Origin of the sequence: Micromonospora sp. URMC 103, from assembly GCF_051386435.1 — a bacterium.
In the GTDB taxonomy this organism is placed as follows: domain Bacteria; phylum Actinomycetota; class Actinomycetes; order Mycobacteriales; family Micromonosporaceae; genus Micromonospora.
The window spans coordinates 2,622,006-2,678,565 of record NZ_JBPQTR010000005.1 but is presented as its reverse complement, the minus strand read 5'-3'; the positions used below and the strand labels follow the sequence as shown (position 1 = coordinate 2,678,565).

Genomic DNA, 56,560 nt, shown 5'->3' with positions numbered 1-56,560 from the left:
GACCACCCGCGGGCCGGCGAGTTGGTGCTGGTGGCCGAGCCGGACGCCTGGTTCACCTACTACTACTGGCTGGACGACTCGCGGGCACCCGACTTCGCGCGCCTCGTGGAGATCCACCGCAAGCCCGGCTACGACCCGGCCGAGCTGTTCTTCGACCCGGCCGCCCCGGGGGCCGCGAAGCGCCGCGCCGCCGTGGCCCTCGCCCGCAAGAAGCTCGGCATGCGCTACCTCATGAGCGCGGTGGGGCTGGACGCGGGCGCACGGGCGGTACGCGGGTCGCACGGCCGGCTGCCCACGAACCCGGCGGACGGCCCGGTGCTGCTCTGCTCCGACCCGGCCGCGGCCCGCGACCGGATCGCCGCCACCGAGGTCAAGGGCCTGCTGCTGGAGCTCGCCGGGCTGTCCACAGCCCGGGTAGCCGGGCCGGGCGCGGCGACCTCGCCGGGCGCGGCGGTCCGGGCGGAGGCGTCCGGGGCGACGGGGGAGGCGCCGTGACGGTCACCGTGGCGCCGACCGACGCGAGCGGCCTGCGGGCCCGCTTCGACGCCGAGTTGGCCGCCTTCCTCGACCGGCAGGGCCCGGACTGGCCCGACGGCGCCCCGCGCGGCGTCTTCACGGCGCTGCAACGGTTCGTGCTGGCCGGCGGAAAGCGGCTGCGCCCGCTGTTCTGCTACTGGGGATGGCGGGGCGCGGGCGGCCCGGACGGCACCCCCATCGTGATGGCCGCCGCGGCGCTGGAGCTGTTCCACGCCTTCGCCCTCATCCACGACGACATCCTCGACGGCAGCGACCGCCGCCGGGGCGAGCCGTCGGTGCACCGGCTCTTCGCCGACCTGCACGCGCGCTCGTCCTGGCGGGGCGACCCGGAGGCGTACGGGCGCAACACGGCGCTGCTCTGCGGTGACCTCTGCGCCGCCTGGTCGGACCAGATGTTCCACGAGTGCGGGCTGACCACCGAGGAGGTGCACCGCGGGTACGCGATGTTCGCGCTGATGCGTACCGAGGTGATCGCGGGGGAGTACCTGGACCTGGTCTCCGGTGTCGGGGACGGCTCGGTGGCCAGCGCGCTCACGGTGATCCGGATGAAGGCCGCCCGCTACACCGTCACCCGGCCGTTGCAGATCGGCGCGGCCCTGGCCGGCGGGCCACCGGAGCTGCTCGACGCGCTCGCCGAGTTCGGCGACCCGCTGGGCGACGCGTTCCAGCTCCGCGACGACGTGCTCGGCGTCTTCGGCGACCCGGCCGTCACCGGCAAGTCGATCCTCGACGACCTGCGCGAGGGCAAGCCCACGGTGATGATGGCGCTGGCCCGCAGCGCGGCCGACCGGGCGCAGACCGTCCGGTTGCGGGAGCTCTTCGGCAACCCCGACCTGGACGCCGACGGCGCGGCGGAGCTGCGCGCGATCATCGAGACGACCGGCGCGCGGGACCGGATCGAGCAGATGATCCGCGTACGCACCGAGGCTGCCCTGGCCGCCCTGGAGCGCGCGCCGCTGGGCCCGGAGACCCGTGCGGCCCTCGTCGGTCTCGCCGGGCAGGCGATCGACCGCCGCTCCTGACGGCCGCCGCTGCTGGTCGGCGGCCGCTTGTGGGCGGCGGCCGCCGGGGACTTTCCGCCGACCGAGCGAAAGTCCGGGTTCGATCGGCAGAAGGTATGGACACATTTACCTAGGTCACTTAATGTCGTGGCCAATACCACCCTGTTTCGTCGAGGTGAACCGGCGGCGCGGTAACCCATCGACTGGTGACCTCCGCGCACGTGGCTCCAGCGTCGGAGTGCTCACGGCCGTCCGGGTCGGCACCCCGGGTGGCCCCCCGCGTATCCCCGCCACGGCATCCGGCGCGTCGGCGCGCGCCCCACCCTGGCCGTCGCCCGTCAGGAAGGGACAGCCCAGATGTCCATCTCGGACAGACCCCACCACAGACCCCGACGATGGTTCCCCGCCGGCTCGGCGCTGCTGCTGGTCGCCGCGGCCGGCACGGTCGCCCTCGGCGCCGGTCCCGCCGCGCTCGGCGGCCCGACGCCGGCCCAGGCCCACCCGATCAACGCCACCGACTTCCAGCAGGTCGAGCTGGCCCGTGGCGTCGCCGAGATGGGCGAGCCGATGTCGCTGGCCGTGCTGCCGGACCGATCGGTGCTGCACACCGCGCGGAACGGCACGTTGCGCCGCACCGACGCGGCCGGCACCACCACGGTGATCGGGACCATCCCGGTCTACACCCACGACGAGGAGGGTCTGCAGGGCGTCGGGGTGGACCCGAACTTCGCCAGCAACCGGCAGATCTTCCTCTACTACGCGCCGCCGCTGTCCACCCCCGCCGGCGACGCGCCGGCCACCGGCAGCGACTTCTCCGCCTGGCAGGGCGTCAACCGGCTGTCCCGGTTCACCCTCAACGCCGACTTCACACTCAACCAGGCGAGCCGCGTCGACGTGCTCGACGTGCCGGCCGACCGCGGCCTCTGCTGCCACGTCGGCGGCGACATCGACTTCGACGCCGCCGGGAACCTCTACCTGTCCACGGGCGACGACACCAACCCGTTCGACTCGGCCGGGTACGCCCCGATCGACGAGCGGACCAACCGCAACCCCGGCTACGACGCGCAGCGCAGCGCCGGCAACACCAACGACCTGCGGGGCAAGATCCTGCGGATCAAGGTGAACGCCAACGGGACGTACTCGATCCCGGCCGGGAACCTCTTCCCCGCCGGCACGGCCGGGGCGCGCCCGGAGATCTACGCGATGGGCTTCCGCAACCCGTTCCGGATCAGCGTCGACAAGGCCACCGGCGTCGTCTACGTCGGCGACTACGGGCCGGACGCGGGCTCCACCAGCGCCAACCGGGGGCCGGCCGGTCAGGTCGAGTTCAACCGCGTCACCGGGCCCGGCAACTTCGGCTGGCCGTACTGCACGGGCACGAACACCAGCACCGAGACCTACAACGAGTGGGACTTCGCCACCAACGCGAGCGGCCCGAAGTTCAACTGCGCGGGCGGCCCCACCAACAACTCGTTCCGCAACACCGGGCGCAGCACCCTGCCGCCCGCGCAGCCGGCCTGGATTCGGTACGGCGGTGACGCCGGCACCCCGCCCGAGTTCGGCGGCGGCTCCGAGTCGCCGATGGGCGGCCCGGTCTACCGCTACAACGCGGCCAACCCCTCGACCACGAAGTTCCCACAGTCCTTCGACGGGCAGTTCTTCGCCACCGAGTTCGGCCGCGGCTGGATCAAGCCGATCCACGTCAACGCCGACGGCTCCCGGGGCACCATCGACACGTTCCCGTGGACCGGCAAGCAGGTCATGGACTCGGCCTTCGGCCCGGACGGCGCGTACTACGTGCTCGACTACGGCACCGGCTACTTCAACGGTGACGCGAACTCCGCGCTCTACCGGTTCGACTACATCGGCGGCGGCAACCGGGCCCCCAACGCGGTGGCCAGCGCCAACCGGACCTCCGGCGCCGCTCCGCTCACCGTGACCTTCTCCTCGGCCGGCTCGTCCGACCCGGAGGGCGGCGCGCTGACGTACGCGTGGGCCTTCGGCGACGGCACCACCTCCACGGCGGCCAACCCGACGAAGACGTACACCACCAACGGGACGTACACGGCGACGCTGACCGTGCGCGACCCGCAGGGCGCGACCGGCAGCGCGAGCGTCCTGATCAACGTCGGCAACACGGCGCCCACCGTGACCATCACCAGCCCGGGCAACGGCAAGCTCTTCTCCTTCGGGGACGCCGTGCCGTTCAGCATCACCGTCACCGACCCCGAGGACGGGGCGATCGACTGCGCCAAGGTCAAGATGACCTACGTGCTCGGGCACGACCAGCACGGGCACCAGATCACCTCGCAGAACGGCTGCTCCGGCACCATCACCATCCCCGTCGACGGTGAGCACGACTACGCGGCGAACATCTTCGCCATCTTCGACGCCGAGTACACCGACGCGGGCGGGCTCACCACCCACACCCAGCACACCCTCCAGCCGCGGCACCGGCAGGCCGAGCACTTCAAGACCTCGTCGGGCATCAACACCTTCGACAAAGCGGCCGCCGAGGGCGGCAAGACCGTCGGTGACATCAACAACGGCGACTGGATCGCCTTCCAGCCGTACCAGGTCGGCAACGTCACCTCCTTCACGGCGCGGGTCTCGTCGGCCGGGGCCGGCGGCACCCTCCAGCTGCGGACCGGCTCGGCCACGGGCACCGTGATCGGCTCGGCCACCGTGCCGGTGACCGGCAGCTGGGACACCTTCGCCACCGTGACCGGCACGGTCAGCAATCCGCCGGCCGGCACCACGACGCTCTACCTGACCTTCGCGGGTTCGGGCACCGGGGCGCTCTACGACGTGGACACGTTCACCCTGAACACCGGCACCGGTGGCGGGACCCCCGGCACCGGGCCGATCCGCGGCCTGGCCGGCAAGTGCCTGGACGTGCGGAACGCGGCCACGGCCGACGGTACGCAGATCCAGATCTACACCTGTAACGGGAGTGCGGCGCAGACGTGGTCGGTGACGTCGAACTCGACGGTGCGGGCGTTGGGTAAGTGTCTGGACGTGTCCGGTGGTGGTTCGGCGGACGGTACGAAGATCCAGTTGTGGACGTGCAACGGGACGGGTGCGCAGAACTGGTCGGCGCAGGCGGATGGGACGTTGCGTAATCCGCAGTCGGGCAAGTGTCTGGACGTCTCGGGCAACAACTCGGCCGATGGCACGGTGGTGCACCTGTGGACCTGCATCGCCAACGCGGCCAACCAGAAGTGGACCCTGCCCTGAGTTGAGCGGAGGGGCCGCCGGTCACGGCGTACCGTCGACATCGGTGGCCCCTCCCGACCCACGTTAGGAGAGCGACATGCGCAGACTCCTGCGACCCTTCCTCGGCCTGGCCACCGCCGCCCTCGCCGTCCTCGCCTGCACCACCCCGGCCACCCCGGCCAGCGCCGCCGACGCCCCGTACGACGTCCTGGTCTTCTCCAAGACCGCGGGCTTCCGGCACGACTCGATCGCGGTGGGCACCCAGACCATCCGGGATCTCGGCGCCGCGAACAACTTCACGGTCACCGCCACCGAGGACGCGGCGGCGTTCACCACCGGCAACCTCGCGCAGTACGAGGCCGTGGTCTTCCTCAACACCACGGGCGACGTGCTCAACGCCAGCCAACAGACCGCCTTCGAGTCCTACATCGGCTCCGGCGGCGGGTACGTCGGTGTGCACGCCGCCGCCGACACCGAGTACGACTGGCCGTTCTACGGCAACCTGGTCGGCGCGTGGTTCGCCTCCCATCCGGCGATCCAGCAGGCCAACGTGAAGGTGGAGAACCGGGCCCACGCGGCGACCGCGCACCTGCCGCAGACCTGGACCCGCACCGACGAGTGGTACAACTACCGGACCAACGCCCGCAGCACCGCACGGGTGCTGGCCACCCTCGACGAGTCGTCGTACTCCGGCGGCTCGATGGGCGGCGACCACCCGCACTCCTGGTGCAAGACCTACAACGGCGGCCGGTCGTTCTACACCGGCGGCGGCCACACCCAGGCGTCGTACGCCGAGCCGGCGTTCCGCGCCCACCTGCTCGGCGGCATCCGGTACGCGGCCGGCCGCGCCAAGGCCGACTGCCGGCCGGAGACCGGCTACACGACCCTCTACAACGGCTCGACCACCGGCTGGTCCCAGGCCGGGCCGGGCAGCTTCACCAACGCCGACGCCACCCTCACCTCGGTCGGCGGCATGGGCCTGTTCTGGTACAGCGCCAAGCAGTTCACCAACTACTCGCTGAAGCTGGACTGGCGCCTCGCGGGCGACGACAACTCGGGCGTCTTCATCGGCTTCCCGCCGTCGAGCGACCCGTGGTCGGCCGTCAACAACGGGTACGAGATCCAGATCGACCCGACCGACGCCGTCGACCGGACCACCGGCGCGGTCTACACCTTCAAGTCGGCCGACATCGCGGCGCGGGACGCGGCGCTGAACCCGGCGGGGGAGTGGAACACCTACGAGCTGCTCGTCGAGGGTGAGCGGCTGCAGGTCTTCCTCAACGGGGTGAAGATCAACGACTTCACGAACACCGACCCGGTCCGGTCGCTCGCCGGACACATCGGCATCCAGAACCACGGCACCGGCGACGACGTCTCGTTCCGTAACGTGCGGATCAAGGAACTCGGCGGCACGCCGCCGCCCGGCGGCAACACCACCGTCCAGGCGGAGGCGTTCAGCTCCGCCAGCGGCGTCAGCGCGGTCGGCAAGGCCGGCGCCAACGGCGGCCAGACCCTCGGCTACGTGGAGCCGGGCGACTGGGCCGCGTACAACGGCGTCGACCTGACCGGGGTGACGTCATTCCGGGCGCGGATCGTCTCCGGCGGCCCGGGCGGCACCATCCAGGTCCGCACCGGCTCGCCAACGGGCCCCGTGCTCGGCTCGGTGGCGGTCCCGAACACCGGCGGCTGGAACACCTTCGCCGACGTCACCACAACCCTCTCCGGCGTACCGTCCGGCGCGCAGAACCTCTACCTGACCTTCACCGGGTCGGGCGGCGGCCTCTTCGACGTGGACGACTTCACCCTCGTGAAGGGAGGGGGCGGCGGCGGAACCCCCGGCACCGGGCCGATCCGCGGTCTCGCGGGCAAGTGCCTCGACGTCCGTAACAGCGCGACCGCCGACGGTACGCAGATCCAGATCTACACCTGCAACGGGAGCGCGGCGCAGACGTGGTCGGTGACGTCGAACTCGACGGTGCGGGCGTTGGGTAAGTGTCTGGACGTGTCCGGTGGTGGTTCGGCGGACGGTACGAAGATCCAGTTGTGGACGTGCAACGGGACGGGTGCGCAGAACTGGTCGGCGCAGGCGGATGGGACGTTGCGTAATCCGCAGTCGGGCAAGTGTCTGGACGTCTCGGGCAACAACTCGGCCGATGGCACGGTGGTGCACCTGTGGACCTGCATCGCCAACGCGGCCAACCAGAAGTGGACCCTGCCCTAACCCGCCCGACCCGCCCCCGCCCCTCACCGATCCCCGCGATCTTGCACTTGGCGCCCCGGCATTCCGGGTGAAGGCCGCAGAACGAGGGCCGAAAGTGCAAGATCGCGGGGAACGGGGGTGTGGGGGCGCGTGGTGCTCGGGGGTTTCGCTCGGCCTCGTGTGGCACCTAGAGTTGGGGCGGCGACTGTTTCCGGTCGCCGGCGGGACCCGGCGGGAGGCGCAACCCGGCGGGCCCAGGTGCGTGCCGCACCCGCCGGCGTCCGGCCACGGCCCGCCACACACCGGTTCGACCGGTCACCCTCGCCCCGGTCCGCCCGTACGGAATCCCCATCACCACAGGGGAGAGAAGGACAATGGCGCGACCCATCACGCTCTTCACCGGCCAGTGGGCCGACCTTCCGTTCGACGAAGTGTGCCGGCTCGCCTCCGAGTGGGGCTACGACGGTCTGGAGATCGCCTGCTGGGGCGACCACTTCGAGGTCGACAAGGCGCTGGCCGACGACTCGTACGTCGACCGCAAGCGCGAGACGCTCGCCAAGCACAACCTGAAGGTCTACACGATCTCCAACCACCTGGTCGGCCAGGCCGTGTGCGACCACCCGATCGACGAGCGCCACCAGGACATCCTGCCGGCGCGGATCTGGGGCGACGGCGAACCGGAGGGCGTACGCCAGCGGGCCGCCGAGGAGATCAAGGACACCGCCCGGGCGGCCGCGAAGCTCGGCGTAAAGACCGTCGTGGGCTTCACGGGCTCGTCGATCTGGCACACCCTCGCGATGTTCCCGCCGGTACCGCCCGCCATGATTGAGCGCGGCTACCAGGACTTCGCCGACCGGTGGAACCCGATCCTCGACGTCTTCGACGAGGTCGGCGTCCGCTTCGCCCACGAGGTGCACCCGAGCGAGATCGCGTACGACTACTGGACGACGAAGCGCACCCTCGAGGCGATCGGCCACCGGCCCGCGTTCGGGCTGAACTGGGACCCGTCGCACTTCGTCTGGCAGGAGCTGGACCCGGTGAACTTCATCTTCGACTTCGCCGACCGGATCTACCACGTCGACTGCAAGGACGCCAAGGTGCGCACCGGCGACGGGCGGCGCGGGCGGCTCGCCTCGCACCTGCCCTGGGCGGACATGCGCCGCGGCTGGGACTTCGTCTCCACGGGGCACGGCGACGTGCCCTGGGAGGACTGCTTCCGGGCGTTGAACGCGATCGGCTACGACGGGCCGATCTCGATCGAGTGGGAGGACGCCGGCATGGACCGGCTCGTCGGCGCTCCCGAGGCGCTCCAGTTCGTCCGGCGGCTCGCCTTCGACGCGCCGTCCGCTGCCTTCGACGCCGCCTTCAGCAGCAGCAAGGACTGACCCACGACCAGGGGCCGCATCCGGTGAACGGGTGCGGCCCCTGTCGTACGTGCCGGGTCGGTCAGCCCCGCAGACCCGACATGTGCTGGTAGCTGATCTCCGCGTACCGCAGCGAGCGGCCCGGGTCGGTGGCGCCGCCCGGCGCGTTGTCCTGCTCCCACATGGGGTTGTGGTAGCCCTTGGCGCCCATGTTGGCGAAGAAGGTCCCGTAGTCGATGTCGCCCTGGCCGAGCGGCACCATGTCGTACCCGGCGCTGTTGGCCGGGTTGAACGCGCCGTCCTTGGCGTGGAACAGCGGGAACCGCTTGGTCTGTGCGGCCACCACGGCCAGCGGGTCGAAGACGCTCGTCTGCGTCACCCCGTCCGGGTCGGCGTAGCTGCGGAACCGGTACTGGGCCACGTGCGCCCAGTAGATGTCCATCTCGAACCAGACCCACTCCGGGTTGGTGCGCGCGATGAAGTACTCCAGCTTGCGGACGCCGGAGGACCGGGTCGGCCGGCCCTGGGCGTCCAGGGGCCCGCTGTCGAGCAGGAAGTTGTACGCCGCGTCGTGGTTGTGCGTGTACAGCTTGAGCCCGCGGGCGGCGGCCATCTCGCCGAAGGTGTTCCACCGGTCGACGGCGGCGTCCCAGTCGGCCTTGTAGTTGCTGCCGGTCGGGTCGCTGCCGGTGCCGATGTGCGTCATACCGAGGATCTCGGCGGTGTCGAGGGTCTGCTCGAACTGGGCGATGGTGTCCGGGGTGACGCTGCCCGGCACCGAGGCGTGCGAGCCGTTGGCGCGCAGCCCGTTGTCGTCGAGGATCTTGCGGATCTCCTGCGGCGTGATCTGCCGGCCGAGGATCGAGGTGTGCTGGGTGTAGCCGGCGAACTCCACCTCCTTGTAGCCGATTTCGGCGAGCCGCGCGAGCACCCGCTCGAAGCCGTACGGCACACCGGTGGTGTCCGGGGCGGCGCTGATCCGGTCCCGGACGCTGTAGAGGATGATGCCGCGCTTGCCGGTCGGGATGAGCAGGCCGTTGCCGGCGAAGGCCGGGGAGCCCAGACCGGCCGTGCCGACGGCGGCCGCGCCGGCGACGCCGGCGAGGGCGCCGAGCATCCGGCGCCGGCTCATTCCGTGCTGACTGTCGTTCATCTGCTGCTGCCTTTCTCGGTGGTGGTTTCCGGTGCGGAGAAGGGTGCGGATGAGGCGTGGCGTGGGCGGTGGCCGCGGGGCCGCTGGCGGCGGCCCCGCGGCCAGGGCGTCACGGGGTGACGCCGATGCCCTGACCGGCGAACTCGACCCAGTTCAGGTTGCCGAAACCGCTGGTCGGGCCGCCGGGGACGGTGGTGAAGCGGAGATACAGCCGGTGCGTGCCGCCCGGGTCGGTTATCGGCACGGTGGTGTTGGCGTAGGCGTTGTTGCCGCTGGTCGCGTTGACCACGGCGGTGGCCAGCAGCGGGCCGGTGGGCGAGTCCAGCCGCAGCTCGACGCCGAACCGGGGCTGGCCGGCGGTGGCCGCGCTGCCACCCGAGGTGCGCAGGGTGACCGAGTGCATGGCGTGCAGGTTCACGGTGCCGTTCACGGCGATCCAGTCACCCGGGTCGAGGCTGCCGCGCTGCTGCCCGCCACCGGTGTCGGTGCTCGCGCCGACCGTGGTGCCGGACTGGTCGGCGGCGAACTCGACCTCCTGCCGCTTGTCCTGGATCACCTGCTGGGCCACCGTGGTCAGCGCCGGCTGACCGTTGGCGCCCCGGTCGGTGTAGGACGCGCTCACCACGCCGTAGATGTAGCCGCCGTGCGAGGCGTCGTCCGGGTCCGTGGGCAGCACGCCCGAGCACCCGAACTGGTTGGCCTCGCCGTGGCCGTGGCTGTCGTGGCCGAGGACGAAGGTCACCTCGACCGTGGCGCAGTCCACCGGCCCGTCCTCCGGGTCGGTGACGGTCACCGACCACGGGATGGAGTCACCCCAGCTGAAGAAGCCGCCCTCCAGCGGGGTGTCGACGGTGACCGTCGGCGCGGTGTTGCCGACCGTGATGGTGGTGTTGGCCGACGCCGTCTTGCCGCTGGAGTCGGTCACCGTCAGCCGGGCGGTGTAGACGCCGTTCGTCGTGTAGGTGTGGGTCGGGTTCGGGTCGACGGAGTCGGTGGTGCCGTTGCCGTCGAAGTCCCAGGCGAACGTGATGGAGTCCCCCGGGTCCGGGTCCTTCGAGCCCTCGCTGCTGAAGGCCACGGTGAGCGGCGCGGTGCCGTTGGTGCGGTCGGCCGCCACGACGGCGGTCGGCGCCCGCAGGCCCTTCACATAACTGAACTTCAGCATCGCCGCGTCCGGGTTGACGTTGAAGAACCCGTCCCCGTACGTCAGCAGGTAGAAGTTGCCGTCCGGGCCCCACTTCATGTCCATGGGGTTGTCGCAGAGGAACGGCTTGGCCGGGGTGGTGGGACCCTGGCCGCAGTTCAGCACGTCGTTGATCTTCAGGATGTCGCCCTGGCCGTCCAGCCGGATCTCCTTGAGCGTGTCCCGCGTGAACTCGCCGAAGAAGATCGAGCCGTCGAAGTACGCGGGGAACTTCGTCTCCGACCTCAGCTCCGGGTCGTAGTCGTAGCGCGCCGCGCCGTGCGGCCCGACGCCACCGGTGCCCAGCTCGGGGAAGAGCGCGGGGCAGGTCTGCGTCGGGGTGGACAGGTAGGACTCCGGGCACGGGGTCGGTGCCTGGAACGAGTACCAGAGCTCCGACTTCTCCACCGGCGGCAGGTCGGTCAGGCCGGTGTTGTGCCGGGAGGTGTTCCTCGGGGCCGCGCAGTCGAAGGGCGCGACCGGCGAGATGGGGTTGGTGGTCCAGTTCATCTCGATGTACGGCAGGTTCGGCTGCACGCACATCGGCCAGCCGTAGTTGGCCGGCTTGTCGACCACCATCATCCGCCCGGTGCCCGCCGGTCCCCGGCCGACGGCCGGCGTCGAGGAGTCGGGCGAGTAGTCGGTGACGTAGGCGACGTCGTTCTTGTCGAGGGTGAGCCGGAACGGGTTCCGGAAGCCCATGGCGTAGATCTCCGGCCGGGTCTTGTCGCCCGGGTCCTGTGCCTCGGGGAACAGGTTGCCCGCCGGCGTGGTGTAGCTGCCGTCCGGCTGGACGCTGATGCGGAGGACCTTGCCGCGCAGGTCGTTGGTGTTGGCCGAGCTGCGTCGGGCGTCGACGAACGGCGCCTGGTAGACGCCGCTGGCGCTCACCGAGTCGTTGTGCGGGGAGAAGCCGCCGGAGCCGCCGCCGCCGGCCGGGGTGTCGTCACCGGTGACCAGCCAGAGGTTGTTGTGCGAGTCGAAGGCGATGTCCCCGGCCACGTGGCAGCAGGCGCCCCGGTCCACCGGCACCTGGAGGATCTTCTGCTCCGAGGCCACGTCCAGCGTCGGGTTCGCACCGTCGACGAACTTGAACCGGGAGAGCTGGAAGTAGCCCTTCCACACGTCCCAGGCCGCCGGGTCGGTGCTCGTGGTCGGCGCGCCGCCCGTCGGCGTGTTCAGCGGCGGCGCGTAGTAGAGGTAGACCCACCGGTTGGTGGCGAAGTCCCGGTCGACAGCCGGGCCGTACATCCCGTCCTCGCTGTGGGTGTAGACCGGGATCTGCGCCAGCAGCGTGGTCTCGTTGGTGTCCGGGTCGTGCAGGCGTACGCCCCCACGGCGGTCGGTCTGGATCACCCGGCCGTCGGGGAGCACGTCGAAGCCGATCGGCTCGTTCACGTTGGGCTGCGCGCCGATGACCGTCATCTGGTAGTTGGCGAGCACGGTCGCGCCGCAGTCGCCGTTCGTGGCGCCGGCGGCCCACTGGATCGCCCCGGCGAGGTGGGCCCGCAGATCGGCGCCGCCGTAGCTCTCCGGGGTGGCGCCGAGCCCGGTGTAGAACGACCGGCCGCCCTGGTAGTCCTTGCACCAGGTGATCGGGTGGTCGAAGCCCATGGTCCCGCCGCTGTACGTCTTCTCGTCGACCGTGGCCAGGACGTGCGAGACGCCCCGTACGTTGGCCGCGAAGTTGTACCACCGGTCGGTCGTGTTCCACCGCTCGGGCAGCGGCGCGGAGGCGGGGTGCACCCGGTCGGCCACCGTCACCCGGGCGGCGCTGGCCGGGGCGGGGGCGCCGACGGCGCGCGTGCCGAGGACGTTGTCGAGGAAGCCCCAGCCGGGCTCCGCCTCGATCGCGGAGTGCACGCCCACGAAGCCGCCGCCGTCGCGGTAGTACCGCTCGAAGGCGGCCTGCTGCGTGTCGTCCAGGACGTCGCCGGAGGTGTTCAGGAACACCACGGCGCGGAACTGCTTGAGGTGCGGTTCGTCGAACTTCCGCGCGTCGTCGGTGACCTCGACGGTGAACCGCCGATCGTTGCCGAGCTGACGGATCGCCTCGACACCGGCGGCGGTGGCGGCGTGGTCGCCGCCGGCCGACCGGGTGAACACGAGGATCTTGTACTGAATGCCCTCGCTCTGTGGTGCCGGTGCCGACGCGGTGGGTGCCTGCGCGGCCCGCGCCGGTGGGGCCTGCTGCACGTCGGTCGCGACGAGGGTCGCGCCGAACAGCGTGAGCAGGCTGAGATAGGTGGCCGCTCTGCGGCCGGTGTGTCTGCGCATCGAACCTCGCTCTGGTCGGGCGGGTCCGCCTCAGCGGCCGGTGCGCCGCTGAGGAGGTCGCGGGGGAGTACCAAGAGCCTGGCCAGGTTCTACGCAGGACGATATTTGCGAGCGCCACTGAAGAGAAGAGGCGAACGCCAAAAGTTTTCGTCTATACGGCCGAACTTTCGTTCCAAACCGGAGAAAGTCTCCAGGGGTGGGGCCCCGATATGCCCCGGACACGCCACGGGCCCGGCCGCCGAGGTGGCGGCCGGGCCCGTACGCGCTGATCAGAGGGTGCTGCTGCCCGAGCCGGACGGCTTGGTGCGGGCGGTGCTGCTGGTGCTGGTCGACGTCGTCGCCCCGCTGCTCGCCGTGCCCCCGCCGGACTTCGCGCCGACGGTGGCCGGCGTGCCGGCGAACGCGTCGTCGGCGGCAGTCAGCTCCCTGTTGCCGTTGCCGGTCAACTTCTCGCCCAGCTTGGTCTGGCCGAGCTTGTCCTTGCCCTCGCTGTAGAGCCGGGACGCCTGAGCCTGCGCGACACCCGCCGCCTCCTGGACGGTGGGGTGGTCGAGCACCTTGCGGCCCCGGATCACCAGCTCCTCGTACTTCTCCCGGCCGGCACGGGCGCCCAGGACGAATCCCGCAGCCAGCCCGCCAAGAAACATGATCTTTCCGCGCATGGCGGCTCCTTCCGTACCTGACGCGCCGTCGCCCCGTCGGGTGTCCCGCCGGAGCGACCAACTCGCGCCTGCGTCCTGTCGTCCGCAGCTAACTACCCATCCTGCTCCGCGGTCATACCTGCTTGTGCCGTGATGACGATTTGTCCGAATTGCCGAGCCCGTCCGACGGCCGCCCCCCGACCCGGTCGGGACGACAACCCCCTGGACCAACACCCCCCGGAGTCCTGTACTCTTGTCCCCGTCGCACGACGTCGGAGAGATCCGCCGAGCGTGCGGTGCAGTCCCCTGTAGCTCAATTGGCAGAGCAGCCGGCTGTTAACCGGCAGGTTATTGGTTCGAGTCCAATCGGGGGAGCCACTTCACGAAACGCCCGCCGGCCCCAGGCCGCGGGCGTTCTTGCTGTCCGCCACCTGCACAGGCCGTCGCCGCCTCCCCGTCCGGGGTGGTATGGGGGTTTTGCCCCGGACTGGCCTTTCGGCGGGGAGGATGAGGCGGGTCGGGTAGGGCTTCGCCCGCCGGCGCGTCGAGTCACGGGTGGGGGCGGATGTCCGGATCGGTGGGCCGCAGCCGGGCCACGCTGATCGCGGTGGTCGTGGTGCTCGCGTGGCTGGTCGTCGGCGCGGTCGCCGGGCCGTTCTCGGGGCGGCTCGGCGACGTGGCCACGAACGACAACGCGGCGTTCCTCCCCGCCGACGCGGAGGCGACCCGGGCGCAGGATCTGTCCGAGCGGTTCGTCGACCGACGGACCACCCCCGCCCTCGTCGTCTACGAGCGCCGCTCCGGCCTCACCGAGGCCGACCGGCAGAAGGTGACCGCCGACGCCGCCCGGTTCGCGGAACTGCCCGGCGTGGCCGGCCCGCTGCCGCCGCCGATCCCCAGCGCGGACGGGCAGGCGCTCCAGGTCGTGGTGCCCATCGACGACGCCGAGGGCGAGCGGATCGGCACCGTGGTCGAGCAGATGCGTGACATCGCCGGCGAGGGCGGCGGCGGCCTCACCGTGGACGTCGCCGGGCCGGCGGGCCTGCTCGCCGACCTCATCGAGGTCTTCGCCGGCATCGAGGGATCGCTGCTGCTGGTCACCCTCGCCGTCGTGCTGGTGATCCTGCTGGTCGTCTACCGCAGCCCGGTGCTGTGGGTCTTCCCGCTGCTCGCCGCCGGGATGTCGTACGCCCTGGCGGCCCTCTTCGTCTACCTGCTCGCCGACGCGGACCTCGTGACGCTCAACGGTCAGGCCCAGGGCATCCTCACCGTGCTGGTCTTCGGCGCCGGCACCGACTACGCGCTGCTGATGGTCGCCCGCTACCGCGAGGAACTGCACCGGCACGAGACAGCCTGGGGCGCCATGCGGACCGCGTGGCGGGGCGCCGCTCCGGCGATCGTGGCCTCCGGCGGCACGGTCATCCTCAGCCTGCTCTGCCTGCTGCTGTCCAGCCTCAACTCCAACCGGGCGCTCGGCCCGGTGGCCGCCGTCGGCATCGCCGCCACCCTGCTCGTCATGCTCACCTTCCTGCCCGCGCTGCTCGTGCTCGGCGGCCGGTGGGCGTTCTGGCCACGCCGGCCCCGCTACGACCGGGCCGAGCCGACCGTCGAGCACGGCATCTGGGGGCGGGTCGCCGGCTTCGTGGCCCGCCGCGCACGACCGGTCTGGGTGGCCAGCGCCGTCCTGCTGGGCGCCCTCGCGCTCGGCCTCACCCAGCTCAACACCACCACGCTCGGCCAGTCGGACGTGTTCACCAAGCGCACCGACTCGGTGGCCGGCCAGGAGGTGATCGCCCGGCACTATCCGGCGGGCACCGGCAGCCCGGCCACCGTCGTCGTCAACCAGCCGGCCGTACGGCAGGTCAGCGAGGTGGCCCAGGGCGTCCGCGGCGTCGCCGCCGTACGCCCGCTGAGCCGGCAGGGGGACGGCGGCGCCGGACCGGCCGGACCCCCCTTGGTGGTCGACGGCAAGGTCGAGCTGGAGGTGACGCTCGCCGACCCGCCGGACAGCGCCGGCGCCGAGCGGACGGTCCGCGACCTGCGGGCCGCGGTGCACCGGGTGCCGGGCGCGGACGCCGTGGTCGGAGGCTTCACGGCGATCAACGTGGACACCGCGACGGCCGCCGAACGCGACCAGAACGTGATCATTCCCGTCGTCCTCGGGGTCATCGCCGTCATCCTGGCGCTGCTGCTGCGGGCGCTGCTCGCCCCGCTCCTGCTGATCGTGACCGTGCTGCTCTCCTTCGCGGCCACCCTCGGGCTGTGCGGGCTGCTGTTCCGGCACGTCTTCGACTTCCCGGGCGTGGACGCGGCCTTCCCGCTGTTCGCCTTCGTCTTCCTGGTGGCCCTCGGCATCGACTACAACATCTTCCTCATGAGCCGGGTCCGGGAGGAGTCGGTGCGGCGGGGCACCCGGGCCGGCGTGCTGGCCGGCCTCGCCGTGACCGGCGGTGTGATCACCTCCGCGGGCATCGTGCTCGCCGCGACGTTCTCGGCGCTCGCCGTGCTTCCGCTCGTGTTCCTCGTGGAGTTGGGCACGGCGGTCGCGGTCGGCGTCCTCATCGACACCATCGTCGTCCGCTCGCTGCTGGTGCCGGCGCTCGCGTACGACATCGGTCCGACGGTCTGGTGGCCGGGCCGGCTGGCCCGGACGAACCATGTGGAGGGGGCACGGGATGCTCGCTGAAACGGACGTGGTCGTGGTCGGCGGCGGCCTGGCCGGGCTCGCCGCCGCGCGCCGGCTGCACCGCGCCGGCGTGCCGTGGCGGCTGCTGGAGGCCCGCGACCGGCTCGGCGGCCGGGTCGCCACCGACGCGGTCGACGGCTACCTGCTGGACCGCGGCTTCCAGGTGCTCAACACCGCCTACCCGCGGCTCGACACCCTGCTCGACGTGGACCGGCTCCGCCTCGGGTACTTCACGGCCGGCGTGCTGGTCCGCAAGGGCGACCGGCTCATCCGGCTGGTCAACCCGCTGCGCGAGCCGGCCGGGGGGCCCGCCAGCGCCCTCGCCGGCGTGGGCACGCTGCTGGACCGGCTCCGGTTCGCCGGACTGGCCGCCGGATGCGCCGCCCTGCCGCCCGGGCGGCTGCTCACCGCGCCGGAGACGACCACCGAGGTCGCGCTGCGCCGCGCCGGCCTCTCCGGGGCGATCGTCGAGGAGCTGATCCGTCCGTTCCTCTCCGGCGTCTTCATCGACCGGGAGCTGGAGACCTCCAGCCGCGTCTTCGCCATGGTGCTGCGGTCGTTCGCGCGTGGCCGCAACGGGCTGCCCGCCGAGGGGATGGCGGCGCTGCCCCGGGCGGTCGCCGAACCGCTGCCGGCCGACCTCATCGAGCTGAACACCCCGGTCGCCGACGTCGCGCCCCGCCGGGTCCGCACGCAGGCCGGTGACATCCGCTGCCGCGCCGTCGTGGTCGCCGTCGATCCGCCGGCGGCGGCCAGGCTGCTGCCGACCCTGGCGGCCGTACGCATGCACAACTACACGACCTACTACCACAGCACCGAGCAGGCGCCACTGGACGAGCCGATCCTGCTCCTCGACGGTGACCGGCGCGAGCTGATCGCCAACACGCTCGTGGTGACCCGCGCGGCGCCCACCTACGCGCCGGCCGGCCGGCACCTGGTGGCCACGTCGGTGGTGGGCCCGACGCCGCCGCCGGAGCCGACCGTACGCGCCGAGCTGGCCCGTCTCTACGGGCGCTCCACGTCGGACTGGACCCACCTGACCACGGTGCGCGTGCCCGAGGCGTTGCCGGCGGCGCCGCCACCGCAGGGGCGGTTGCGCAAGCCGGTGGCGCTCGGTGACGGGCTCTTCGTGGCCGGCGACCATCGGGACAGCCCGTCCATCCAGGGGGCGCTGGCCAGCGGCTGGCGCACCGCGGGCGCCGTGCTGACCGCGCTGCGGGCCGCCGGGCCGGGGACCTGACCAGCGTCGTCGTGCCCTGTCGTCGTGTCCTGTCGAGCTGCCCCAGATATGGGGCAGTCGTGCCGGCGGGTGGCCGGGTCCGGCGGGGCGTGGCCGGATCTCTCGGGGTGTGGCGGGGTGTGGGCGGGGCCGGTGGGGCGGGCCGCCCGCTTCGCTGCGCGCTGTTATCCTCGCGTTGCCCATCGTGCTGCCGCGCCCGAGGACGCCGATGAGCGACGATGCCGGTTCGTGCTGGCCGGTGATCGACCGCCCGGGATAAGATCCGGCGCGGTGCCGGGGCGGTAGCTCAGCCGGTTAGAGCAGGGGACTCATAATCCCTCGGTCGCGGGTTCGAGTCCCGCCCGCCCCACCAGCCGTTTTCCTGGTCAGGCATGCTGCCGGCGACCCGGACGCACCGCGTCGAGATCCGGCCCGACGCCCTCGGTCCGCAGGCAGCACGCCTACCGCCCGGTCCAAGCGGTCCGCCACCTGGTCCACATACTCGACGAATGGAAGCCGTACGGGTTCCCGCACGACGCATGTCCCTCCCGGCGCCGAGCAGCCGGCGTTCCTCGCCCGCATGAACCAGCTCGCAGCCGAGGTGGACGTGGTTCTGTGGACCAGTTCGGGTCCCACTTGTCGGGTCTATCGGGGCCACGTCTCTTCGGCCGATTGCGGTGTTCGTGAGTGGTGGACCCGCTCCGTGTAGGGCTGGCTCGGCTGATTGAACGTCTCGGTCAGGGGTTGATCAGTCTCCAGTCGCCTTCGGAGATGACGTCAACGGTGCCATCGACCACCTTGATGGCGGTGTTGTCGTCGATAGCGTAAGTCGGGACTGGGATTCCGGACGCCCACTTCTGGATGTTGGACAGCTCGGCGTCCTCCATGTCCGGATGATTGAGGTGGGGATACAGCGTGAAATCCACCAGCCCCAGCGCCCGGTCGGCGCCCTGCGCCATGTCGCTGCCGTCAGGGACGAATCCAAGGTCGAACTCGGCGTCGCAGTTGTACGGGGTGACCGCGATGCTCCCGGCGCTGACCCCCACATAAACCGTGTCACTCAGCGATGGCAGGAGGTCAGCCAGGCCTGACTGGCGCAGCCAGTAGGTCAGGTACAGCACATCACCGCCCCAGACGAGGAGGGCATCGGCCTCCCGGACCGCCGGGACCCAGTTTTCTTCTCGAATGGTCGGCAGCGCTGTGAGTTCCAACATCCCCAGAGATTTCCAACCCAGCTGGCACAGCGGGATCGTGGCCTGGCCGTGAATCGCCTTCCACGCCCTCTCACCTCCGCCGGGGAAGGGATAGACACCGGTGGGGATGAACAGGGCCGTGGACTCGGCGATCGGCTTGCCCAGCAGGTCGACGAGCGCGTCGGAGATGCTCGAGTTACAGATGCCCGACGACGTGAGAAGGAACTTCATGAAATCGCTCTCCTGAAGCCATCACATGACGGCGATTAGGTGGTCCATTAGGGCCAGCGTCCTGCTCGCTAAGCCGAACGAGACACGCTGGATCATCCGCTGGCGGCCGTCCAACCGTCAACTGCCTCCGCCCGTACGACGACACAGGCCCGATGCCATGCGCCTCACCGGCATTTTGTCGCCGTTCGGGTCCAGCTCGATTGGATGGCTTCGATGTTCGTGAGTTCCGGACCCGCCTCGCATGGTGGGAGCATCGGGTGATCTGGACGGGAGCCGCCGATGTCGAAGGTCGACCTGTTCGCAGCGATCCGGCGGGACTCCCGTGTCGCGGGTTCGAGTCCCGCCCGGCCCACCACACAGAAACCCCGTTCAACCGGGTGGGCGGCGACCCGGACGGACGGCGCCAAGATCGGGATCACCGCCATCAGCCCGGCACCGAGTCCGCAGCGGCACGCCCCGCCGCCCGGTCGAGGCGGTCCGCCACCTGGTCCAGGTCGTCCTCGGACAGGTTCGCGTACCCACCGGTCACGAGGCGCGCGGTAGCGCGAGCCAGTCCTGCCAGGAGATGTCGCGGCCCAGATAACGGGGCTGCTGGAAGGGCCAGTCGGCGGCGATCCACTGCGGCACCAACGCGTCCAACGCGCGCTCCACCTCGCCGCCCACGAGGTCGTCCACCACCCACCAGGAGATCTCTCCGTCGGCGCCGGTGCGCTCGGGCGGGTCGATGTAGACGCAGCCGAAGATCCCCGTCTCCTCCTCGTCCAGCAGCGCGTAGTTGAACGACTGGTGCGCGGCTATCTCCCTCTCGTGCCGCAGCAGGTCGATGCGGTCCTCCTCATAGGTCATCGTCTCCCGCGGCCAGCCCCAGGCCGGGCCGAAGATCTCCCACAAGCGCTCTCGGGAGCCCATCACGGCGGGGTAGTCGATCGCGGTGTCCGCCTCCCGGATCGGCCGCAGGTGAAGCGCGGTGTTGGGCACGGGCACGTGGACGGGGTGGACGAAGTCCTCAGGCAGCCAACTCACAGGTGCCGAGGCTACAACCGATCGCGGGGTGAGCCTTGACCGCCCCGGTTCTCGTAGATACGTCGCCGCGCGGGTTGGATCGAGACGGCACGACGAAGCCGAATCCGCAGGAGTTGCGTGAGCGGGCGGTGCGGATGGTCGCGGAGAATCCCCACCCATCCCATCAAACAGCGCGTGAGCTGTGGAAACGCGATTGCGGACGCGGTGACGGGCGCAGCTCCGGCGCCTTTTCCCAGCCGGGTCGGAATGAGCAGGTAGCCGACGCCGCCGGGCGCTTCGCGCCTCAGCTGGTGACGCCTCCTCCTCGACGCCATGCTTCAGCGAGGGCGGCGGCGGGGTACGGGGTCGTCTTAGGACCGTCAACGATTGCCGCGTAGAAGCCGTTCATCAGATCGGCGACGGCGGCATGAGTTCGCAGGAACCGCGCGGCCGAACGTGGAAACCACCCGTCCGGAAGGTCGCCGACTGCGGCGGCGCGGATGACGGTGTCGCGGTCCTCGGCCGGACATAGCGCGTGCACGAGTGAGTTGACCAGGTACTTCACCACGTCGTACCGGTCGAAGGACCTATGTCTGTCGAGGAATTCCCGCTCTGACTCGGACAGGGCGAAGCGGGAATGTAGGGCCAGTCCAAAATCGGAGAAGTACAGACGTCGACCGTCGGTCAGGATGTTGCGGGGATGCGCATCGAAATGAACCATCCCCTGCAACCGCATTTCGTCGATGCCCTCTTGCCAGGCCGTCGCCGCCATCTCGACGGCAGACTCTGCGGCGAAACCTCCCTGTCGGAACCGTTCGACGAGCCAGTCGCTCCACGTCTGCGGCACGAATTCGAGGAAGAGCACCAGACTCGCGGTGGACGCCGCGAGTTCGTGTAGACGCCTGGCGACAGCCGGTGAACCCGCCCAGTACCGAACAGCCGTGTCGATGTCGTCTGGTGGGACACGCGGAGCCGGCGCCACCGGGAGTTCCCGGCAGTGGTACATCAGTGGAAAGCTCTCGCACCTGCCGCCGATGACCCACGCGTTCGCGAGCCGGTGGGAAGCCCACTCCCGCCAGGCCCCGAATCCCGTGGAGCCCACGCCATAGTGGTAAAACGCGGGAAGGTCGAAGACGTTCGCGGTGGACATTCGATGCTCTGGGAGGCGCTCCCGGTCAGTCAAAGGCAGGCACTTCACGAAGACAGGGACGCCGCGAACTTCCAGACGTGCGGTGGTGCCGCCGATCCCGGTGGTGAGTGGAGTGGCCGTGCTGATCAACTCCGCCAGACCGCCCTCATCCAGCGACGACAACTCAGCAAGAACAAGTCGGCGGTTCGCGACACGCATGGGCGGAGACACCACGCCGGCAACCCTAACCGTCCGCGTCATGGCCGCCCGAGGCCACAACGAGGGTCGGTCACCTGGGCAGAAGCATCCGACGGGCGACTCGCGCAGCGATCCATATGCCGCCGATCAGGCCGAAGAAGACCTCGTAGATCCGGTCGCTGTCGCCGAGCGCCGGCCCACCGGGCGGCAACGGATCCCACGCGCTCCAGGCGTATCCGACGAGCGCCACGCCACAGACGGCCAAGACGAGCGCCACGAGGAGGAAGACGGCTCGCTCGATTTTGGGCATCGCATCAGCATCGCCCGTACCGGTCACGGGTGGTGGCGTGGACGGCCACGGGCTGGTCGTGTCCCGGTACGACTGTGCGGAACTCGTACGACAGTCCCAGCTTCTCCATCACCCGGGCCGACCTGGTGTTGTCGACGTGGCGGATGCTGACGATGCGGTCCATGCCCCGGTCGACGAAGCCGAACCGAAGGGCGGCGCTGGCCGCCTCGGTGGCGTAGCCGTGCCCCCAGGATGCGCGGTTCAGCCGCCAGCCGATCTCCACGGCCGGCAGCACCTCGGGCAGGAACTCGGGCACCGCGAGCCCGGCCCAGCCGATGAGCGCGCCGGTCTCGCGCACCTCGACCGCGAAGAGGCCGAATCCGCGCTCCTCCCAGTCGCGCGTCATCTTCTGCAGGCCTTCGGCGCTCTGCCGGCGATCGCGCACCGAGCCGTCGAGGATGTAGCGCATCACCTCCGGATCGGCGTTGAGGGCCGCGAGGGCGTCGAGGTCGTCGTCGCGCCAGCCGCGGAGGAGCAACCGGTCGGTCTGCAGAGTGGTCACGCGACCATTCTCAGGGCCGGTCCGGTCCGGACCCTCGGCAGGTGCGCGAGCACAGGGACGCCGCCCGGCCTACCTGGCGGACGTCAGGGCTCCCAGGATCGCCCGGATGGCGGTCGTCAGGTCGGCTCGGCTCTCGGCCGTACCCGGTGGCGGCGCGGTGAGGGCGCCCGCACCGACGAGGCGGTCGAAGAGGAGCCCGTCGACGCAGGCGACGAAGTGGTCGCCGGCCTGCTCGGGACGGGGAGCGCCGGCCGCCGCGAGCAGTGCCCGGGCGTGTACGCGATGGGTTCTGCCGTAGTCGAGGATGGTCCGCAGCTCGGGGTGGTGCGTCGCCTCGAGCAGGCAGGCGTAGCGGGCGAGGGTGCGTGTCCGGCCGGTGGTGAGCCACTCGTCGAGGACGGCCGCGACGCTTTCGGCAAGGTGGTCGAGGTCCGCCGCCGTGAGTCGCTGGCCGAGCGGGACGGCCGACGTCTCGTCGGCGGGGAGACGGTTCTGCTCGAGCTCGGCGCGGTCGAGGTCGGCGAGGCGCCGTACGAGCGCCTCGACGAGCGCCTTCCGGGTGCGGAAGTACGCCGAGGTCGTCCCCAGGGGCAGGCCGGCGCGGGCGTCCACCGCGCGGTGGGTGAGGCCCCGCATGCCGAGCTCGGCGACGAGCGTGATGCCCGCGTCCGTGATCACTTCGAACCGGCTCATTGTCCTCCTTCTTCTACAACTGTAGAGTGGCTTCTACGGCTGTAGAAGGAGGAATTCTATGGGTCACGCGAGCGCCGTGGTCGTCGGGGCGGGAATCGCCGGCCTGTGCGCCGCGATCGGCCTGCGCAGGCGCGGGTGGGAGGTGACCGTGCTGGAGCGGACGCCGCACCTCGGCCCGGTCGGCGCCGGCCTGACGTTGATGGCCAACGGGCTACGCGGGCTCGACGCTCTGGGCGTGGGAGCCTCCGTGCGCGGTGCGGGTCTGGCCGACGCGCCGGGTGGCGTCCGCACGCCGACCGGCCGGTGGATCTCCCGTGTCGACGGCGCGGCGATGACCCGGATGCTGGGCACGACGGCCGTGGGCATTCATCGGGCCACACTGCACGAGATCTTGTGCGAGGCGCTTCCGGCGGATTGCCTTCTCACGGGCGCCGAGGTCGTCGACGTCGTGCCCGGCCCGCCGCCGCGCGTGACCTACCGGCACGACGGCCGGGAGACCTCGGCCGAGCCCGATCTGGTCGTGGCGGCCGACGGCATCAACAGCCGCGTACGCGGCCGCCTGTGGCCGGATCTCCCGCCACCCGTCTACAGCGGCTCGACCGCCTGGCGTGGCGTCACCGACCTGCCGTGGCGCGGCGACCTGGCGACGGCGATCAGCTGGGGCCGGGGATCGGAGTTCGGCGTCGTGCCGCTCGTCGACGGCCGGGTGTACTGGTACGCCGCCGTGAACGCCGACGCCGGGCGGCACTCACCCGGCGGCGACGAGATGCGGATGGTGCGGACCCTCTTCGACGCCTGGCACCACCCCATCCCGGCTCTGCTGGACGCGACCGAGGCCGCGGCGGTCATCCGCACCGACATCTACCACCTCGGCACACCGCTGCCGTCGTACCGTGCGGGCGCCGTCGTGCTGCTCGGGGACGCCGCGCACGCCATGACCCCGTTCCTCGGCCAGGGCGCGAACCAGGCCATCGAGGACGCCGTCGTCCTCGCCTCGGTCTGCGATCCGGCGGGCGACGTGGTCGCGGCGCTGACCGCCTACGACGCCCAGCGGCGACCCCGGTCCCAGCGGGTCGCCCGAGCCGCGCTGCAGATCGGACGGTTCGGGCAGCAGCTGAGCAACCCGGTCGCGGTCGGCCTGCGAAACACGGCGATGCGGTTGACGCCGCCGCGGATCGCGCTGCGGTCGATGGCCGGCCATGCCGACTGGAACCCGCCCGTCATCCCCACCGCCGCCTGATCCCGCAGCTCAGGCCCCCCGTCGTCGCCGCGTTAGCACCAGGATGGTGAGCAGCAGCGGTACGGCCACCGCGGAGTACAACCAGGGCGGCGCGGCGAACGGGGACGGGCGCGACTGCGGACCGCCGAACGCGGCGCGCCTCAGCAGGTTGCCGGGCACCTCGACGTCGCTGACGCCGTCCGGGACGTCCAGCAGCACCTGTTCGGTGCCGTGGGCGGTGACCGCCGCGAGGGTGGTCTGCTGCCTCTCGTGGTCCGCCTCCGGTGACTGCCGCTCGACCACGGGGTCGCCGTCGCGCCAGGCGACCAGTTCCACCGCCGCGCCGGAGACCGGGATCGGGTCGCCGACCGGGCGGCCGGTGGCCGCGTCGAGGAACTCGATCCGCCAGGAACGTCGGAGCAGCTCGGCGGCGTCCGCGCATCGGGTGGCGCAGCCGTCGTACGCGAGCAGGGCGATCCGGCGGCCGTCCGGATGCCACGCGGCCCGCCCGGCGAGCCGCTGCCGCTCGCCGAGGTCGACCTGCCAGCGCACCCCGCCCGCGGTCGGGTCGACCACGGCGAGTCGTTCCCGCTCGGCGATCTCGGCGGCCGGATCCGCGTTACCGGCCACGGCGAGCAGCGATCCGTCGGGGGACCACGCCGCCGAGGTGTGGCTCGCGAAGGTGCCGACGGGCAGCACCCGTTCCGCGCCGGTCCACGGGTCGACGGTGAGCAGGTCGTCCGGCTTCGACGGGTCGTCGAGCGGCTGGTTGTCCGGCCCGTACGTGATCACGGGGTCGTCGTTGCCGCGCGTGGCCGCGACCAGCTTCCCGTCGGGCGCCCAGGCCAACGGGTGCAGCCCCGGTTCGTGCGTGACCCGTTCGTCGCCGGCCCGCAGGTCGAGGAGGCCACCGGTGCCGGGGCGCAGATACCACCGGCCGTCGGGGGAGAGCAACCCGGGCGCCTCCGCCACGTTGACGGGCAGCAGCCGGTAGCCGCCGTCCCGGCCGACCACGACCCCGGTCGACTCGAAGTAGCGGGTGTTCGCGGTGAAGAAGAGCACTGAGGCCGGCCCCACGGGGTGCTGGCCGACGGTGGCCTGCCACAGCCACGGGTCCCGCACGCGGCTCGGTACGACCTCGGCGGGGACGGCGTCGCGGCGGGCGGCGAGCCAGCCGGGCGCCTGCGCCACCACGAGGAGGAGGGCCACCGCGGCGACGACGGTCACGACCGCCGGCAGTCGACGCATCAACATACCTCCATTAGACCGGGCCCGCTGCGCCGGCGGCGCGGAGGGCACGAGCCAGGTTGTGTTCGGCGATCCGCCGCATGGCCGGACCGTCGGGAAAGCCGGTCTCCAGCAGTCGTAGCGGCCCCTCCACCAACGAGATCGACAGCGCCAGCCGGTACAGCCGCAGGCGGGCCTCGTCGAGGTCGGGGGCCCGGAGGGCGGCGTAGTGGCTGCCGAAACGCAGTTCGAGGAAGGCGTGCTCCCATTCGGCGTCGGCCCACATGAGCCCCTCGATGTCGATGAGCACCGGCCGGCCACGACCGTCGACGCGGACGTGGTCGGGGCCCAGTTCGCCGTGCACCAGGCTGTGGCCGGCGCGGGGTCGTACCGGCGTGGCGCGTTCGTGCAGCGCGTCGACGAGCCGCCCGGCCGCCGCCGCCACGCGAGGGTCCCGGCCGGCGGCGGAGCCGACGTGGCGCAGCGCGCGTTCCAGGACGACGGTGGGGAAGTCCGGCGTCACGGCGCCGCTCGGCGGGCCGACCCTGCCGTACGACGGCCGGGACGCGGACCGCATCCGGCGTAGCGCGTCCCGCAGCCGTTCGAGGACGGGCGCGGCCGCGGCCTCGTCGGCGGCGAGCAGTTCCGCGAGTGACGGGCCGTCGAGGTCCTCGACGAGGGCCAGGTCCGCGGGCAGGTGTGTGCCGGCGTCGTCGAGGAACAGCACCTCGGGCACCGGTACGCCGAGGGCGGCGAGCTGGGCGTGCGCCTGCCGGAACAGCGCGAGACCGCTGGCATCCGAGAAGAGATCGCTCTCGGCTTCCCGGACGGTGTGCCACCAGTTCTCGCTGTCGTGCCACAGGTAGAGCACCACCGACGCGCCATCGCTCAACCGCAGGCGGAACACGCCCTTCTTCGAGCCACCCGCGAGGCGTTCGAGTCCCGAGACGTCCACCGAAGGCCCCATGGCGGCGGTCACCAGGCGGCGCACGGCGGCGGTCGACACCACCTCGTCGGCCACGCGTGCCTCCTCCCGCCGGGACGGCATCCGGCGGCGTCGGCCGGCGGTCACGCCCGAGGATGCGCGGGGAAGGCACGAACGCGCAACGGGGAATCCGACGTCGGTCCGTCGAGCCGCGGTCGCTGCGGGTCGCGCCGGGAGACCTCCGGTGCGTCACCGTCCGGCGGAACGGCGGTCGAACTTGCCGGCGACGGCGTGCGCGGTGTCGGTCACCACGCCCGTCTCCAGGACCTGCTTCAACCGCCGCAGATTGGCCGCCACCTCGGCGGCCGGGGGCTTTCCCACGAGGGCCAGCGCGGCGCGGCCCAGCTTCCCGAAGGGGGTCGCCAGGGTCTGGTGGACCTCGGTGCGCCCGGGGTCGGGTGCAGGCGCGAAACGTACCGCCCACCGGCCCTTCAGACCCGGTGCGGCGGTGGTCTCGTACCGGATCAGCTCGTTCGTACGCTCCTCGGTCAGCCGGATCGTGGACCGCACCCGGATGCCGAGCGGACCCTGGATCGTCCACCGGAACGTCGCCGGGCCGGTCCGTTCGACGGCCAGCACGTCGCCCAGGAAGCGGGGGAGATTCTCGAAGTCGCGGTAGAAGGCGAAGACGTCCGCGACCGGGCGGTCGATCGTCACCCGCGCCTCGACGCCGTGGTCACCGGGACCGGGATCGCTCATCGCTGTCTCCGACGCGTGCTCGACGTGGGCGGCGACACGATGCGACGTACGACCGCCGGTTCGGCCCGAAGGGCCCCTGGCGTCTGCCCGAGCAGGCGTCCCCTAAACCTGCGGGCCCGGGGACGGGCCGGACCGATGAGTTCCGCCTCGCGGCCTGGTGCTCGACCCGCCGCGCGCCATCGGCTGGCTGACCGGGCAGGAGAAGGCCGACGCGGGCTGGAGTTCGGCGGCTGGATCTGGCGTTACGACCTCGCGCCGCTCGGCCCGGCCGAGACCGAGGTCAGGCTCACCTACGACTGGTCGGCGGTGCCGCCGTACATCCGGGAGTACATCCAGTTCCCGCCGTTCGCCCCCGAGCATCTCACCAACTCGCTGCGCCACCTGGCCGCGCTCGCCGCCTCGGCGGCCCGGGCCTCGACGCCCCGCGGCTAGGCCACGCGGTGGTGGCCGGCCGGCTTCGGCCGGGCGTATCGTTCCGGCATGGCGCGGGAGGTCTGGGCCGACGGGCGGGCGTACGAGACGTACGTGGGCCGGTGGAGCCGCCTGGTCGCGGAGGACTTCGTCCGCTGGCTCGCCGTGCCGCCCGGCCGCCGCTGGCTGGATGTCGGCTGCGGCACCGGCGCCCTCACGTCGACCGTCCTCGCAGTGGCCGACCCGGAGCAGATCACCGGCGTCGACGCGTCCCACGGTTTCCTGACCGCCGCCGCGGAGCGCGTAGGCGACCCGCGCGCGGCGTTCCACGTCGGCGACGCCGGGGCGCTGCCGATGCCGGACCGCAGCGTGGACGTCGTGGTGAGCGGGCTGGCGGTCAACTTCGTGCCGGATCCGGCCCGGGCCGCCGCCGAGTTCGCCCGGGTCGTCCGGCCCGGCGGGGCCGTGGCCGCGTACGTGTGGGACTACGCCGAGGGCATGGCGATGATGCGGCACTTCTGGGACGCGGCCGCGGAGCTGGACCCGTTCGCGTCGGAACTGGACGAGGCACGCCGGTTCTCCGTCTGCTCCCCGGACGGCCTCGGCACGCTCTGGGCCGACGCCGGCCTGCGGGCGGTGACCGTACGGCCCGTCGAGGTGCCCACGGACTTCGCCGACTTCCACGACTACTGGGCCCCGTTCCTCGGCGGTCAGGGCGCCGCGCCGGCCTACCTCATGGCGCTGCCCGAGCCGCACCGCGCCGCGCTGCGGGACCTGCTGGCGACCCGCATCCCGGCCGGGCCGGACGGGGCGATCCGGCTCACCGCCCGAGCCTGGGCCGTACGCGGCACCGCCGTGTCCTGACGGCGCGCTGAGGACCGCGGTCGGGCACATCCATCCCCCATCGACCGCGGAGGCGGACAGGTCGGGCACCGGAACCCGCCGGGAACCCGCTTGATCGACACCGCTTCGCCGATGTGGCGGTATCCCGACGCGCCGGACCCCGCCACATCGCCGGAACGGTGTGGATCAAGGGGCCCATCGGTGCGTGTGTCCGATAGCTGACAGGACGCCGGGGCCTTCCCGGAGCACTGTTGTAGCAGGTGAGAGGCGTTGGGGTGGCGGGCCACACCCCAATCTCCGGCCCGCGGGGACAGCACCGTCCCCGGCGGCGCCGCCAGCACCCGAGCCGGCCCGCCCGCATCCGAGGCCGCGCCCGGTGGACACCGTCCCGGGCGCCCGGGACCGGCTCCACGACACCGACGTCAGCAACCTCCGGCACCGCCGCCGTCCGACGCGGCCCGCCTCGCCGTACCCGGAAGATCCGCCGGAGCGCGGGCGCACCCGGCGGCCCGTCGTTGCCGCAACCGACGACAACCCGTCGGTCCGCCGGTCACGAGCCGGCCGGCCGGCACCGACACACGAGAGGAGGGGCCGGCATGGCCGCTCCCACCGCGACCGCATCCCTGAACGCCTCGACGTACTCGCCAGGTGACCTGATGACCCTCACCGTCACGTACGGCGACGCCGACACCAGACCCCTGACCGTCACCGTCGTGGTCACCGACGCGCAGGGCAACAGCAGCGCGCCGGTACGCGTCGCCGCGGTCATCGACCCGCTCACCGTCACCGTCACCGACGACTCCGGTCGCGCCTGGACCCGGTTGTCCGACAACGGCGCGGTGGCCGTCTACCGGGCGGTGGCGTGATGCCCCGGGTGACCGTCACCGTGCGCGACTCCGGCGGGCGCACCGCGACCGCCGTCGCCACCTACTCCATGGCCCAGCCGGTGCTCGGCGGCTACTACCTCTCCGGTAACGCCGACCCGACGGCCGACATCGCGGGCCTCAACGTCCGCTCGCTCACCCAGTACCGCAGCCTCGCCGACGGCTACACCTTCCCGGGTTACCAGAAGGCGTGGCTGACCAGCCTGGGCAAGTCGGGGATCGCGCTGAACATGGTGCTGGAGTTGAAGCACTACGGTGCGGCGGCCGGTCCGCAGACCTTCACGGTGGACGGCACGTCGTACACCGTCCCGGCGCCGGCCATGACGATCCAGCAGCGTCCCGGTACGACCTGGCCCCAGGCGTACGGGTACGGCCAGGTGCTCGCCGGGCAGTGCGACGGGTTGCTGGCCCGGGCGCTGTCGCAGTGCCGGGCGATGGGCGTCGGGGTGAACATCCAGCTCGCCTCCGAGCTGGACACCGACCACGAGTTCGGCACCACGGAGGCCGGGAAGGCGTACACCTGGGCGGAGTCGGACGCGCGTGCCGTGCAGGCGATGACCTACATCGTGAACTGGTTCCGGGCGCGCACGCTGCCCGCCGGCACCACCTTCTCGGTCGGCATCGCCGGCTTCGACCGGGCGTGCTTCCAGCGCACCCATCCGGAGTCGCTGATGGCGCGCCTCGACTACCTCCAGTGGAACGTCTACGCGACCAACGCCGGCCACACGGCGCTGGACCGCTTCCGGCGTACGAAGGACTGGGCGGTCGCCGACCTGGGCCCCGTCGCGCTCTCCCGCCCGGTGATCATCGCCGAGTGGGGTGTCCGGGTGGCCGAGGTGCCCAACCAGGCGGCCTGGATCGCCACCGTGCCGGCGGCGATCGCCACCCTCAACGCCGAGCGGGGGCCGCGGATCGTGCGGACCAACTACTTCAACTCCGGGTGGGGCACCCTGTCGCCGAAGGCGACCGGGCTGTCCGCGTTGAAGTCCGCCTACGCCACCCGCCCGTACGTCTGAACGGGCCGGGCCCCGACGGCGGCCGGCCGGCGATGGTGCCCCGGCCGGCCGCCTCGGGCCTGCCAGGCCGGGCTGGGTCAGCTCTGAGGCTCAGTCGAGGTGGAGGCGCCGCGCGTACGCGTCGCGCAGGTCCGCCCAGCCGAAGCCCAGCGCCTCCCTGCCGCGGATCGGGCCGACCGGGTCGCCGTCGAGCAGATGGGCGGCCACGTCGAGGCAGATGTGCCAGCCGGCGGTGACCATCGGCACGACGTTCGGGTCGGCGGTGGTGTGCCGCAGGGTGAGCCGGGTCCCGCCGGCGGTCGGCGTCAGTTCCCACCGCAGCAGGTCGTCGCCCCAGGTGTACTCGAGAAGGTGCGGCGGCTCGGCCCGGCGTACCGTGGCCGGTTGGTCGAGGCGCGTCTCGCCGTCGACCATGGTGAGCACGGCGGCCCCGGGCGAGCCGAGATCCCGGTCGGCGAGGAACGGGGCCCATTCGGCGAGCCGGGCCGGGTCGGTCAGCGCCGCCCAGACCGTGGCCGGTGGGTGCCGCAGGTCGCGTACGAAGACCAGGGTCGCGCGCCCGTCGGTGGTCTCGCAGGCCACCTCGGCCGTCGGGCTCGGGCGGTACGCGTCGCGGTCCATCACTGCTCCTGACTGTCGAGGTGCCGTTCGAGGGCGTCCAGGTGCCGGGTCCAGAGCTGCCGGTACGGGTCGAGCCAGCCGTCGACATCCCGCAGCGGGCGGACGTCGATCCGGTAGATCCGTTGCTGGGCGGCCGTGCGGCAGGTCACGAACCCGGACTCGCGGAGCACCCGCAGGTGCTTGGAGATCGCCGGCTGGCTGACGCCGAGGAGGTCGACGAGTTCGCCCACGCTGCTCTCGCGAAGGCGGAGCTGGTCGAGGATCCGGCGCCGGGTGGGCTCGGCGAGGACGGTGAAGGCGTCGGCGGTCACCTCGTCAACATGCCGCACGAGTCATATGCCTGTCAAGGAATATAGGCATCTCCGGAGCCGCCCGTGGTCACCCGGGCGGCTCCCCGCGCTGCTCCATATGCTCGGGGCATGGAACTGCGGATCTTCACCGAACCCCAGCAGGGCGCCAGCTACGACGAGCTGCTCGCCGTGGCCCGCTGCGCGGAGGACGCCGGCTACGGCGCCTTCTTCCGCTCCGACCACTACCTCAAGATGGGCGCGGTGAGCGGCGAGCCCGGCCCCACCGACGCGTGGACGACCCTCGCCGGCCTGGCCCGCGACACGAGCCGGATCCGGCTCGGCACGCTGATGACGGCCGCCACCTTCCGGCTGCCCGGGCCGCTCGCGATCACCGTGGCGCAGGTCGACCAGATGAGCGGCGGCCGGGTCGAGCTGGGCATCGGCGCCGGCTGGTTCGCCGAGGAGCACACGGCGTACGGCATTCCGTTCCCGTCCGTCGCGGAGCGGTTCGACCGGCTCGAGGAGCAGCTCGCCGTCATCACCGGCCTCTGGACGACGCCGCGCGGCGAGACGTTCGACCACGCCGGCCGCTACTACCCGGTGACCGACTCGCCGGCGCTGCCCAAGCCGGTGCAGGACCCGCGCCCGCCGATCCTGCTGGGCGGCATGGGCAAGCGGCGGACCCCGCAGCTCGCCGCGCGGTACGCCGACGAGTTCAACCTGCCCTTCACGTCGGCGGCGGAGTCCGCGGCCCAGTTCGACCGGGTCCGAGCCGCGTGCGCCGAGATCGGACGCGACCCGGCGGAGCTGGTCTGGTCCCACGCGCTGGTGCTCTGCTGCGGCCGGGACGACGCCGAGGTGGCGCGCCGGGCCGAGGCCATCGGCCGGGAGCCCGACGAGCTGCGCGCCAACGGGCTGGCCGGCACGCCCGCGGAGATCGTCGACAGGATCGGCGAGTACGCGGCGGTCGGCTCCCAGCGCCTCTACCTCCAGGTGCTGGACCTCGCCGACCTCGACCACCTCGAGCTGGTCGCGGCCGAGGTGATGCCGAAGGTGTGAGCCGCGGTGGCCCGGCCCCGCTCAGCGGGCCGGGCCGGCCGCGCGGGGCGGCGGGCTCGGCGTCGGCACGGGCGTGGGCGCCGGCGGCGGCGCCGGGGTCGGCCGCGGCCCGGGCGAGGAGGGGTACGCGACCTCGGCCGGCTCGACACCGCTGCCGGTCGGGTCGATCTCCTCCTCCGACGGGAAGACGTCACCGCGCGGGGCGGGATCGCGATAGCTGCTCATGAGCGTAGGGTTCCCCCCGACGCCCGTGCCAACCGTGCCCGAACGACCGGTGTGCGCCGGTCCCGTGCTGTCGGAGGATGCCCACACCGACGTCCACGATCGGAACGGGGGTCACGCCGTGGAACTGCGCCGGAACCGGGGGTCGGTCGTGCTGCCCCTGGTCTGCGTACTGGGGGGAGTGGTCCTGCTCGCGATGCCCAGCCGGGGCTCGGCGCTGCGCAACCTCGTGGCCGTCGGGGTGATCGTGCTGGGCGGGGCGGTGCTGCTCGGCGCCGTGCGACCGTTCCGGTTCGCGATCGGTCCGGAGGGGCTGAGCGTACGGCGGCCGGGGCTGCGCCGGACGATCCGGTGGAGCGACCTCGACGCGCTCGTGCTCGACGTGCCGCCGGCGTCGCAGAGCCGGCCGGCCTCACCCCGGCTGCTGGCGGTGCCCGCGCCGGGCGTGGCCCTCGGCCCGCCGGCCACCGCCCGGCACCCGGTCGACGGGCGGGCCGCCGTGGAGCTGCTCGACCTCGACGAGGTGCGGGAGCGGCCCGAGGAGGTGGCCGCCGCGCTGACCCGCCACGCGGGCGACCGGTTCGTCGACGCCCCGGGGCGGCGGCGGGCCGCGTTCGCCGTGGAGGAGTTCACGTGGGGCCTGCGCGGCTACCGCACGGACCGGGTCGACCAGCTCCTCCTACGCGGCCAGGAGGCCCTGGCCTGGGGCGACGTGCCGGCGCGGCAGGCGGCCCGCGGCGACATCGAGCAGGCCCTCGCGACCGGGCTGCCGGTCGCCGGGCGGGGCTACGCCGTCACCCAGGTCGACGAGGCGCTGCACGCCCTCAGCGCCGCCCTCGCCGACGACACCGCGACCGACCGGGAGCCGAAGCCGTGACCACCGCCGAGGAACGCACCGCCCCCACCGCCACCGGGATGTCCGGAGGCGCCGCCGGGACCGAGCCGGGTGACGGGGTGCCCCGCCGCAACTGGGCGGGGAACGTGCGGTACGCGGCCCGCCGGTTCCACCGGCCAGCCAGCGTCGACGAGCTGCGTCGGCTGGTCGCCGGCAGCGACCGGCTCCGGGCGGTCGGCACCGGCCACGCCTTCAACCGCCTCGGCGACACCACGGGCGACCTGGTGAGCCTGGCCGGGCTGCCGCCGGAGGTCACCATCGACCGGGAGCGCCGGACCGTCACCGTGGCCGCCGCCCTGCGGTACGGGGACGTGGCGACCCGGCTGCACGCCGAGGGGTACGCCCTGGCCAACCTCGCCTCGCTGCCGCACATCTCGGTGGCCGGGGCGGTCGCCACCGGCACCCACGGCTCCGGCGAGGGCAACGGCAACCTCGCGGCGGCCGTCGCCGCGCTGGAGCTGGTGACGGCCGACGGCGACCTGCTCCGGGTGGACCGCGACACCGACGGGGACACGTTCGCCGGCATGGTGGTCGGTCTCGGCGCGCTCGGCGTGGTCACCCGGGTCACGCTCGACCTCGTGCCCGCGTTCGAACTCCGGCAGTACGTCCACCTCGGCCTGCCCCGCGAGGAACTGGACGCGGCGCTCGGGGCGGCGTACAGCGTGAGCCTCTTCACCGACTGGCGCTCGCCGCGCATCGACCAGGTGTGGCGCAAGCAGCGGGCCGACCAGGCCGCGCCGCCGCCCGGCTGGCTCGGTACGACGGCGGCCGACACGCCCCGGCACCCGGTGCCCGGCATGCCGGCGGGGAACTGCACGGCGCAGCTCGGCGAGCCCGGGCCCTGGCACGAGCGGCTGCCGCACTTCCGGCTGGGCTTCACCCCGAGCAGCGGCGACGAGCTGCAGTCGGAGTACCACGTGCCCCGCGCCGCGGCCGCCGAGGTGCTCGCCGCGCTGGACCCGGTCGCGCACCTGATCGCCCCGGTGCTCCAGATCTGCGAGCTGCGCACGGTGGCGGCCGACCGGCTCTGGCTCAGCCCGAACCACGACCGGGACAGCCTCGCCGTGCACTTCACGTGGATCGACGACGCCGACGCGGTGCTGCCGGTGGTGGCCGCCGTCGAGGAGCGGCTCGCACCGTTCGCGCCGCGCCCGCACTGGGGCAAGGTCTTCGGCATCGCCCCGGAGCGGGTGGCCGCCGCCTACCCCCGGTACGCCGACTTCGCCGCCCTGCTCGCCCGGCTGGACCCGGCCGGCACGTTCCGCACCGAGCTGCTGGACCGCTACTTCCCGCGCTGACCGGTTCCGTCCGCCCGGCCCGCGTTCCGCCTGCGCGCCGGCCGGTCGCGCTCCCCGGTTCGCCGCAGCCCGCGGGTCAGCGCCGTTCGGCCATCTGGTCGCGCATGCTGCCGCGCTGCACGGCCCGGCTGATGTCGCTCGGCGAGACGATGCCGACGAGGTGGCCGTCGGTGACCACGAGGGCCCGGCCGTCGGCGCACGCGTTGAGCCGGGGGAGCAGTTCGTTGAGCTGCTCGTCGGGCCGGGCGAGCACGAGCTGGTCCTCCCGGCACGCCACCTCGGCCAGGGTGGTGGCGTCGCGGCGTTCCGCGGGGACGCCGCGCACCCGGTCCAGCGTCACGAGGCCGACCGGCCGCCCGTCCTCGGTGAGCGGCAGCGCCGAGTGCCGGTACGCGAACAGGTAGCGGTCCACGAAGTCGGCGACCGTCAGCTCCGCCGAGGCGGTCTGCGGCTGCGGGGTCATCACGTCGGCGACGCGGACGTCGCGCAGCGCGCTGCCCATCCGGGCCTGCCGCTCCTCCATGCCGGCCGCCCCGATGAGGAACCAGCCGATCAGCGCGAGCCAGAGCCCGCCGACGCCGCGGCCAGCGATGAACTGCCACAGGCCCAGGGCGATCAGCACGGCGCCCAGCACCCAGCCCGCCCGGGCCGCCACCACCGACGCCCGGGTGCGGTCCCCCGTCGACTTCCAGACCGCCGCGCGCAGCAGCCGCCCGCCGTCCAGCGGCGCCGCCGGCAGCACGTTGAAGACGGCCAGCAGGATGTTGATGCCGGCCAGCCACGCCAGCACGCCGAGCAGCAGCCCGCGGTACCCGACCTGGGCCAGGATGATCGCGAACGCGCCGAAGACGAGCCCGATGCAGAAGCTCACGAGCGGCCCGATGCCGGCGATCCGCAGCTCGGCCCCCGGATCCTTCGCCTCGCCACGCAGTTCGGCGACCCCGCCGAAGAGCCACAGCGTGATGCCGCCGACCTCGAGGCCGTTGCGCTTGGCCACGATCGCGTGCGACACCTCGTGCGCCAGCAGGCCGAGGAAGAACACCACCGCGGCGACCAGCCCGGACAGGACGTACAGGGCGGCCGGGCGGTCGGGGTACGACCGGGGGAACTGGTTCGCCGCCAGCCCCCACGCGATCAACGCGAAGATGACCAGGACGCTCCAGTTGACCCCCACGGGTACGCCCGCGATCCGGCCGAGCCGGAAACTCGCCCTCATGGACGGGTGGTACCCCGACCGGCCGTCCCCATGCCCGCGTGACCCGGACAACGGCTTCCGGCGGCGGTCAACGTCGCGGGTTTTCGCTGGCGATGGTCTGCTCACGCGGGATGGCGGCCGCCTCCAGCGCCCAGTCCAGCGCGTAGTCGGCGACCTCCTCCCAGCCGTCCTGCCCCACCGTGAAGTGGGACCGGCCGGGAAACGGGTGGAACGCGGTCAGCGCCCGGGACTTGGTGTAGAGCGCCGCGTTGCTGCGGACCACGCCGGGCGGCACCACGTGGTCGGCGCCCCCGGCGATGAGGAGCAGCGGCGCCCGGTCGTCGCGACGGGTGTCCACCTCCGCCGCCGAGTGCGGGTCGAGGTTGGCGAACGCGGCCTCGAAGAGCACGCGCCCGGCGCCGGGGACGGCGTACCGCTCCCAGGCGCGGTCGGAGTCGGCCCGGCTCAGGGTGTTGCCGAACGCGTAGTGGAAGTCGTCCTGGGTGAACGGCACGGCCTTGTTCCGGTTGGCCGGGTTGCGCAGGATCGAGAACCCGGAGCGCAGGGTGCTGAGCGGAAGCTTGGCCACGCCCTTGATGGGCGCGGGGTGGATGGCCACCGCCGCGGCGCCGAGCCCCTGGCCCACCAGGACCTGGGTGATGAGGCCGCCGAAGGAGTGACCCATGATGATGGGCGGTCGCATGAGCCCGCGGACGGCCTGGGAGTAGTGGTTGACGATGCGGCCGAGCCGTTGCCGGGCGATCGGGGTGGGGTCGTCGCGCAGTTGCTCGACCTCGCGGTCCATGCCGGGCCAGGCGGGGGCCAGGACCCGCAGCCCGCGCGCGGCGTACCGGTCGACCCACCTCTCCCAGCTGCGCGGCGTCATCCAGAGCCCGTGGATCAGGACGACCGTGTCGACGTCTCCCTGCGGCGCGCTGCTCATGAGCGTCCCTTCCCGGTGTCACGGCGTGCGGACCCGGCGGTTACCCGGCTGGCGGGGCCGGAATCCTGCGGGACCGGACGCGCCGGCGACCGGTGGGGCGGTCAGCCAGGGTCGGCGTAGCGCGCGACGCCCGCCACGAGCAGCTCCAGGCCGAACGCGAACCGCTCGTCGCCGCCGCCGGCCATCAGCTCGTCGAGGTGCGCCCGGGTGTGCGGGAAGCGCTCCGCTGGCAGGCTGAGGTAGTAGTCGCGCACCTGCGTGAGCATGTCGGCCCAGTAGCCCTCCATGTCCTTGCCGGAGGCGCGGACCTTCTCGCCGAAGAGCGCCCCCTCGTACGCGTCGCCGGCGATGTAGAGGAAGAGCCGGTCGAGGAACCAGGCCGCCGGCTGGGCTGGCACCCCGCCGGCCAGCAGGATGGCCAGCATCCCCTCGGTCACGCGCAGCGCGTTGGGCCCGGTCGGGATGGTGGCCAGCGAGGCCAGCGCCAGGTTGGTGTGGGTGGCGTAGGCCCGGTACGCCTGCCAGGCGATGTCCTTGATCTGCTCGGCCCAGCGCTCCGGCTCCGGCTCGGGGACAGTGATGGCCGCGCTCACCCTGTCCAGCAGCAGCTCCAGCAGCTCCTCCTTGCCGGAGACGTGCGCGTAGAGCGAGGCCGGCCCGGTGCCCAGCTCCTGGGCGACCCGCCGCATGCTCAGCCCGCCGAGACCCTCGCGGCCGAGTACGGCCAGCGCCGCGTCCACGACGGCCTGCCGGCTGAGGGGCCGGCCGGTGCGGCGGCCCCGGGCGGGCGTACGCCAGGGCGGGTCGGGCAGTTCGCTCACGGGTGACCTCCGAGTCGGGACGAGACGAATCCTACTTGTCGACGAACGGCGTTCGTTGTAGAACAGTGTTCGTTAAGCGAACGCCGTTCGAGTCGAACCGAAGGAGCATCGATGTCCCAGGCCACCGTGGGGGAGGCGGGCGCCACCCGCGCCACCCCCGATCCCCGGCCCTACCGCTGGCGCTGGCTCGCCCTCGCCGTCATCCTCGCCGCGGAGGTCATGGACCTCCTCGACGTGCTCGTCACCAACCTCGCCGGCCCGGCGATCCGCACCGACCTGGGTGGGTCGGAGAGCCTCATCCAGTGGCTCGGCGCGGGCTACACCCTCGCGATGGCCGTCGGCCTCGTGACCGGCGGCCGCCTCGGCGACCTCTACGGCCGGCGCCGGATGTTCCTCGTCGGGGTGCTCGGCTTCACGGCCGCCTCGGCGCTGTGCGCCCTCTCCGTGTCCCCGGAGATGCTTGTCGCGTCCCGCGTGGCGCAGGGGCTCTTCGGCGCCGTGCTCCTGCCGCAGGGCCTCGGGATCATCAAGGAGGTCTTCCCGCCGAAAGAGATGGCGGCCGCCTTCGGCGCCTTCGGCCCGGTCATGGGGATCTCCGCGGTCGGCGGCCCGATCCTCGCGGGCTGGCTGGTCGGCGCCGACATCGCCGGCACCGGCTGGCGCGCCATCTTCCTGATCAACCTGCCGCTCGGCCTGCTCGCCGCCGTCGGCGCGTTGCGTTTCCTGCCGCAGTCCCGGCCGACTCCCTCGTCCCGGCTCGACCTGCCCGGCGTCGGGTTGGTCGCGCTCGGCGCGGTGCTGCTGGTCTACCCGCTGGTCCAGGGGCGTGAGCGCGGCTGGCCGGGCTGGATGTTCGCCATGCTCGCCGCCGCGGTCGCCGTCTTCGCGGTCTTCGCCCGCTACGAGGTGAGCCGTCAGCGCGCCGGGCGGGACCCGCTCGTCCTGCCGACGCTGTTCCGCCGCCGGGCGTTCACCGGCGGCCTCGTGGCGGGGCTCGCGTTCTTCACCGCGCTCACCGGGTTCTCCCTGGTGTTCAGCCTCTATCTCCAACTCGGCCTCGGCTACTCGCCGCTGCGGGCCGGCCTGGCCGGCGTACCCCAGGCACTCGGCATGGTGGCCGCCTTCGTGATCGCGGGCGCGGGCCTGGCCAGCCGGTTCGGTCGTACGCTCATCCACGCCGGCCTCGTCGTGGTGCTGGCCGGCGTCGGCGGAATGCTGCTCACCCTGCGGCTGGCCGGTCCCGAGGTCACCGCGTGGCGGCTGGCGCCGGCGCTGCTGGTGGTCGGGTTCGGGATGGGGCTCGTGATGGCCCCGTTCTTCGACATCGTGCTCTCCGGTGTCGAGCCGGCCGAGACCGGCTCGGCCTCCGGAACCCTGACCGCCGTGCAGCAGCTCGGCGGCGCGCTCGGTGTGGCGGTGCTCGGCACGGTCTTCTTCGGCCAGCTCACCGGAGACGGCGCCGGCGCCGCCGTCCGCGCCACGCTGTGGGTCGAGGCGGCGCTGCTCGCGGTCACCGTCGCCGCCGCGTTCCTGCTGCCCCGGCACGCCCGGGAGGGCGAGCCGGGACACTGAGGACCGTCGAGGGGGCGGCCCGCCGGGGCCGCCCCCTGACAAATGTCATGCCCGGATCATGACGGGCGCTCCGGGTACGCGGCCCGCGCCGGCCGGAGCATTTCCCTCATGACCAGTACGCACCCGGCCGTCGAGCTGACCGGCCTCACCAAGACCTTCGGCGCCGTGACGGCGGTCGACGGGCTGAGCCTGCGGGTGGAGCCCGGCGAGGTCGTCGCGTTCCTCGGCCCGAACGGTGCCGGCAAGACCACCACCATCGACATGCTGCTCGGCCTGGCCCGCCCCGACGCGGGCTCGGCGCGGATCCTCGGCGGCGCCCCGGCGGACGCGATAGCCCGCGGCCGGGTCGCCGCGGTGCTCCAGACCGGCGGGCTTCTCAAGGACCTGACCGTCGGCGAGACGGTGCGGCTCACCGCCGCCCTCTACCGACACAGCCGTTCCGCCGACGACGTGCTGGAACGGGCCGGTATCGCCGACATCGCCGACCGGATGGTCGGCCGCTGCTCCGGCGGCCAGCAGCAGCGGCTGCGCTTCGCGCTGGCCCTGCTGCCCGACCCCGACCTCATGGTGCTCGACGAGCCGACCACCGGCATGGACGTCGAGGGGCGGCGCGAGTTCTGGCAGGCGCTGCGGCGCGACGCCGGCGCCGGGCGGACCGTCATCTTCGCGACGCACTACCTCGACGAGGCCGACGCGTACGCCGACCGGATCGTGCTCGTCCGGCAGGGCCGGATCGTGGCCGACGGCACCACCGCCGAGATCAAGAACCTGGCCGCCGGCCGGCTGGTCCGGGCCACCCTTCCGGGCGCCGACCAGGCCGCGCTCGCCGCGCTGCCCGGCGTCGACGCCGTGGAGGTGCGCGGCGACACGGTCCTCGTGACCACCGCCGACTCCGACCGGGTCGCCCGGCACCTGCTCACCCGGACCGAGGCCCGGGACGTCGAGATCACCTCCCGGAACCTCGAGGACGCCTTCCTCGCCCTCACCACCGACCAGACCGGAGCCGTACGATGACGACCGCCCTGCCGACCACCGCCACCGCCGACCGTGCCGGTTCCGACCAGCGGAGGCCGCCCGCCCTGGGCGGGTTCTCGCCGGCCGTGCTCCGTTTCGAGCTGCGCCGGGTGCTCCGAAACCGCCGGACCCTCGCGTTCACCCTGTTCATGCCGGCGGTCTTCTTCCTCATCTTCGGCCTGCCGCAGCAGGGGCAGCAGCTGCCCAACGGCAGCCAGGTGATCGCGTACGTCATGGTCAGCCTGGCCGTGTACGCCGCCATGGTCGCCACCACGAGCGCGGGAGCCGCCGTGGCGACCGAGCGGGCGCTCGGCTGGAGCCGTCAGTTGCGGCTCACCCCGCTGCGCCCGGTCGCGTACGTCGCCGTCAAGGTCCTCACCGCGATGGTGCTCGGCTTCGTGGCGGTGTGCGTCGAGTACGGAGTCGGCGCGGCGGCCGGCGTGCGGATGCCCGCCGACGTCTGGCTGCTGACCGGCCTCGGCGCCTGGCTCGGCTCGCTGGTCTTCGCCGCGTTCGGCCTCTTCGTGGGCTACCTGTTCCCGGCCGAGAACGTCATGCAGTTCATCGGCCCGATCCTGGCCGTGTTCGCCATGTTCGGCGGGCTGTTCGTCCCCATCGAGGTGCTGCCGGACGTCCTCGCCGACGTGGCCCGCTTCACCCCGGTGTACGGCGTCGGCGAGCTGGCCCGCGCCCCGCTGACCGGCGACGGTGTGAGCATGGGGGCGCTGGTCAACCTCGTCGTCTGGACGGTCGTCTTCGCGGTCGGCGCGACCCGGCTGTTCCGCCGGGACACCGCCCGGGTCTGAGCGGGGACCGGCCGCTAGCGTGGACGCGATGGACGTGGCGATGGGAGAGCTCCAGCCGCAGGGCCGCAAGTGGCGGCTGACCGGCTGGTTGCTTGCCGCGGTGTGGCTCTTCTTCCTCAACGTGGCGCTCGAGACGGCACTGAACCAGGCCGAGCCGTGGCGCCGGTGGCTCGGTGTGGGGGCGCTGGTCGCCTTCGGTGTGGCGTACGTGCTGCTGTTCGAGTGGGCCCGGACGTGCCGGCAGGCGACCCGCCCGATCCCGCGCGGACGGTCCGTCGTCGCCCTGCTGGGCCTGTTCGCGCTCGGCCTGCTCAGCAGCTTCGGCACCGGCGCGGACTGGATGACCACGCTGGTCTTCGTGGCCACGGCCGCGGTGTTCCTGCTTCCCGGCTCGTGGGCGCTGCTCGTCGTGGCGCTCGCCGCGGCGACGCCGCTGCTGGCGGGATACCTGGTGCCGGGCTGGACGGGGGAGACCACCGTCTTCTTCGCGGTGCTGCTCGCCTCGTTCGCCATGTTCGGGGTCGCCGCGCTGGCGCAGCGCAACGGCGAGCTCCGGGCCGCGCAGCAGGAGATCGGCCGCCTGGCGGTCGCCGAGGAACGGGCCCGGACGGCGCGCGACCTGCACGACATCCTCGGCCACTCGCTCACGGTGGTGGCGATCAAGGCCGAGCTGGCCGGCCGCCTCGTCGAGGTGGACCCGTCCCGGGCGGCCGCGGAGATCGCCGAGGTGGAGCAGCTCGCCCGGGCGGCGCTGGCCGACGTGCGGCGCACCGTCGGGGCGTACCGCGGGGTGCGGCTTGCCGAGGAGCTGGCGGGCGCCCGCTCCGCGCTGACCGCGGCGGGCATCGCGGTCGACCTGCCGGTCGACCTGCCCGAGCTGCCGGCCGAGCGGGACCAGCTGTTCGGGTGGACGGTACGGGAGGGGGTGACGAACGTGGTCCGGCACAGCGGGGCGCACCACTGCACGATCCGGGTCACCCCCGAGGCGGTGGAGATCAGTGACGACGGCCGGGGGCCCGCCCCGGACACGGCCGCCGCCGGGCACGGGCTGGTGGGCCTGCGCGAACGGGCGCAACGGCTCGACGCGGCGGTGGTGGTCGGCGGCCGCCCGCGGGGACGCGGGTTCGTGCTCCGGGTCGCCCTGCCGCCGGGCGGCGCCCGGTGACCGGGTCGATCAAGCTGCTGCTCGCCGACGACCAGGCGCTGGTCCGGGGCGCGCTGGCCGCGCTGCTGTCGCTCGAACCCGACCTCACCGTGGTGGCCGAGGTCGGGCGGGGCGACGAGGTGGTGCCCGAGGCGCGGCGCACCGGCCCCGACGTGGCCCTGCTCGACGTGGAGATGCCCGGGCTGGACGGCATCGCGGCCACGGCGGCCCTGCGCGCGGCCCTGCCCTCCTGCCGGGTGCTCGTGGTGACCACGTTCGGCCGGCCGGGTTACCTGCGCCGGGCCATGGAGGCCGGCGCGAACGGCTTCGTGGTGAAGGACACGCCGGCCCGGCAGTTGGCCGAGGCCGTTCGCCGCGTGCACGCCGGCCTGCGGGTGGTCGACCCGACGCTGGCGGCGGAGACCCTCGCCACCGGCGCGAGCCCGCTGACCGAGCGGGAGACCGAGGTGCTGCGCGCGGCGCGGGACGGCGGCACCGTCGCGGACCTGGCCGCCGCGCTGCACCTGTCCGAGGGGACCGTGCGCAACCACCTGTCGGCGGCCATCGGCAAGACGGGTGCCCGCAACCGGGCCGCCGCCGTCCGGATCGCCGAGCAGAACGGCTGGCTGCTCGGCGACTGAGCGCCGGGAGGCTCAGGCCGTCGGGGGCGGCGTGGGCAGTTCCTCGACCACCACGACGCTGCTGCCGGGCCGCACCTCGGCGAGCAGTTCCCGCTGGCCGCTGCGGGTGACCCGGATGCAGCCGTTGGTGGTGTTCTCGCCCAGCTCGCCGTCGTGGTACCAGGTGTGCAGGCCGATGTGGGCGCCGCGCAGGCCGGCCGGCACCGAGTCGGGGTCGTCCGGCACCGAGCCGAGGGCGTAGATGTCCACACCGCCGTACACGTCCTGCGGTGGCGGGGTGCGCCCGAGGACGAACGTGCGGCCCAGCGGCGTCTCCTGCCCACGCTGGCCGAGGCTGACCTCCCAGGTGCGAACCGCCCGGCCGGCGCGGTACCAGGTGAGCCGGTGCTTGCGGCGCTCGACCACGATCTGGTCGCGCAGCGGGACGGTCGTGAAGCCGCCGGGCGGGAGCCAGGCGAGCTTGCGGTTCGCCGAGGGGACGAGCACGGCCGTCCAGCCGGCCCGGCGGTCGGCGATCGGCATGGTGACCTCGACCTCGCTGATGGTGGGAGCGAGGAAGGCGACCGGCCGCCCGCCCGGCGCGTCGTACGCGGCGATCTTCCGGGTGGGGTGCAGGCCCTCGGTGAGCGGCGTGGTGTCCAGGGCGGCCGGGTCGTCGGGGAAGCCGTCCGGCGCGGGGTCGTAGGTGATCACCGGCAGTCCGGCCGGCGCCGGCGCCGCGGGCGGCATGGACTCCTCGGGGACCTGCTCGACGTTGGCCGGCGCGGATGGTGTGGAGGTGGTCGGCGCGGCCTGGCGGGCCGTCGGGTCCGTCTCCGGGGTGAGCGCCAGGCCGGTGAGCAGCGCGGTCACGAGCAGGACCGGTACGCCGACAGCGGCGGCGAGCCAGCCGCGACGGGCGCGGGAAGTCAATCGGTCAAACGGCACGAAAACACTGTAAGCCCGATACCTCGCTACCGACCTCCATCACCCCAAAAACCTCACCAGCAACGTCCTGATCAACCGCTCCCCCGGCCGTCGCGGGAGCTGCCCCGCCGAACCAGACCACCCGCCTTGCTCTGCACCCCCGGATGCACCGGTAACCACGTGTCACCGTGCCGCACGACGACGCCGACGGTGCGTTTCGCGTTTCCGCAGGTCCGCGAGGTGGTGCATCGGTGGGTGCAGAGCAAAGCGTCCACAGGAGACCTGGCCAGCCTCGCCGACGGTGACCGTCAGTCACACACATTCGCAGGCAGAGATCGACTCGCGGTGCTCACCGGCGGCGTCCACCGGGATCGACTCCGGATCGCCGATGTGGCGGGGTCACCGCGCCGGTGACCCCGCCAGATCGGCGATGTGGTGTGGATCAAGCGGGCTGCCGGGCGCGGGGACGCGCTGTCAGACGCGGGCGCCCACGTGGATGGCCACCGCGTCGTGGGCCGGCACGTCCGCCGCGAACCAGCCGTTGCCGTCCACCGTGACGACCGGGCCGTTGCAGGCGCCGTTGGCGTACGTGCCGTGGATGACGTCGCAGTACCGGCCGGCGGGCAGACCGGTGTAGTAGGACCTCCCGGTGATCGCCTGGTCCTCGTCGTTGACCGTCAGGTAGCCCTTGCCGGCCCGGCTGAACGCGATGTGGTTGTTGCCGTTGTCGTACCAGTTCGCGACGCCGGCCCCCTCGGTCGCGTTGCGGAAGCCGACCATGTTGGCGATCACCGGCCAGCGGTGCTCGCACTCCCAGCCGGAGTAGCAGGTGGTGTTGAGCGTCCGGTTGCCGGAGTCGGAGGGCGGGCCCTGGTCGCGGTTGGTGAAGGTGTAGCTCGACATCACGGTGGGGGAGCCGTACGGCCAGGCCAGCATGAAGGCGTTGGCGAGCGCGTAGATGCCCCGGTCCCGGTAGGTCAGCACCCCGCCGTCGCGTTGGGTGTCGTGGTTGTCCACGAAGACCGCCGCCGAGCCGCCGGGCAGGTATCCCCAGCTCTCGCCGAAGGTACGCAGGTAGGAGAGCTTCTCGGACCGGAAGACCCGGGCCAGGTCCTTGCCGTAGCGGAACTCGTGCACGTCGCCGTTGCCCGTGTACTCGCCGGGCTGGATCGGCTCGCCCGCACCGTGGATGACCTCCTGCACGAGGTACGCCGGTCGGGGCGCAAGCGGTCGCTACACGCGCCACGGCGTCCCGCGGTTCGATCCGGAGAGAAATTTCTCCGAGCCCCGGTGATCCGCCCACCCCGCAGGTCCGTACTCGGGAGGGGAGTGGAGCCGGCCGGCGGTACGCCGCCACTGGACGATCGAGGAGCAGATGGCCCGGGTCAAGCAGAACCAGAAGCCGACGGCCGTCCGGACCAGCGCCAGCAGCCGCGGCGTACGCGCCCCGTCCGGGTCCGCGGCGGCCGTGCTGGTGTTCTCCACGCTGGCGGCGCTGTGGGCGGCCGTCATGCTCACCGGCGTCGGGCAGCGGGCGTATGCGTACGGCTTCTTCTTCACCGAGTTCTTCGCCGGGGTGGTGACCCTCGTGGCGCTGAGCCTCACCGTGATGCTCGGCCTGCTCGCCACCGACCGGCTCGTGCTGCTGATCCGCCACCGCGTGCTCGTGCAGTCCGCGCACCGGGCCACCGGCGTCCTCGGCGTCGCCGGGCTCGGCTTCCACGTCCTCACCAAGGTGGCCACCGGGCGGGCCGCGCCCACCGACGCCGCGGTCCCGTTCGTCTCCGGCCGCGGACTCTACGTCGGGCTCGGCACGGTGGCCGCGCTGCTCATGGTGAGCGTCCTCTGGACCGGCGTGGTCCGTGCCCGGTTCGCGGGCGTCGGTCCGAAGTGGCTGTGGCGGTCACTGCACTCCCTGGCGTACGTCTCGTGGCCGTTCGCCCTGGTACACGGGCTCAACGCCGGTCGTGCGGCCAGCTCGTGGGTGGTGCTGAGCTACCTGGCGTGCGTCCTGCTCGTGGTGCTCGCCCTGCTGGTGCGCCTCTCGGTCACCGTGGGCCGGCGCAGCCGCGAGCAGCACCAGGCCGCGGCCATGAACAAGGCCCTCGCCGGGCGGCCGGCCGAGGACCTGCGGGGCCGGACGGTGCTGGCCGGGCTGGGCCGCCGTGCCGAGGCGAAGCGGGCCGCCCAGGCCGCCCGGGAGCGCCGCGAGGCCGAGTGGGCGCAGACCACCGCGGAGTTCTCCGTGCCGGCCGGCGGCCGGCGGCGCGACCCGGACCGGTTCACCGTTCCCGTGGTGCCGGAACCCGGCACCCTGCGCGAGTCCGCGCGGCCCGCGCGGCGGCGTCGCGACGGGGAGGCGGTGCGGTCCACGGCCACCCGCCGGCGGGACCGGGAGCGGGAGTCGGCCGCGACCCGGTACCGGGACGAGGAGCGCGAGTCGGCCGCGACCCGGTACCGGGAGGAGGAGCGCGAGTCGGTGGCGCGCCGGTCGCGGCGCCGCGCGGAGGAGCCGGAGCGGGCCCGCCGCGCCGGACGACGCGACCGGTCCGAGACGCCGGTGCCCGCCGGGCGTCGCCGCCGTGCCGACGAGGTGGACGCCGGTGGGCGCTACCCGGTGCCGTCCCTTCGGGTCGACGAGCCGGAGGAGCCGTGGACCAGCCCGCGCCGCTGGAAGACCGCCGACCCGGTCTCCGCCGGGCCCATCTCCGCGGGACCGATCTCCGCGGGGCCCATCTCCGCGGGGCCCATCTCGGCGACGCCGAGCAGCGGTGGCCGGCACGGCGTCGAGGAGGACGTGCCCGAGGAGCCGGAGTACTGGCGCCCGCCGGCCCGGTACCTGCCCGACGAGGCGCCGCCCGCCGACGACACCCCGACGCTCGTCGACCTGGCGTCCCGGCGGGCCCGGAAGGCGGCCGGCGAGGGCCGGTCCGGCCGGCGCCGGCGGGCCAACGCCGACGCGGTGGACGAGGCGTACTGGGCCGGGCTGCGGGGTGAGGCGAAGTGACGCGGACGAGCGTGCCGCCGGTGGCCTGCGTCGGTGAGCCCCGGCTGACCGCCGGCTTCGCCGAGTTCGGCCGGCTCGACCTCGCGGCGCACGAGGAGGTGCACGGCCCCGTCCGGCCCATGGAGCCCGCGAGCCTGCTCCGGCTCGCCGAGGGAATGCAGCTCAAGGGCAAGGGCGGGGCGGGCTTCCCGTTCGCCCGCAAGGTGCGCGCCGTGCTCGAGTCGTGCGAACGGCAGGACCTGGGCGCCGTGGTGGTGGTCAACGCCACCGAGGGCGAGCCGGCGAGCTGGAAGGACAAGGTGCTGCTCACCCGGGCCCCGCACCTGGTCCTCGACGGCGCGGCGCTGGCCGCGTACGCCCTCGACGCCGAGGAGATCGTGCTCGGTGTCGCCGACGACGGGGTGGGCCGCGACTCGCTCATGGAGGCGCTCGCGGAGCGCCGGATGCCGGTGCCGACGAGCGTCGTCACGGTCCCGCACCGGTTCATCTCCGGCGAGGGCGGGGCGCTGGTCAACGGGATCAACGGGCTGCCGCACATCCCGCCGGGAACGAAGAAGCGGTCCAGTGACTCCGGGGTGAACGGTCTGCCCACCCTGCTGTCCAACGCCGAGACGTACGCCCAGCTCGCCGTGGCCGCCCGGCTCGGCCCGTACGAGTACGCGGCGCTCGGCACCGACGACGAGCCGGGCACCGTGCTGCTCACCGTCACCGGCGCGGCCGCCCGGCCCGCGGTGGTCGAGTGCGCGGCCGGCACCCCGCTGCGGGACATCCTCGACCTCTGCGAGGTGCCCGACGGCCCGGGCATCCTGACCGGTGGTTACCACGGAAAGTGGATCACGGCGGAGGCCGCGGACCGCGCCGAGATCTCCCGCACGGGGCTCGCCGCGGTCGGCGGCACCCTCGGCGCGGGCATCCTCGTCCCGCTCGGCGCCGACACCTGTCCGCTCGGCGAGGCCGCGCAGGTGGTGCGCTACCTGGCCGGCGAGTCCGCGGGCCAGTGCGGGCCCTGCCGGATGGGCCTGCCCGACCTGGCCCGGGCCGTCGACCTCGCCGTCGCCGGCAGCCAACCCGCCGACGTCGTCCGGGCCGCCGCCGGTGAGGTCAAGGGCCGGGGCGCGTGCAGCCACCCCGACGGCACCGCACGATTCGCGCTGTCCGCGATCGAGGTCTTCGCCGAGGACCTGCGCCTGCACTCCACGGGAGAGGGGTGCGGCCGGCGGGTGAAGGGCGTGTTGGGGCTGCCCGGTGCGCCCGACCCCAACCCGCAGCGGCTCACCCTCGACTGGTCCCGCTGCGACGGTCACGGGCTCTGCGCGCACGTGGTGCCCGACTTCATCCGGCTCGACGCCAACGGCTACCCGGCCTTCCCGCCGACCCCTGTCCCCACCTGGCTGCGGGCGGGGGCGCTCAAGGCGGTCAAGGTCTGCCCCGAGCTGGCGCTGCGTCTCGCGAAGGCCGAGTAGCGGCGCCCGGCCCGACGCGGCGATCATGCAGTTGTGGTGCCGGATGAAAGGTGCGAGTCGGCACCTGTCGGGCACCACAACTGCATGATCGACAGCGGAAAGGGGGGGCGTCAGGAAGCCGGGGTGAGGCGGTCGGTGCCCAGCCGGTCGCGCAGCACCTCGGGCACCAGCACCGACCCGTCGGCCTGCTGGAACTGTTCGAGGATCGCCGGGAAGAGCCGGCTCGTGGCCAGCGCCGACCCGTTGAGCGTGTGCACGAAGCGGGTCTGCTTGCCGCCCGGCTCCCGGTAGCGGATGGCGGCCCGGCGCGCCTGGTAGTCGCCGCCCCAGGAGACCGACGACACCTCCTTGTACTTGCCGGTGCTCGGCATCCAGACCTCGACGTCGAGGGTCTTGCGCATGGCGGCACTCGCGTCGCCGGCCGCCAGCAGACTCGTCTGGAAGTGCAGGCCCAGCTTGCCGACCAGGCCCTCCACGTGGCCGACCATCGACTCCAGCGCGGCGTCCGCCTGCTCGGGCAGGGTGAACTGGAAGATCTCCACCTTGTTGAACTGGTGGCCGCGCACGGTGCCGCGCTCGTCCGAGTGCGAGCCGGCCGCCTCGCGGCGGTAGCACGGCGTGTAGGCGAACGCCTTCAGCGGCAGCTTGCCCGCGTCGAGGATCTCGTCCTGGTACGCCCCGAGGATCGCCGTCTCGGCCGTGGGCAGCAGGAACTGCCCGCGCGGCGCGGACTGCCGGTCGAGGTGGTAGACGTCGTCGTAGAACTTGGGGAACTGCCCGGCGGCGAAGCCGGCGGTGTCCAGCAGCAGGTGCGGCGGCAGCAGGAACTCGTAGCCGGCCGCGATGTTCTGGTCGATGAGCCAGTTGAGCAGCGCCCACTCCAGCCGGGCGCCCACACCCGTGTACATCCAGAAGCCGGAGCCGCCGAGCTTGACGCCCCGCTCGTGGTCGACCAGGCCGAGCGCCCGGCTCAGCTCCACGTGGTCGCGTACCTTTTCGATCGCCGGTGGCTCGCCGAACGTGCGGACCACCCGGTTGGCCTCCTTGCCGCCGGACACCACGTCGTCGGCGGGGAGGTTGGGCAATTCGCTCATGGCGGTGCGCAGCCGGGCCTGCACCTCGTCCAGCTCGGACTCGAGCTGGGCGAGCTGCTTGCGCTCGGCGTCCGTGCCGGCCGGCGGCTCGACGCCGGCCCGCTTCGCCTCCGCGTACGCCCGGGCCTCCGCCTTGCGGCGCTGCCGCTCGGCGTCGATCTCGCTGATCAGGGCGCGGCGCTCCTGGTCGAGCCGCTGGATGTCGTCCAGCGCCCGGTTGACCTCGGCGGGATCCAGACGCTTCGCCAGCGCGGTCGCCACCGCCTCGCGATCCTTCCGGATCAACTCCATGTCGAGCATGCTGCTCCGTACGCCTCCGTTGCGAGCCTCGGGTGATCCCCCGAATGCTACCGTCGCGCCCTGCCGGGGATTCGGCCGGTCACAGCCGGATCGGCATGAGGATCGAGAAGGCGTCCTCGTCGTCGGCGCGGCGTACGGCCAGCGGGGCGATCGGCCCGTCCAGCTCCAGGACGAGCTGCGGCCCGCCGGCCGCGTCCAGCGCGTCGAGCAGGTAGCCGCCGTTCACCCCTACCCGCAGGTCGTCGGGGCCGGCCGGTTCGTCGGGGCCCACCAGCCGCACCGTGCCCCGGTCGTCGACGCCGAGGACGGTGACCGCGACGGGCACCCCGTCGTGCTCGCGGGCGACCGTGGGCGCGTCGGGGCGGCGCAGCGCGGCGGACAGCGCGGCCGCGTCGACGGGCACCCGGTGGGCCGGCGGGTCGCCGGTGGCCGCCCGCACCAGGCGGCGGTAGTCCGGGAAGTCGTACGGCATGGCGGCCGTGGTCACCGTGCGGCCCGCCACCGAGACGGCGATCGTGTCGCCCTCGACGGTCAGGTGCGCCTCGGGCGTGGTCCCGCCTGTGTCCAGCAGCGTGCGTACCTCGTCGACGAAGCCGGCCGGGGCGAGCGCCCGCGCCGGTGGGCCGTCCGCCCGGGTGGCGCCGGCCCGGGCCAGCGCGAGCCGGTAGCGGTCGGTGGCGACCAGCCGGACGCCGTCCGGCGCGACGTCGAGCAGGACGCCGGTGCTGGCGGGCAGGTCCGGGTCGGTGCCCACGGCGAAGCGGACGGCGTCGACGGCGCGGGCCAGGTCGACGGGGGACAGGACGAGACGGGTGGCCATGGCGGGCGCCTCCGGGCCGATGAGCGTACGGATCCGGGAGAGCTCGCGGCGGGCGTCGGCGAGACCGTCCTCCAGCCGGCGCAGGTGCGCGTCGAGCAGCCGGTGCACGACGGCCGGCTCGGCACGCACCGCCGCGGCGATCTCCGGCACCGGCATGCCCACCCGCCGCAGCCCGGCCACGAGCCGCGCGGGAGCCACCTGCTCGTCGGTGTACCAGCGGTAGCCGGTCACCGGGTCGACGAGGGCCGGCACGAGCACACCGGCCGAGTCGTAGAACCGCAGGGCGCTGACCGTGAGGCCGCTGGCCCGGGCCAGCTCGCCGATGCTGCGCAGTCCGCTCTCCACGCCTTCGATCCTGACGCCTCGACCTGGTCGAGGGTCAACCGCGGTCCAGTACGCGGAAGGTGATGCCCGCGCGGTCGAGGCGGGCGAGCAGCGCCTCGCCCATGGCGCTGACCGGGGTGAGCTGGCCGGCCGCCGGGGGCAGGTCGTCCAGGGCCAGGCAGAGCGCCGACTCGGCGAGCATCTTGGCGGTCTCGTCGTAGCCGGGATCGCCGCCGGTCACCTCGACGCGTACCCGCCGGCCGCCGCCCGCGCCCACGAACCGGATCCGGAACCACGACCGGGCGCGCTGCTCGGCCGACGGTCCCTGGCCGGAGGAGAGCCGGCCGAGCAGCCACCGGCGCGTGGGAGCCAGCTTCATGAGGCCGGTCACGGCCCCGAGCCCGGCCACGCCGGCCACCACGGTGGGCAGCCGTTTCACCGCCGCGAAGTGCCGGTAGCGGAAGTCCGGGCCGTACTCGGGGCAGGCCACGGCCGAGCGGCGGATCACCTGGGGATCGATGGTGGGCAGCGGCACCGTCCACATGCCCAGCTCACCGGAGCGCGCGAGGCGTCCCGGCACGGTGCGGACCCGCCGGCCCTCCGGCCGTGGCTCGACGGCCCGCCGCTCCCGCGCCGCGCGGCTCGCGTGGGAGCCGCGGGAGAAGGCGAGGAGCGCCGAATGGTACGTGCCGGCGGAGAAGCGTCCACCGGCCCGCACGAACCCGTCCACGCTGATCGGCACGTCGGCGGGCAGCTGCCGTACGGTGAACCAGACGCCCAGGTCGTGCGGGATCGAGTCGAAGCCGCAGGAGTGCACGAGACGCGCCCCGGTGCGGGCCGCCTCGGCGTGGTGGCGCAGGTACATGAGGTCGACGAACTCGGGCTCACCCGTGATGTCCAGGTAGTCGGTGCCGGCGCGGGCGCACGCGGCCACCAGTGGCTCCCCGTGGCGGATGAACGGGCCGACCGTGCTGGCGACCACCCGCGCGCTCCCGGCCAGCGCCCGCAGCGAGTCGGGGTCGGTGGCGTCGGCGGTCACGAGCGGCAGCGTGGCGAGCGCCGGGTCGATCGCGGCGAGACGGTCGCGTGTCGCGGCGAGCCGGCCGGCGTCGCGGCCGGCCAACGCCCACCGCAGCCCGGCCGGCGCGCGCCGGGCCAGGTACTCGGCCGTGAGACCGCCGGTGAACCCGGTCGCCCCGTACAGCACCACGTCGTACGTCCGTTCGCCGGCCATCCCGCGAGTCTGCCACCCGTTCGGCGTGCCCGACGCACTATGTGACGCCGTGTCGCTTTTTCCCGGCCCGCCCGCCGACTCCGGCGGCGGTCGACACCGCGGCGGGCTCGGCCGACGGCGGGTCGCCCCGAAGGGGTGAACGGCCCCGGGCCGGGTAACCGCCCGCCGACCGGGGGGTGGAACGCGTCCGTGGGGGTGGGCCGGATGCCGGAGCAGCGAGGCGGCGCGCAGGCGGGTACGGCGCAGCGGGGGCCGAGCGGGCCGCCGCTGCTGGCGTCCCGGCTGACCCCGCCCGCGCTGCCCGAGCCGGTGGTGGCCCGGCCCCGGCTGCTACGCCGGCTCGACGCCGGCAGCGCGGGGCCGGTCACCCTGGTGAGCGCCCCCGCGGGGTGGGGCAAGACGACCCTGCTCGCCTCCTGGGCCCGGCTCGTCGGAGGGAGCGCCGGGGAGGGCGCCGAGGTACGGCCCGACGGCAGCGTCGAGGAGGTGCCCCGGCCGGCGCCGGCGTGGGTGTCGGTGGAGGTGGGCGACGACGGCGACCGGCTCTGGTCGTACCTGGCCGCCGCGCTGCGGGAGACCGCCGACCCGGACGATCCCGCAGCCGTGCCGGACCGGCCGCCCCGCCCCGACCAACTGGAGCTGCTGGCCGCCGCGCTCGCCGCCCGGGAACGGCCGGTGCTGCTGGTCCTGGACGACCTGCACCGGGTCACGGACCCGGCGGCGCTGACCGGCCTCGAATTCCTGCTCCGCCACGCCGAGCAGCGCCTGCGCCTCGTCGTCGGGGCGCGCGCCGGGCTTCCGCTCGCCGTGCACCGGCTCCGGCTGGCCGGCGAGCTGACGGAGATCGGGCCGGACGAGCTGGCCTTCACCCAGGACGAGATGGCCGACCTGCTCGCGGCGCACGGCGTCCACCTGCCCGCCGCGGCCCTGCACCGGCTGCGGGAGCGGACCGGCGGCTGGCCGGCGGCGCTCCGCTTCGCGGCGCTTGCGCTGCACCGCCAGCCGGACGCCGCCCGCTGGGTGGAACGGTTCGGTGGCGACCAGCCGGAGATCGCCGGATACCTGCACGAGGAGGTCCTCGCGGCGGTCGACCCGGCGTCCCGCGAGCTGCTGCGCCGCACCGCGCTCGCCGAGACGGTCTGCGCCGACCTGGCCGACGCGATCACCGGCCGCGGTGACTCCGAACGGGTGCTTTCCGACCTGGCCGGCGACGGCGGCGTGCTGAGCCGCGACGACAGCAGCCCGCCCTGGTACCGCTGCCATCCACTGCTCGCCGACCTGCTCCGGGCCGAGCTGAGCCGCGTGCCCGACGAGGAGCTGCGCGACCTGCACCTGCGGGCGGCCGGCTGGTACGCCGACAACGGCCGGCCGGCCGAGGGGCTCCGGCACGCGCTCGCCGCCGGCCGGTGGGACCGGGCCAGCGAGCTGTTCGTGGCGCAGTGGCCGGAGCTGGCCCCGTACGACCGGGTGGCACCGGCCGGGCCGGCGCCCGCGCCCCCGCCGCCCGAGGCCCTGCGCCGCGACCCGGAGCTGGCGCTCGCCTGCGCCGCCGAGCGGGCCTCCGTGGGCGACGCGGCGGCCGCCGCCGCACACCTGCGCGGCGCGGCGACCCACGCGAGCACGCTGCCCGCCCCGCGCCGGGACCGCTTCCTGCGGCTGGCCACCGCGCTCGAACTCACCCTGGCCCGGCTCGCCGGCGACCACGCGGAGGTACGCGCCGCGGCGGGCCGGCTCGTGCGCAGCCGGACGGCCCCGCCGGCCCGTACCGGCGAGCCGGCGGCCACCGAGCCGCTCGCGGCGTCGCCGAGCGCGGCGGGGGCGGGGCCGCGGGGCAGCGCCACGGAGGACGCCGACCTGCGCGCGTTCGCCGGCACCGCGCTCGGGCTCACGGAACTGGCCGACGGGCAACTGCCGGCGGCCCGCTTCGCCCGGGCGCTCGCCGCGGCCCGGGAGGCGGGCCGTCCCCGGACGGAGCTGGTGTGCGCCAGCCGCTCGGCGCTGCTCCAGGCGCTGCGGGGGGAGCTGCGCGCCGCCGAGGCGTCCGCCCGCGAGGCCCTCGGGATGCCGCCGTGCCACGGCTGGGCCGGCGCCGTGGACTGCGGGTACGCGTACCTGGCCCTGGCCGTGGTGGCGCTGTACCGCGACCAGCCCGACGAGGCGGCCGCGAACCTGGCGCTCGCCGCCCCCGCCACCGGCGACGGTGGGGCCGACGAGCCGGGCGGGGCCGGCGAGCCGGGCGCGGCGGGCACGACCACCGCGGCGGCGGTCGCCGCGCTCTGCCGGGCGCGCCTGGCGCAGCACCGGGGCGATCTCGCGGCCGGTCAGCGGCTGCTGGCCGAGACACGCGGCGGCATCGCCGACCGGCCGGGCGCCGCCGAACTCGCGCACTGGCTGCTGGCGGCCGAGGCCGACGTGCGCGCCGACCGGGGTGACCTCGACGGGGCACGGTCGCTGCTCGCCGGACCGGTCCGGGACCGGGAGGAGCCGGTGGCGCCGCTCGCCGTGGTGCTGGCCCGCGTCGAGCTGCGGGCCGGGGACGAGCGGGCCGCCGCCCGGACGCTCCCGGACTGGCAGGCGCCGGACGCGGACGGCTGGCCGCTGCCGCTGCGCCTGGAGGCGGGCCTGCTCGACGCGGTCCTGGCCCGCCGGGACGGCGACGAGCGCCGCGCCGGTCGCATCCTGGAGCAGGTGCTCGACCTGGCCGGCCGGGAGGGCGTCCGCCGCGTGTTCACCCGGGCGGAGCCGGCCGTACGCGACCTGCTCGCCGCCCACCTGGACACCGGCACGGCACACTGGTCGATGGTGAGCGACCTGGTCCGGGGCGCCGACGAGCCCGCGGAGCGCGGGCCCGCGGAGCCGGGACCGAAGCTGGACGAGCCGCTCACCGAGCGCGAGCTCACGATCCTGCGCTACCTCCAGAGCATCCTGTCCAACGTGGAGATCGCCAGCGAGCTGTCGCTGTCGGTCAACACCGTGAAGACCCACGTGCGCAACATCTACCGCAAGCTCGACGCGACCCGCCGCCGTGAGGCCGTACGGCGGGCCCGCGAGCTGCGCCTCATCTGAGGCGGCCGGTGCGGCCCGCGCTTGCCCCGCCGCCCCGTCCCGCCCCGCCTCCCACGAAGATCCGCACAACTTCCGAAAAGTTGTGGTCTCCGTCCGTTTCGAGGCCACTACTTCCGGGAAGTTGCGCGGATCTCGGGCGCCGTCGGGCGCCGTCGGACCGCCGACGTGCACGGTACGGCGGCCCCGGTGCCTCAGGTCTCGGCCGCGGCGTCGACCGTCGCCAGCAGGTCCGCCAGGGAGAACCCGCCGTCGTGCCGGACGTCGTTCACGAAGAGTGTCGGCGTCCCGTTCACCCCGCTGCGGATGCCGCCCACGAAGTCCCGCCGCACCCGGTCGCCGTGCGCCTGCCGCTCGACCTCGGCGCCGATCTCCTCCGGCGGCAGGCCGAGCTGCTCCACGCCGAGCGAGAGGTGCACCGGGTCGAGCTGGTCCTGGTGCTCGAAGAGCCAGTCGTGCATCTCCCAGAACCGGCCGCGGGCGCCGGCCGCCTCCGCCGCCTCGGCGGCGCTCTCCGCGTACGGGTGGACGTTGCTGATCGGGAAGTGGCGGTAGACGAGCCGCACGGTCCCCTCCCGCTGCCGGAGCATCTCGTGCAGGTTCGGGTACGCGGCCCCGCAGTACCGGCACTGGAAGTCGCCGTACTCGACGACGGTCACGGGCGCGTCGTCCGCACCCCGGACGTGGTCGGCTCCGGTCACCGGCGTCCGGAGACGGGCGGTGACCTGCAGTGGCGTGGTCATCCGGCCACCACCTCGCTGTCGCTGCTCAGGCGTTCCAGAGCGTCGAGGATGCCGTCGGCGCCGGGGTTGACGTCCGGCGGGGAGAGGTGGCTCCAGGCGACCGTGCCCTGCGGGTCGAGCACCACCAGTGCCCGGGCGGCCTCGCCGCTGCGCTGGTATGCCCCGTGGGCGCGGGCCACCGCGCCCTTCGGCTCGAAGTCGGCCAGCAGCGGAAACTGGATCCCCTGACTCTCGGCGAAGGCCCGGTGCGACCAGATGCTGTCCACCGAGATGCCCAGCACCGCCGCGCCGTACCGGTCGAACTCCGGCTTGGCGGCCTGGTAGAGCGCCATCTGGTCGCCGCAGACGGGACTCCAGTCGGCCGGGTAGAAGGCGAGCACCACGGGGCGGCCGCGGTAGTCGGCCGGCCCCGTGCGGCGCCCGTCCGGGGTGGCCGGCAGGGTGAAGTCGGGCGCCAGCCGCCCCGGCCCGATCAGCCCGTTCGGATCAGTCATGACTCCCACCCTCGCCCGCGGCCGGGTGACGGCGGCTCACCCGGGCCGGGTGGTTCTAGAGCAGCACCGGAGCGACGGCGATGCGGTTCTGGACCTCCCGGATGCCCGGCGCGGACCAGGCCACGCGCTCCACCTCGTCGCGTTCGGGTATGGAGTGCACCAACCCGTCGAGCAGCACGGTGTCGCCGTGGACCCGTACGGTCACACGCTCGGCCTCCGTGGCCCGGTTGCGGGCCAGCGCGTCGACGATCCGGCGGGCCAGCTCCTGCGCGTCGGGGCGGGTGGACGGGCGGACGGTGAGGCCGTTGCTGACCCCGCGTACGCCGACGAGCCGGCCGACGGCACGCTCGGCGGCGCGGCGCTGGTACTCCCACTCCACCTCGCCGTGCAGGGTGACCCAGCCGCCCGAGACGGTGGCCTGCACCTGCTCCACCGGCACGAACGCGTCCCACTCCAGCGCGTGGCCGACCGCCGCCGCGATGTCCGGGTCGGCCCGCTCGGCGCCGCCGGGAAGCTGCACGCTCAGGTCGTTG

At 73.4% G+C, this 56,560-nt stretch carries 49 protein-coding genes and 2 tRNA genes (2 of these 51 only partly in view); 25 read left to right on the top strand and 26 right to left on the bottom strand.

What is annotated here, in order from left to right:
• The 5 genes from ACSNOA_RS25580 to ACSNOA_RS25560 form a co-directional block, all read left to right on the top strand.
• Positions 1 to 495: the final stretch of an alkaline phosphatase family protein gene (locus ACSNOA_RS25580; RefSeq protein WP_436662086.1), read on the top strand. Its footprint begins 975 nt before the window's first position; the window shows 495 of its 1,470 coding nt (coding positions 976–1,470); its start codon lies off the left edge, out of view; the stop codon is at positions 493 to 495.
• Complete coding sequence (locus ACSNOA_RS25575) at positions 492 to 1,559, top strand: polyprenyl synthetase family protein (protein WP_436662084.1); 1,068 nt, start codon at positions 492 to 494, stop codon at positions 1,557 to 1,559. The genes ACSNOA_RS25580 and ACSNOA_RS25575 overlap by 4 nt, the downstream gene beginning before the upstream one ends.
• Before the next feature lie 336 nt (positions 1,560 to 1,895).
• Positions 1,896 to 4,775, top strand: coding sequence for a carbohydrate-binding protein (locus ACSNOA_RS25570; RefSeq protein ID WP_436662083.1), 2,880 nt, complete (start codon positions 1,896 to 1,898; stop codon positions 4,773 to 4,775).
• Positions 4,776 to 4,851: 76 nt separating this feature from the next.
• Positions 4,852 to 6,975: a ThuA domain-containing protein gene (locus tag ACSNOA_RS25565; protein ID WP_436662082.1), complete on the top strand. Its 2,124-nt coding sequence runs from the start codon at positions 4,852 to 4,854 to the stop codon at positions 6,973 to 6,975.
• Between the two features lie 353 nt (positions 6,976 to 7,328).
• A complete protein-coding gene (locus tag ACSNOA_RS25560) occupies positions 7,329 to 8,339 on the top strand; it encodes a sugar phosphate isomerase/epimerase family protein (protein ID WP_436662080.1) in 1,011 nt (336 codons plus the stop codon).
• Between the two features lie 61 nt (positions 8,340 to 8,400).
• Here the strand turns inward: ACSNOA_RS25560 and ACSNOA_RS25555 are convergent, their stop codons facing one another.
• The 3 genes from ACSNOA_RS25555 to ACSNOA_RS25545 form a co-directional block, all read right to left on the bottom strand.
• Positions 8,401 to 9,471, bottom strand: coding sequence for a sugar phosphate isomerase/epimerase family protein (locus ACSNOA_RS25555; RefSeq protein WP_436662078.1), 1,071 nt, complete (start codon positions 9,469 to 9,471; stop codon positions 8,401 to 8,403).
• A gap of 109 nt (positions 9,472 to 9,580) precedes the next feature.
• Positions 9,581 to 12,931 (bottom strand): ThuA domain-containing protein, encoded by a 3,351-nt coding sequence (locus tag ACSNOA_RS25550; protein WP_436662076.1) that lies wholly within the window; start codon positions 12,929 to 12,931, stop codon positions 9,581 to 9,583.
• A 269-nt stretch (positions 12,932 to 13,200) separates the two neighbouring features.
• Complete coding sequence (locus ACSNOA_RS25545; protein WP_436662074.1) at positions 13,201 to 13,593, bottom strand: hypothetical protein; 393 nt, start codon at positions 13,591 to 13,593, stop codon at positions 13,201 to 13,203.
• Between the two features lie 281 nt (positions 13,594 to 13,874).
• Between ACSNOA_RS25545 and ACSNOA_RS25540 the strand changes: the two genes are divergently transcribed.
• From ACSNOA_RS25540 to ACSNOA_RS25525, 4 genes are all read left to right on the top strand, one after another.
• Positions 13,875 to 13,950 (top strand) — tRNA-Asn (locus ACSNOA_RS25540).
• Between the two features lie 187 nt (positions 13,951 to 14,137).
• Positions 14,138 to 16,258, top strand: a complete 2,121-nt coding sequence (locus ACSNOA_RS25535; protein WP_436662073.1) for an MMPL family transporter — start codon at positions 14,138 to 14,140, stop codon at positions 16,256 to 16,258.
• The gene (locus ACSNOA_RS25530; protein WP_436662071.1) at positions 16,248 to 17,498 is read left to right on the top strand and encodes an NAD(P)/FAD-dependent oxidoreductase; all 1,251 of its coding nucleotides are present in this window, start codon (positions 16,248 to 16,250) and stop codon (positions 17,496 to 17,498) included. The genes ACSNOA_RS25535 and ACSNOA_RS25530 overlap by 11 nt, the downstream gene beginning before the upstream one ends.
• Before the next feature lie 275 nt (positions 17,499 to 17,773).
• Positions 17,774 to 17,850, top strand: a tRNA-Ile gene (locus ACSNOA_RS25525).
• 364 nt (positions 17,851 to 18,214) lie between these two features.
• On the opposite strand, the gene ACSNOA_RS25520 is transcribed toward ACSNOA_RS25525, so the two are convergent.
• From ACSNOA_RS25520 to ACSNOA_RS25495, 6 genes are all read right to left on the bottom strand, one after another.
• Complete coding sequence (locus tag ACSNOA_RS25520) at positions 18,215 to 18,901, bottom strand: Type 1 glutamine amidotransferase-like domain-containing protein (protein ID WP_436662070.1); 687 nt, start codon at positions 18,899 to 18,901, stop codon at positions 18,215 to 18,217.
• Positions 18,902 to 19,426: 525 nt separating this feature from the next.
• Entirely contained in the window at positions 19,427 to 19,924 is a 498-nt protein-coding gene (locus tag ACSNOA_RS25515) for a GNAT family N-acetyltransferase (RefSeq protein WP_436662068.1), read from the bottom strand.
• A gap of 283 nt (positions 19,925 to 20,207) precedes the next feature.
• A complete protein-coding gene (locus tag ACSNOA_RS25510) occupies positions 20,208 to 21,251 on the bottom strand; it encodes a serine/threonine protein phosphatase (RefSeq protein WP_436662066.1) in 1,044 nt (347 codons plus the stop codon).
• Positions 21,252 to 21,321: 70 nt separating this feature from the next.
• On the bottom strand, positions 21,322 to 21,540 hold the full coding sequence (locus ACSNOA_RS25505; protein WP_436662065.1) for a hypothetical protein: 219 nt from the start codon (positions 21,538 to 21,540) through the stop codon (positions 21,322 to 21,324).
• Positions 21,541 to 21,544: 4 nt separating this feature from the next.
• Positions 21,545 to 22,081 carry a GNAT family N-acetyltransferase gene (locus ACSNOA_RS25500; RefSeq protein WP_436662063.1) on the bottom strand — a complete coding sequence of 179 codons (537 nt, stop codon included), beginning with the start codon at positions 22,079 to 22,081 and terminating at the stop codon, positions 21,545 to 21,547.
• Between the two features lie 69 nt (positions 22,082 to 22,150).
• Positions 22,151 to 22,774 carry a TetR/AcrR family transcriptional regulator gene (locus tag ACSNOA_RS25495; RefSeq protein ID WP_436662062.1) on the bottom strand — a complete coding sequence of 208 codons (624 nt, stop codon included), beginning with the start codon at positions 22,772 to 22,774 and terminating at the stop codon, positions 22,151 to 22,153.
• 58 nt (positions 22,775 to 22,832) lie between these two features.
• Here ACSNOA_RS25495 and ACSNOA_RS25490 point away from each other — a divergent pair, with 58 nt between their 5' ends.
• Positions 22,833 to 24,014, top strand: a complete 1,182-nt coding sequence (locus ACSNOA_RS25490; RefSeq protein WP_436662061.1) for an FAD-dependent oxidoreductase — start codon at positions 22,833 to 22,835, stop codon at positions 24,012 to 24,014.
• Between the two features lie 9 nt (positions 24,015 to 24,023).
• On the opposite strand, the gene ACSNOA_RS25485 is transcribed toward ACSNOA_RS25490, so the two are convergent.
• The 3 genes from ACSNOA_RS25485 to ACSNOA_RS25475 form a co-directional block, all read right to left on the bottom strand.
• Positions 24,024 to 25,241, bottom strand: coding sequence for a TolB family protein (locus tag ACSNOA_RS25485; protein WP_436662060.1), 1,218 nt, complete (start codon positions 25,239 to 25,241; stop codon positions 24,024 to 24,026).
• Between the two features lie 13 nt (positions 25,242 to 25,254).
• Positions 25,255 to 26,241, bottom strand: coding sequence for a phosphotransferase (locus tag ACSNOA_RS25480; RefSeq protein ID WP_436662058.1), 987 nt, complete (start codon positions 26,239 to 26,241; stop codon positions 25,255 to 25,257).
• A gap of 153 nt (positions 26,242 to 26,394) precedes the next feature.
• Positions 26,395 to 26,904: an SRPBCC family protein gene (locus ACSNOA_RS25475; protein WP_436662057.1), complete on the bottom strand. Its 510-nt coding sequence runs from the start codon at positions 26,902 to 26,904 to the stop codon at positions 26,395 to 26,397.
• Between the two features lie 135 nt (positions 26,905 to 27,039).
• On the opposite strand from ACSNOA_RS25475, the gene ACSNOA_RS25470 reads away from it, so the two are divergent.
• From ACSNOA_RS25470 to ACSNOA_RS25455, 4 genes are all read left to right on the top strand, one after another.
• Positions 27,040 to 27,336, top strand: a complete 297-nt coding sequence (locus tag ACSNOA_RS25470; protein ID WP_436662055.1) for a hypothetical protein — start codon at positions 27,040 to 27,042, stop codon at positions 27,334 to 27,336.
• A gap of 48 nt (positions 27,337 to 27,384) precedes the next feature.
• Positions 27,385 to 28,179: a class I SAM-dependent methyltransferase gene (locus ACSNOA_RS25465; protein ID WP_436662053.1), complete on the top strand. Its 795-nt coding sequence runs from the start codon at positions 27,385 to 27,387 to the stop codon at positions 28,177 to 28,179.
• A gap of 575 nt (positions 28,180 to 28,754) precedes the next feature.
• Entirely contained in the window at positions 28,755 to 29,024 is a 270-nt protein-coding gene (locus tag ACSNOA_RS25460) for a hypothetical protein (RefSeq protein WP_436662051.1), read from the top strand.
• Positions 29,024 to 30,058, top strand: a complete 1,035-nt coding sequence (locus tag ACSNOA_RS25455) for a hypothetical protein (protein WP_436662049.1) — start codon at positions 29,024 to 29,026, stop codon at positions 30,056 to 30,058. Before ACSNOA_RS25460 ends, ACSNOA_RS25455 begins: the two co-directional genes overlap by 1 nt.
• Before the next feature lie 90 nt (positions 30,059 to 30,148).
• Here ACSNOA_RS25455 and ACSNOA_RS25450 read toward each other — a convergent pair whose 3' ends face one another.
• Complete coding sequence (locus ACSNOA_RS25450) at positions 30,149 to 30,679, bottom strand: SRPBCC family protein (RefSeq protein ID WP_436662047.1); 531 nt, start codon at positions 30,677 to 30,679, stop codon at positions 30,149 to 30,151.
• Complete coding sequence (locus ACSNOA_RS25445) at positions 30,679 to 30,990, bottom strand: ArsR/SmtB family transcription factor (RefSeq protein ID WP_436662045.1); 312 nt, start codon at positions 30,988 to 30,990, stop codon at positions 30,679 to 30,681. Before ACSNOA_RS25445 ends, ACSNOA_RS25450 begins: the two co-directional genes overlap by 1 nt.
• Positions 30,991 to 31,098: 108 nt before the next feature.
• Here ACSNOA_RS25445 and ACSNOA_RS25440 point away from each other — a divergent pair, with 108 nt between their 5' ends.
• Positions 31,099 to 32,028, top strand: coding sequence for an LLM class F420-dependent oxidoreductase (locus tag ACSNOA_RS25440; RefSeq protein ID WP_436662043.1), 930 nt, complete (start codon positions 31,099 to 31,101; stop codon positions 32,026 to 32,028).
• A gap of 21 nt (positions 32,029 to 32,049) precedes the next feature.
• On the opposite strand, the gene ACSNOA_RS25435 is transcribed toward ACSNOA_RS25440, so the two are convergent.
• Complete coding sequence (locus ACSNOA_RS25435; RefSeq protein WP_436662042.1) at positions 32,050 to 32,253, bottom strand: hypothetical protein; 204 nt, start codon at positions 32,251 to 32,253, stop codon at positions 32,050 to 32,052.
• Between the two features lie 118 nt (positions 32,254 to 32,371).
• On the opposite strand from ACSNOA_RS25435, the gene ACSNOA_RS25430 reads away from it, so the two are divergent.
• Together ACSNOA_RS25430 and ACSNOA_RS25425 are read left to right on the top strand one after the other, a co-directional pair.
• Entirely contained in the window at positions 32,372 to 33,127 is a 756-nt protein-coding gene (locus ACSNOA_RS25430) for a hypothetical protein (protein WP_436662040.1), read from the top strand.
• Positions 33,128 to 33,165: 38 nt separating this feature from the next.
• Complete coding sequence (locus tag ACSNOA_RS25425) at positions 33,166 to 34,443, top strand: D-arabinono-1,4-lactone oxidase (protein ID WP_436662447.1); 1,278 nt, start codon at positions 33,166 to 33,168, stop codon at positions 34,441 to 34,443.
• Positions 34,444 to 34,519: 76 nt separating this feature from the next.
• Here ACSNOA_RS25425 and ACSNOA_RS25420 read toward each other — a convergent pair whose 3' ends face one another.
• The 3 genes from ACSNOA_RS25420 to ACSNOA_RS25410 all read right to left on the bottom strand — a co-directional run bounded on the left by ACSNOA_RS25420 (position 34,520) and on the right by ACSNOA_RS25410 (position 37,402).
• Positions 34,520 to 35,659 (bottom strand): site-2 protease family protein, encoded by a 1,140-nt coding sequence (locus tag ACSNOA_RS25420; RefSeq protein WP_436662038.1) that lies wholly within the window; start codon positions 35,657 to 35,659, stop codon positions 34,520 to 34,522.
• A gap of 67 nt (positions 35,660 to 35,726) precedes the next feature.
• On the bottom strand, positions 35,727 to 36,581 hold the full coding sequence (locus ACSNOA_RS25415; RefSeq protein ID WP_436662037.1) for an alpha/beta hydrolase: 855 nt from the start codon (positions 36,579 to 36,581) through the stop codon (positions 35,727 to 35,729).
• A gap of 101 nt (positions 36,582 to 36,682) precedes the next feature.
• The gene (locus ACSNOA_RS25410; RefSeq protein ID WP_436662035.1) at positions 36,683 to 37,402 is read right to left on the bottom strand and encodes a TetR/AcrR family transcriptional regulator; all 720 of its coding nucleotides are present in this window, start codon (positions 37,400 to 37,402) and stop codon (positions 36,683 to 36,685) included.
• Between the two features lie 111 nt (positions 37,403 to 37,513).
• Between ACSNOA_RS25410 and ACSNOA_RS25405 the strand changes: the two genes are divergently transcribed.
• From ACSNOA_RS25405 to ACSNOA_RS25385, 5 genes are all read left to right on the top strand, one after another.
• A complete protein-coding gene (locus ACSNOA_RS25405; RefSeq protein ID WP_436662034.1) occupies positions 37,514 to 38,974 on the top strand; it encodes an MFS transporter in 1,461 nt (486 codons plus the stop codon).
• Positions 38,975 to 39,082: 108 nt separating this feature from the next.
• A complete protein-coding gene (locus ACSNOA_RS25400) occupies positions 39,083 to 39,988 on the top strand; it encodes an ABC transporter ATP-binding protein (RefSeq protein WP_436662032.1) in 906 nt (301 codons plus the stop codon).
• Entirely contained in the window at positions 39,985 to 40,794 is an 810-nt protein-coding gene (locus tag ACSNOA_RS25395) for an ABC transporter permease (RefSeq protein WP_436662030.1), read from the top strand. The genes ACSNOA_RS25400 and ACSNOA_RS25395 overlap by 4 nt, the downstream gene beginning before the upstream one ends.
• Before the next feature lie 28 nt (positions 40,795 to 40,822).
• A complete protein-coding gene (locus tag ACSNOA_RS25390) occupies positions 40,823 to 41,959 on the top strand; it encodes a sensor histidine kinase (RefSeq protein WP_436662028.1) in 1,137 nt (378 codons plus the stop codon).
• Positions 41,956 to 42,579, top strand: coding sequence for a response regulator transcription factor (locus ACSNOA_RS25385; protein WP_436662027.1), 624 nt, complete (start codon positions 41,956 to 41,958; stop codon positions 42,577 to 42,579). Before ACSNOA_RS25390 ends, ACSNOA_RS25385 begins: the two co-directional genes overlap by 4 nt.
• Positions 42,580 to 42,591: 12 nt before the next feature.
• Here ACSNOA_RS25385 and ACSNOA_RS25380 read toward each other — a convergent pair whose 3' ends face one another.
• Together ACSNOA_RS25380 and ACSNOA_RS25375 are read right to left on the bottom strand one after the other, a co-directional pair.
• On the bottom strand, positions 42,592 to 43,506 hold the full coding sequence (locus tag ACSNOA_RS25380; RefSeq protein ID WP_436662026.1) for a L,D-transpeptidase: 915 nt from the start codon (positions 43,504 to 43,506) through the stop codon (positions 42,592 to 42,594).
• A gap of 453 nt (positions 43,507 to 43,959) precedes the next feature.
• Positions 43,960 to 44,688 (bottom strand): alpha amylase C-terminal domain-containing protein, encoded by a 729-nt coding sequence (locus ACSNOA_RS25375; RefSeq protein ID WP_436662024.1) that lies wholly within the window; start codon positions 44,686 to 44,688, stop codon positions 43,960 to 43,962.
• Positions 44,689 to 44,860: 172 nt separating this feature from the next.
• On the opposite strand from ACSNOA_RS25375, the gene ACSNOA_RS25370 reads away from it, so the two are divergent.
• Both ACSNOA_RS25370 and ACSNOA_RS25365 read left to right on the top strand, forming a co-directional pair.
• Complete coding sequence (locus ACSNOA_RS25370; RefSeq protein ID WP_436662023.1) at positions 44,861 to 46,492, top strand: hypothetical protein; 1,632 nt, start codon at positions 44,861 to 44,863, stop codon at positions 46,490 to 46,492.
• Positions 46,489 to 47,955, top strand: a complete 1,467-nt coding sequence (locus ACSNOA_RS25365) for an NADH-ubiquinone oxidoreductase-F iron-sulfur binding region domain-containing protein (RefSeq protein ID WP_436662021.1) — start codon at positions 46,489 to 46,491, stop codon at positions 47,953 to 47,955. Before ACSNOA_RS25370 ends, ACSNOA_RS25365 begins: the two co-directional genes overlap by 4 nt.
• Positions 47,956 to 48,065: 110 nt before the next feature.
• Here the strand turns inward: ACSNOA_RS25365 and serS are convergent, their stop codons facing one another.
• From serS to ACSNOA_RS25350, 3 genes are all read right to left on the bottom strand, one after another.
• Entirely contained in the window at positions 48,066 to 49,349 is a 1,284-nt protein-coding gene (serS, locus tag ACSNOA_RS25360; protein WP_436662020.1) for a serine--tRNA ligase, read from the bottom strand.
• A 79-nt stretch (positions 49,350 to 49,428) separates the two neighbouring features.
• Positions 49,429 to 50,502: a MerR family transcriptional regulator gene (locus ACSNOA_RS25355; protein WP_436662446.1), complete on the bottom strand. Its 1,074-nt coding sequence runs from the start codon at positions 50,500 to 50,502 to the stop codon at positions 49,429 to 49,431.
• 46 nt (positions 50,503 to 50,548) lie between these two features.
• A complete protein-coding gene (locus ACSNOA_RS25350) occupies positions 50,549 to 51,727 on the bottom strand; it encodes a saccharopine dehydrogenase family protein (RefSeq protein WP_436662019.1) in 1,179 nt (392 codons plus the stop codon).
• Between the two features lie 135 nt (positions 51,728 to 51,862).
• Here ACSNOA_RS25350 and ACSNOA_RS25345 point away from each other — a divergent pair, with 135 nt between their 5' ends.
• A complete protein-coding gene (locus ACSNOA_RS25345) occupies positions 51,863 to 54,793 on the top strand; it encodes a LuxR C-terminal-related transcriptional regulator (RefSeq protein WP_436662017.1) in 2,931 nt (976 codons plus the stop codon).
• A gap of 191 nt (positions 54,794 to 54,984) precedes the next feature.
• Here the strand turns inward: ACSNOA_RS25345 and ACSNOA_RS25340 are convergent, their stop codons facing one another.
• The 3 genes in view from ACSNOA_RS25340 to ACSNOA_RS25330 are tightly spaced (at most 55 nt apart) and all read right to left on the bottom strand, a layout consistent with a single transcriptional unit that may run on beyond the window.
• Positions 54,985 to 55,533, bottom strand: a complete 549-nt coding sequence (locus tag ACSNOA_RS25340; protein ID WP_436662015.1) for a DsbA family protein — start codon at positions 55,531 to 55,533, stop codon at positions 54,985 to 54,987.
• Entirely contained in the window at positions 55,530 to 56,027 is a 498-nt protein-coding gene (locus ACSNOA_RS25335) for a redoxin domain-containing protein (RefSeq protein ID WP_436662014.1), read from the bottom strand. The genes ACSNOA_RS25340 and ACSNOA_RS25335 overlap by 4 nt, the downstream gene beginning before the upstream one ends.
• Positions 56,028 to 56,082: 55 nt before the next feature.
• On the bottom strand, positions 56,083 to 56,560 hold the 3' portion of the coding sequence (locus tag ACSNOA_RS25330) for a BON domain-containing protein (RefSeq protein WP_436662012.1). It continues 209 nt past the right edge of the window; 478 of the gene's 687 nt are visible here — the last part of the coding sequence; its start codon lies beyond the right edge, outside the window — the gene reads right to left on this strand; its stop codon occupies positions 56,083 to 56,085.

Bases quoted from the DNA above. Each gene is read 5' to 3' on its own strand.
- ACSNOA_RS25570 (WP_436662083.1), top strand. From the start codon at position 1,896: ATGTCCATCTCGGACAGACCCCACCACAGACCCCGACGATGGTTCCCC.
- ACSNOA_RS25565 (WP_436662082.1), top strand. From the start codon at position 4,852: ATGCGCAGACTCCTGCGACCCTTCCTCGGCCTGGCCACCGCCGCCCTC.
- ACSNOA_RS25560 (WP_436662080.1), top strand. From the start codon at position 7,329: ATGGCGCGACCCATCACGCTCTTCACCGGCCAGTGGGCCGACCTTCCG.
- ACSNOA_RS25555 (WP_436662078.1), bottom strand. From the start codon at position 9,471: ATGAACGACAGTCAGCACGGAATGAGCCGGCGCCGGATGCTCGGCGCC.
- ACSNOA_RS25550 (WP_436662076.1), bottom strand. From the start codon at position 12,931: ATGCGCAGACACACCGGCCGCAGAGCGGCCACCTATCTCAGCCTGCTC.
- ACSNOA_RS25545 (WP_436662074.1), bottom strand. From the start codon at position 13,593: ATGCGCGGAAAGATCATGTTTCTTGGCGGGCTGGCTGCGGGATTCGTC.
- ACSNOA_RS25535 (WP_436662073.1), top strand. From the start codon at position 14,138: ATGTCCGGATCGGTGGGCCGCAGCCGGGCCACGCTGATCGCGGTGGTC.
- ACSNOA_RS25530 (WP_436662071.1), top strand. From the start codon at position 16,248: ATGCTCGCTGAAACGGACGTGGTCGTGGTCGGCGGCGGCCTGGCCGGG.
- ACSNOA_RS25520 (WP_436662070.1), bottom strand. From the start codon at position 18,901: ATGAAGTTCCTTCTCACGTCGTCGGGCATCTGTAACTCGAGCATCTCC.
- ACSNOA_RS25510 (WP_436662066.1), bottom strand. From the start codon at position 21,251: ATGCGTGTCGCGAACCGCCGACTTGTTCTTGCTGAGTTGTCGTCGCTG.
- ACSNOA_RS25505 (WP_436662065.1), bottom strand. From the start codon at position 21,540: ATGCCCAAAATCGAGCGAGCCGTCTTCCTCCTCGTGGCGCTCGTCTTG.
- ACSNOA_RS25495 (WP_436662062.1), bottom strand. From the start codon at position 22,774: ATGAGCCGGTTCGAAGTGATCACGGACGCGGGCATCACGCTCGTCGCC.
- ACSNOA_RS25490 (WP_436662061.1), top strand. From the start codon at position 22,833: ATGGGTCACGCGAGCGCCGTGGTCGTCGGGGCGGGAATCGCCGGCCTG.
- ACSNOA_RS25485 (WP_436662060.1), bottom strand. From the start codon at position 25,241: ATGCGTCGACTGCCGGCGGTCGTGACCGTCGTCGCCGCGGTGGCCCTC.
- ACSNOA_RS25475 (WP_436662057.1), bottom strand. From the start codon at position 26,904: ATGAGCGATCCCGGTCCCGGTGACCACGGCGTCGAGGCGCGGGTGACG.
- ACSNOA_RS25470 (WP_436662055.1), top strand. From the start codon at position 27,040: ATGAGTTCCGCCTCGCGGCCTGGTGCTCGACCCGCCGCGCGCCATCGG.
- ACSNOA_RS25465 (WP_436662053.1), top strand. From the start codon at position 27,385: ATGGCGCGGGAGGTCTGGGCCGACGGGCGGGCGTACGAGACGTACGTG.
- ACSNOA_RS25460 (WP_436662051.1), top strand. From the start codon at position 28,755: ATGGCCGCTCCCACCGCGACCGCATCCCTGAACGCCTCGACGTACTCG.
- ACSNOA_RS25455 (WP_436662049.1), top strand. From the start codon at position 29,024: ATGCCCCGGGTGACCGTCACCGTGCGCGACTCCGGCGGGCGCACCGCG.
- ACSNOA_RS25450 (WP_436662047.1), bottom strand. From the start codon at position 30,679: ATGGACCGCGACGCGTACCGCCCGAGCCCGACGGCCGAGGTGGCCTGC.
- ACSNOA_RS25440 (WP_436662043.1), top strand. From the start codon at position 31,099: ATGGAACTGCGGATCTTCACCGAACCCCAGCAGGGCGCCAGCTACGAC.
- ACSNOA_RS25435 (WP_436662042.1), bottom strand. From the start codon at position 32,253: ATGAGCAGCTATCGCGATCCCGCCCCGCGCGGTGACGTCTTCCCGTCG.
- ACSNOA_RS25425 (WP_436662447.1), top strand. From the start codon at position 33,166: ATGTCCGGAGGCGCCGCCGGGACCGAGCCGGGTGACGGGGTGCCCCGC.
- ACSNOA_RS25420 (WP_436662038.1), bottom strand. From the start codon at position 35,659: ATGAGGGCGAGTTTCCGGCTCGGCCGGATCGCGGGCGTACCCGTGGGG.
- ACSNOA_RS25415 (WP_436662037.1), bottom strand. From the start codon at position 36,581: ATGAGCAGCGCGCCGCAGGGAGACGTCGACACGGTCGTCCTGATCCAC.
- ACSNOA_RS25405 (WP_436662034.1), top strand. From the start codon at position 37,514: ATGTCCCAGGCCACCGTGGGGGAGGCGGGCGCCACCCGCGCCACCCCC.
- ACSNOA_RS25400 (WP_436662032.1), top strand. From the start codon at position 39,083: ATGACCAGTACGCACCCGGCCGTCGAGCTGACCGGCCTCACCAAGACC.
- ACSNOA_RS25395 (WP_436662030.1), top strand. From the start codon at position 39,985: ATGACGACCGCCCTGCCGACCACCGCCACCGCCGACCGTGCCGGTTCC.
- ACSNOA_RS25390 (WP_436662028.1), top strand. From the start codon at position 40,823: ATGGACGTGGCGATGGGAGAGCTCCAGCCGCAGGGCCGCAAGTGGCGG.
- ACSNOA_RS25370 (WP_436662023.1), top strand. From the start codon at position 44,861: ATGGCCCGGGTCAAGCAGAACCAGAAGCCGACGGCCGTCCGGACCAGC.
- serS (WP_436662020.1), bottom strand. From the start codon at position 49,349: ATGCTCGACATGGAGTTGATCCGGAAGGATCGCGAGGCGGTGGCGACC.
- ACSNOA_RS25350 (WP_436662019.1), bottom strand. From the start codon at position 51,727: ATGGCCGGCGAACGGACGTACGACGTGGTGCTGTACGGGGCGACCGGG.
- ACSNOA_RS25340 (WP_436662015.1), bottom strand. From the start codon at position 55,533: ATGACCACGCCACTGCAGGTCACCGCCCGTCTCCGGACGCCGGTGACC.
- ACSNOA_RS25335 (WP_436662014.1), bottom strand. From the start codon at position 56,027: ATGACTGATCCGAACGGGCTGATCGGGCCGGGGCGGCTGGCGCCCGAC.